We start from the raw sequence: 57,138 nt of genomic DNA, 5'->3' as shown, positions 1-57,138 counted from the left end.
AGTCCTCCAGTACCGTGACCTCCATCATCGTCGGCCTGGTGGCCGGTGGCCTGCCGGTGGGCATCGCCATTCCCATGGTGATGGGCGCCAACATCGGTACCACCATCACCAACACCATTGTCAGCCTGGGCCATGTGCGTCGGGGTGAGGAATTTCGCCGGGCGTTCTCCGCCGCCACCATTCACGACTTCTTCAATATACTGTGTGTGCTGATTTTCCTGCCCCTGGAAATTATGTTCGGCCTCCTGGAGCGACTGGGGGGGTGGGCGTCGTCCTATCTGGTGGGGGCGGAGTCCCTGTCCATGAAAGGGCTGAACTTCATCAAACCCATCGTCAAACCGCCGGTGGAATTCATCAAAACCGCCCTGGCGGGGTTACCGGTGGAGCTTTCCGGCGGCATTATGATTGCGTTGGGTGTGCTGGCCATCTTTGTGGTCATCACCTTTATCGGCAAGCTGCTGAAATCCATCATGGTGGGGCGCGCCAAGCAGATTCTGCATTCGGCGGTAGGGCACGGACCGTTGAGCGGCATTGCCTCGGGTACGGTGGTCACTGTACTGGTGCAGTCCAGCTCCACCACCACCAGCCTGGTGGTGCCCCTGGCCGGCAGTGGCGTGTTTTCGCTGCGGCAGGTGTACCCATTCACCCTGGGGGCCAATATCGGCACCTGCATTACCGCCCTGTTGGCGGCCACGGCCATTACCGGTCCCAACGCGGTGTTTGCCCTGCAAATTGCCCTGGTGCATCTGTTCTATAATGTGTTGGGTGTGGTGGTGATTTACAGCGTACCCTTTCTGCGGGAACTGCCCATCAAAGGCGCGGAGAAGTTGGCGGATGTGGCGGTGGGTAACAAGCTGGTGGCGCTGGCCTACATCGGAGGGATATTCTTCCTGGTGCCGTTTTTATTGATTGGCCTGAGCAATTGGATGTTGGGCTGATCCGCCTGTGGAGTCTTGATCATGAGTGCAAAACGTCGGGAGCTGGAACAGAAGATTGGCGAAATGGAAGCTGCCCTGGCTCAACTGAAGCAGCAGCTGAATCAGGCGGTGGCCGAGGAACAACACGAAAGTATCGATCACCTGGATGATCACCTGCAGGAAATGGATCACAAGTGGGAAAACATTCGCGATTTCTGGCCCATCGTGGTTCAGGAATTTCGCGATCGCTTCGGCAAAAAATAACCCTTTCACCACTCTTCTTTCACGTAATCCGGTACGGCTTTCAAGTACTGGCAAACCTTTTGCAATTCCCCTTGAGAGCACCGCCGGTGAATCCGACGGTGCTGACGGTCTTATTGACAGTTTTATTCCAGCGACGTGCATCAAGATCACAGCCCGATGGGCTGTATCTATCTGAATCTGAACGTCCTGCAATCACAGGGAGCGCCAGTATGATGATGTTATGGTTACTGATCGGGTATCGTGTGGGTTATGTCGGTTTTGCGACAATTGAGGAGGGCGTTCAGTCATGAGTCTGCGACATGTACACAATGGCGACGCGGTTTTCGCGGCCGTGCGCATCGTGAATGACGGTTCTGTACCGCATGCGGATGAGAACGAGATTTTTGCCGAAGTGGGCACCATGGGGATGTTGATCAACACCGGGCATTTGGAAGAGAACCCCAATGAGGAGCTGTTCCTGGTGAGCTTTCAACTGCCCAACGGCGAGCTGGGGCCACCGGTGACCTGCCTGGAGCATGAACTCAGCGCCACGCCCATTGTGCCCTACAGCCATCATGGGTAGAGCGGCTGGATGAGCCGGTCGCCGCTTCGCATCGTTCTGGATTACCACGACCGCACCAAGCATCGCCTGGACGGCTATGCCCAGGGGCCGGACACTCTGGACTGGGATGCGCAGCCGGACCCGTTCCGGCGCTATGACGAGGCCTCTCTCATCGATCTGCCCCTGTTGGCGGATCAGCAGACGCTGCCCTACCGTGCCCTGAGCGAGGCTGCGACCATCGCAGCGCACCCGTTGACTCTGCACAATGTGGCCGTTCTGCTGGAGACGTCGGTGGCGTTGTCGGCCTGGAAGCACTACGGCACGGCTCGCTGGTCGTTGCGGGTGAATCCGTCCAGTGGCAACCTGCATCCCACGGAAACCTATGTTGTGGCTGTGGGTGTGGAGGGTTTGCGGGACGGTGTTTATCATTATCGCGCGGATCTGCATGCCCTGGAGCAGCGTTGCCGGTTTGATGCCGGTAGCAATGCGGAGCCTGCTCTGCACATCGGATTCAGTTCTGTACACTGGCGTGAAGCCTGGAAATATGGTGAGCGGGCTTTCCGTTACTGCCAACACGACGTGGGGCATGCCATGGCGGCCATCAGCTATGGGGCCGCGGCGTTGGGTTGGAGCGTGGGCACCGAGCTGCACTGGGGTGACGCCGCATTGGCTACCCTGTTGGGATTGGATCGGGAGGCGGATTTCCAGCAGGTGGAACAGGAACATTCCGATGTGCTGCTGAGGGTACACACTGCTCAGACGTATTCAACACAACCGTCAGAGGCTCTCGAATTGTTGGCGTGGGCGCAAGGGGGGCACTGGCAGGGCAAGGCCAATCGGCTGGACCCCAAACCGCTTTATCATTGGCCGGTCATCGATGAGGTGGCGGCCGCCAGTGAGCGTCCAGTGCCGACCGATATGCAAACGGAAACGCAGATCCCGCCTGTCATGGTGGAGTCGGTCCCGATGCTGGCCTCCGCGTGCACCCGCAGCGCTGCCGAACTGTTGCGTCGACGCCGTTCTGCCCAGGCCTTCGATGGGACCACCTGGCTGCCGCTGGATGCGTTTCTGCGGATGCTGGATCAGCTGGTGGCACGGCCCCGTTTTGCCCCCTGGAATGCTTTGCCCTGGGCGCCGCGCCTGCATCTGGTGTTGTTCATTCATCGGGTGGAGGGGCTGGCGCCAGGGTTGTATGCGTTGCCCCGCAGTGAACACGGACTGGCCTTGATGCGAGATCAGATGCGTGCCGAGTTTCAGTGGCAAACGGTCAGCGCAGCACCGGACACGGTGCCCCTGTATCAACTCCTATTGGCCCGAGCGGAACGTACCATCGCCAGGCTCAGCTGCCAACAGGCCATCGCCGGCGACAGTTGCTTCAGTGTGGCCATGCTGGCGGAGTTCGAGCCGGTTCTTGCCGCTGGCCCCTGGCGTTATCGGGAGTTGTTCTGGGAAGCAGGCAGCCTCGGCCAGAGCCTGTATCTGGAAGCGGAAGCCGCTGGTGTACGTGGCACGGGCATCGGCTGCTATTTTGATGACCCCGTGCACGAGCTACTGGGCTTAACCGATCACACCCTGCAAAGTCTGTATCATTTCACCGTGGGGGGTCCGCTGGTGGACCATCGGATCACCACGCTGCCGCCGTACCCAGCCAAACTCCGCTGATCTTTTATTTTCCGCGAGCGGGTAAAAATACACAGAACGGAGCGGCAGCCTGTGGTGTTTTCATCTGCCGGGGTCCGCCTATAATGGGGCTCGCATTGTTCATCGCCGCCGGAGACCCTGTTATGCGTGTTCTGCCTGCCGTTCTGTCTGCTTTACTGCTGAGTTGTTATGCTTCCGTTAGCTTGGCGCTGGAGTTGCTCGATCCCATAATCGTTAAACCCATCTATCGTCTGGAACCGGTGTTTCCCACCGGCCGGGCCGGCTTTGCCATGGTCAACGTCGATGCCACCACCGGAGCGGAAACACTCCAGATGGCGAGGCTCACCAGCCTGTCGCCTCAGCGTGCAACCCTGGTGAACTCGGCCATGGCCACCTACGACGGTTACTCCGAAAGTATTGTTTCCCTGATACCCTCGCCGGACAATCGCCTGCTGGCGGTATACAGCTTTCAATTCAGTTCCACCTTCTTCGATCACAATGTGCGTTTGTATCGGATGTCCGATGGTGCTGCTATCAGTGGTGGATTTGTGAATGAGCATGCTTTCAGTGTCCTGGACAAGACGCAGTGGCCGTCGCAAATCATGGCCGATTGCATGGAGTTCGAGCGTGAATTCGGGGTGCCGGAAGAAACCCTGGCGGAAATGGATTACCAGCTGGATGTGGACAGCGCCGGTCACGGCTATACACCGGTGATCCGCTGGCATGACAACCGTACTCTCAGCATCACGGTGGAACCGGAGGTGAACGTGATGTACGGTGACAGTGGATTTCCGGTTTGCAATGGGGTGGAGGCGTTCACTCTGTACCTGGACGTGACGGCAACGACGGCGACGCGGGATCATTTTGGTGAACTGACGGCGGCAGCCTCCATTCCCTGGATTTATCGCCTGGAACCGGTGAGCGCCGCCGTTGCAGAAAATATCACCCTGGACGGTAGCGAAATCGACTTCGAATACCGATTGTATTGGAACGGCTATTTCTACAACCTGTATTTTCCCCGCAGTGCCAACCGGGTGAAAGGCAACATCCCCCGCCTGTATCGCCTGGTGACGAACTAAGGCCCTTTTCTACCCGCCCTTTACTGCCCGCCCTGCTAAGGCAGGGCTAACGCGATCATCTGATTCACTTGCGGATCGCCCAGGGTGAGGTAGCTGATGATGACGATCCACATCAGCACCGGTTTCAACAATGTGTGAGCCGGTTTGGTTCGCATGTCAGACTCCTGCATGTCAGACGCTTCTGGATCAGCGGTGCAAACCCTGTGCCCTTGTCCCTTGCTGTGTGTGCAGCGTTGGTAACGGCTTTGCTTTCAACATCTTAACCGCATCCGCGTGCACTGTGGCGCGGGTCCGGAGTCACCTCCCTGTATCGTATTTGTCGCAAACCCCACAGAAACTGAAGGGCCAGGCCCGCCAACGCCAGCCATTCTGTCGCAGACCCTGCAAAGCCCGGCGCATTGTCGTAATGTCGACACAGCCAAAGGCGGGCTAAGCCCTTAAAAATCAGCGTTTTATCATCTGGTATGGCGGTTGCAGCCAAGCTGTTTGCGGTTGCTGTTGTCAGCCATTACGAGAGGTCGCGTCATGAAAGCCAAGGATATTGCAGAACTGTTGGATGAGCCCGCTTGCGAGCACAACAAGAAGGAGAAATCCGGTTGTGCCAAACCCAAGCCCGGTTCCACCGCCGGGGGTTGTGCGTTCGATGGCGCCCAGATCGCGTTGCTGCCCATCGCCGACGTCGCGCACATTGTGCATGGCCCGATCGCCTGTGCCGGCAGTTCCTGGGATAACCGGGGAACCCGCTCCAGCGGACCGGATCTGTATCGTATCGGCATGACCACCGACCTCACTGAACAGGACGTGGTCATGGGGCGGGCAGAAAAGCGTTTGTTCCATTCCATCAAGCAAGCCATCGAAGATCATCAACCGCCGGCTGTGTTCGTCTACAACACCTGCGTGCCGGCGCTGATCGGCGATGACATCGATGCGGTGTGCAAGGCGGCGCAGGAAAAGTGGAACGTACCGGTGGTGCCCATCGACGCCGCCGGCTTCTATGGCACCAAAAATCTGGGCAACCGCATCGCCGGTGATGCCATGGTGCGCTATGTGATCGGCACCCGCGACAAAGATCCACTGCCGGAGGGAACAGAGCGCCCGGGCATCACGGTGCACGACATCAATCTGATCGGGGAGTACAACATTGCCGGGGAGTTCTGGCATGTGCTGCCCCTGTTTGACGAGCTCGGTATCCGGGTGTTGTGCACCTTGTCCGGCGATGCCCGCTTCCGCGAAGTGCAAACCATGCATCAGGCGGAAGTCAACATGATGGTGTGTTCCAAAGCCATGTTGAACGTGGCCCGCAAAATGGAAGAACGGTATCGGATTCCCTGGTTTGAAGGCAGTTTTTACGGCATCACCGATACCTCCCACGCGCTGCGGGAAGTGGCCCGCCTGATCGGCGACGCTGATCTTACCCGGCGCACCGAAGTCTTGATTGAGCGCGAAGAGAAACGGGTGCGGGCGGCATTGGAACCCTGGCGTGAACGACTCAATGGCAAGCGGGTGCTGCTGTACACCGGAGGCGTGAAATCCTGGTCGGTGATTTCGGCCCTGCAGGATCTGGGCATGAAAGTGGTGGCCACCGGAACCAAAAAATCCACTGAGGAAGACAAAGCCCGTATCCGTGAACTGATGGGCGACGACGTCAAAATGCTGGATGAAGGCAATCCCAAAGTGTTGTTGGACACCGTGGCGGAATACAAAGCCGATATCCTGATTGCCGGCGGCCGTAACATGTACACCGCGTTGAAAGCCAAGATTCCCTTCCTCGACATCAACCAGGAGCGGGAGTTCGGTTATGCCGGCTACCAGGGCATGCTGGAACTGGTGCGGCAATTGACCCTGACCCTGGAAAGCCCGGTGTGGGCGGCAGTACGCCGACCAGCACCCTGGGCCACCACGGCCGGTGAGTTATTGACGGTGAACGGATAACAGGAGCCCATCATGCCGGAAATCATCAAACGAAAAAAACCTTTGTCCGTCAGCCCGCTGAAAACCAGTCAGACCGTGGGCGGTGCCCTGGCGTTCCTGGGCATAGCGCGTTCCATGCCGCTAATGCATGGCTCCCAGGGCTGCACGGCCTTTGCCAAGGTTTTCTTTGTGCGCCATTTTCGCGAGCCGGTACCGTTGCAAACCACTGCCATGGATCAGGTGAGCTCGGTGATGGGCGCTGATGGCAATGTTACTGAAGCCCTGAAAACCATCTGCGAAAAAAGCAATCCGTCCATCATCGGTTTGGTCACCACCGGGTTGGCTGAAACCCAGGGTGCAGACATTAAACGGGGTGTCTGGGATTTTCGCCAGAAGTATCCGCAATACGAAAAAACCGCTGTGGTGGCGGTGAACACTCCGGATTTCTCCGGCAGCTTTGAAAGCGGGTTTGCCCTCGCGGTCAAAGGCATTATCGAAACACTGGTGCCCGACGACAAGTCCCGCAAAGGACTGCGTCAACGCCAGGTGAATGTACTGTGCGGGGCCAACCTCACGCCGGGGGATTTGGAGTTCGTGGCGGAAAGCATTGAAAGTTTTGGCTTGCGCCCGCTGCTGATTCCGGACCTGTCCGGTTCCCTGGATGGCCACTTGGATGACAGCCCGCACAATCCGCTCACCACCGGGGGCGTGTCGGTTGCCGACATCGCTACCGCCTGTGAAAGCATCGCCACGCTGGCGGTGGGTGAGAGCCTGTTCAGCTCGGCGGAACTGTTGCGCAAGAAATGCGATATCCCTGCCTTTCGTTTCGGCCACCTGATGGGATTGGATGAAGTGGATGATTGGTTCGCCACCCTGGCCAACCTGAGCAACAATCCGGTGCCGGAGCGTTGGCAACGACAACGCAAACAGTTGCAGGATGCCATGCTCGACACCCACTTCATGTTGGGCCATTCCCGCGTGGCCATTGCCGCCGACCCGGACATGTTGGCCGGCTATCATCGTTTGTTGAAAGGCATGGGGGCAGAGACGGTGGCCGCCGTGGTGCCGGCAAAAGGCGTGGCCATTAGTGATCTGGACATCGAACAGATTCATATCGGTGACCTGGAAGACCTGGAACAGGTTGCTGCGGAAAAGCAGGCGCAACTCTTGTTGGGCAACAGTCATGCGGTGGCCAGTGCACGCCGCCTGGGCATTCCAATGTTGCGGGTGGGTTTCCCTCAATACGATCTGGTGGGGGGATTCCAGCGCTGCTGGTTTGGCTATCGGGGTACGGCCCAGGCCTTGTTTGACCTGGCCAATCTGGTGATGGCCCACCACCAGGAAACGGCACCTTACTATTCCGTTTATGCCCAGAAACAGGATTCACCCCAGTACATTGAAAACCGGCAGCAGCAGTGGAGTCACTAGCATGGCGGGGCCGACACGGCAGTTAAGAGTGCTGGACGACAGTCAAAGTGCCACCCTGATGAAAGTGGCGTTTGCGTCGTCGGACCGCAAAGTCGTGGATCAGCATTTTGGTTCGGCCAGCTCCTTTGTTATTTACGGCGTGGATGTGGGGCAAGCCCAATTGTTGACGGTGAGTGAATTCGCAGAAATCTCACCGGAGGATACCGAAGACAAACTGGCGGGCAAGTTGGCACTGTTGCAGGGATGTATCGCGGTTTATTGCCGTGCCTGTGGTGCCTCTGCGGTACGGCAATTGCTGGAGCTGGGCGTGCAACCGGTCAAGGTCACCGAGGGCGCCCGCATTGAAGATCTGATCGAGAGTCTGCAGCAGGAGCTGAGAGAGGGGCCATCCAGTTGGTTGGCTAAAGCGATCCAGCGCGGTCGGGCCATGGCGGCGGACAAATTCGATGCCATGGATGCAGAGGGCTGGCTGGAATGAAAGCACTGTTGACACATTAATAACCTTGGCATTTGTAACCTGAGTAATAGAGAGGCATACCATGACTGACGCCGTTGTTGAAGAATCCAATCCACTCATGACCCACCCCTTTGTCAAGCAGGTGGTGACCCAGCTGCGGGCAATGGACAGCTACGGTACCTACGATACCTGGAGCGATGCCAAAGTGCTGGACCCCATGATCCTGACCAAAGAGCGACGCCGGGAAATTCCGGTCGTGGGCGATCCTGATGAGACCACCATCTCGCGCCTCAAAGCCTATTACAACGCCATTGCCTCCACCATTGAGCTGGAGTGTGGCCTGATGGCAGTGCCCATGGTGAATCTCACCCATGAAGGATTCGGCCGTGCCATCGTGGTGGTGGGCAAGTTGATTGTGGTGGATAAAACCCTGCGTGACGTGCACCGCTTTGGCTTTGATTCCCTGGACAAGCTGATTGCCGAAGTGGACAAGGTCACCAGCAAAGCCATTACCTTGGTCAATGAACACCGCGACGTGGCCAAGCTTTAACGGACCATTCAATGGGGGAGCAATCCAATGACGGATGATGAGTTGAAAAATCTGAAAAAAGAAGTGAGCAGTAAAAAGCGTATTGCTACGGACTGGGCTTCCAAAATCCACGATGTGGTGGAAGACAGCCTGTGGAGCGACTACCAGAATCTGCCGGAATTGGCCGCGCAGGCAGTAGCGGCCTGTGAAGATTGGGCCAGCGCCAAAGCCCGTTACGAAGCGGCGGAAAAAAGCTGAGCGCAGTGCCAGCGCCAACCTGCAGTGAGTCAACACCGGGGAGAGGGGTGTGGCGACGATCTGATAACGAGCGTCCTGTAGAGAGAACCTTAAGAGAGGTGTGTCATGACAGAAGGTGTAATAGTCGGCCGAACCCGCGGGGGTGAGGAATGGGTACCGGAATTCGTCACGGAGTTGAATGCATCCACCTGCATTGGGTGCGGGCGCTGCTATAAGGTCTGTCCCCGGGACGTATTTGAATTGGTGGAACGGGGAGAAGAAGTCGATGACGACGACGATTTCTATGATGACGACGACGAGATGATGGTCATGAGCATCAAGGACGCCATGGACTGCATCGGATGTAAGTCCTGTGCGGCCGTCTGCCCGAAGAACTGTCACACCCACGAAGCATTAGCGGGGTAACCACACATGCCACGTCCTGAGTATCATGTTTTCATTTGCGGTCAGCAGCGTCCAGCCGGTCATCCACGCAGCAGTTGTACTGAGAAAGGCGCCGACAAATTGATGCCGGCATTTTCCCAGGGGATTATTGCCCGCAATCTGTTCAACAAGGTGTCCCTGGTGCCCACAGCGTGCCTGGGCCCCTGCCAGGCCGGCGCCAACGTACTGGTGTTTCCGGGCGCCCACCTGTACATGAATGTGCAGCCAGAGGATGTGGATCAGATCATCGATCAACATCTGGTAGGGGGTGAAGTGGTAACGGAAAAGCTGGCCCCTGAGCAGGTGTGGGGTTAACCGCGATGAACACGACGGCCAGCCGGGAGCAGGCGGCGCTCGCCAGTCTGGAACAGATCCACGCCGCGTTGGTGGCGGAACTGGAGCGGGCCGGATTGGGTCACTTGCAGAATCGCATCCCGCCACAGCTGTCCAGTCATCAGATGCAAACCGATCCCTTTGACGGCAGTCAGTCCTTCGCCGGAGAGTGGCGCAATGCGGCCGGTACCAAACTGGGCAGTGTGTTGATACATCAGGGTGGCCAGGTGTTTGCGGAATTTGATGTGCTGGTACCGCATCCCACCGATGGACGCTGGTTTGTGGAAGGGGTGACCACCTGGGGTACCGCACAGCAGTTGAAATCCGAACTGAAACTGCTGCCAGCCCTGGGCGCCTGATGCCCGTGCACGCTGAGACCTTGTACGGGCTGATCATGGATCGGGCCCGGCGTCCCGCGCGGGTACAACAGCTGGCGTTGGGGTTGGCCTGGTCGTTGGCACGGGTGCAGGCCGAGGGCGCAGACCAAGCCGGCGTAGGCTTGTGTTTCAGCCCCACGCAGGCCCCACGTAATCTGCCCTGGTCCGGAAGCCTGGCGGGGCGCCCGGCGGATGAGTTGATTCCCTGGTTATGCAGTTGGAACAGCAGTGAGGCTGTGGTGGGGGCTACTGTAGTGAATGCGCTCATCAACCACACATCGCCGCTGCCGGCCCAAGCCCGATCCCTGGCGTTCGATCCGGCACCCCATCTTGCGGTTTTCGAGTATTTCAAGCCCCAGCTCAAGCAGGCCAAGGTGGCGGTGATTGGTCGTTACCCGGGCCTGGACCGTTTTCGTGAAGACTTTGACTTTACCTGCATTGAACGCCGGCCTGGGCCTGGTGACCTGCCGGATGCCGCCGCCAACTGGATACTGCCGCAGGCCGATTGGGTGTTCATTACCGCCAGCAGTATTGCCAACAAAACCCTGCCCCATTTACTCAGTCTTTGCCCGCAGGCCCAGGTGGTATTGATGGGGCCCAGTTTACCCTGGCTGCCTGAGTGGGCTGATTTCGGTGTGAACTACCTGGCCGGTGTGGCGGTAAACGACCCTGATCTGCTGCTGAAAGTCCTGCTGGAAGGGGGTGGCACCAACATCTTTGTCGAGTCGGTGAGCTACCGATTGTTGCCTCTCTGACAATTGTTAATCCGCCGGCAAGTACTGGCCTGTCGCGATTGCGACAAAGCCCGCTTCCCGTGGAGTTTGCGACAGGGCTTTAGAGCAGGAATAAAACCATAACCATAAGAAATCTATAACAAAACCCGGTTGGCAAATTCGCTGGCACATGGCTTGCAAAATCTCTCGGGAACCTAATGTATCGATTCCCAAACGCTTTAGCTACCGGAGAAACCACCATGATACACCTCACCGACAACGCCGTATCCGCTGTAAAACGTTTCATTGATTCTGCAGACAAACCCATTGCCGGCTTGCGAATTAAAGTGGAAGGCGGTGGTTGTTCCGGATTCCAGTACGGAATGCGACTGGAGGAAACCCCGGCGCAGGATGATGAGGTAGTGGAGTTCCCCGGTATCAAAGTTCTGGTGGACCCAAGCAGTGCGGCCATGCTGGTGGGTGTCACCGTGGATTTTCTGGACGGACTGGAAGGCAGCGGTTTCAAGTTTGAAAACCCCAATGCTGCTGGTAGCTGCGGTTGTGGCAAATCCTTCAGTTGTTAATGTCGATACCCGACCCCGACTAAACGAATCGCACCAGGAGAGCTGAGATCATGTGGGACTACTCAGAAAAAGTGAAAGAACATTTCTACAATCCGAAAAATGCCGGCGCCGTGGCGGACGCCAACGGAGTGGGCGACGTAGGTTCCATCAGCTGCGGTGACGCGCTGCGACTGACCCTGAAGGTGGACCCGGAAACCGAAATCATTCTGGATGCCGGCTTCCAGACCTTTGGATGCGGCTCGGCCATTGCCTCCTCGTCCGCCCTCACGGAAATGGTGAAAGGCAAAACTCTGGATGAAGCACTGTTGATTTCCAACCAGGATATTGCGGATTTTCTGGATGGCCTGCCGCCGGAGAAAATGCATTGCTCGGTCATGGGGCGGGAAGCGCTGCAGGCGGCCGTGGCCAACTATCGGGGTGAAGAGTGGAGCGACGACCACGAAGAAGGTGCGCTGGTGTGCAAATGCTTCGCCATCGATGAAGTCATGGTGCGTGATACCATCAAAGCCAACAACCTGAGCAGCGTGGAAGAGGTGACCAACTACACCAAAGCCGGTGGTGGTTGTTCCTCCTGTCACGAAGCCATTGAGAACCTGTTGACGGAAGAAATGGCAGCCCGGGGCGAAACCTTTGTGCCGGCGGCCTCCGGCAAGAAGAAGGCGAAGAAAGTCGAGAAGAAAAAGCCCGATCTGGTGGAAATCGAAGCACCGGTTGCCAAGCCTGCCGCAGCGAGCGCTGGCCTGACCCTGGTGCAGCGCATCCGCAAGATCGAAGACGTACTGGAAGCCATGCGCCCAGCACTGCGCGCCGATAACGGCGACGTGGAACTGGTGGATGTGGATGGTAAAACCGTCTACGTCAATCTGGTGGGTGCCTGCAGCGGCTGCCAGATGGCAGCCATGACCCTGGGCGGCATTCAGCAAAAACTGATTGAAGCCATGGGTGAGTTCATCAAGGTTATCCCCGCCAGCGAACGTCCCGCAGCCTGAGGAGTACAGCATCATGAGCGATATCTATCTGGACAACAATGCGACCACCAAAGTGGACCCGGCGATTGTCGAAGCCATGCTGCCGTTTTTCACTGAGCAGTTTGGAAATCCTTCCTCCCTGCACAGCTTCGGCAACAAAGTAGGGATGGCGTTGAAGAAAGCCCGCGGTCAGGTACAGAAAATTCTGGGCGCGGAGCACGATTCCGAAATCATCTTCACTTCCTGCGGCTCCGAGTCGGATTCCACTGCGATCCTCTCAGCCCTGAAAGCCAATCCGGAACGCAAAGAGATCATCACCACCGTGGTTGAGCACCCCGCGGTACTGAATTTGTGTGAGTATCTGGAAACCGAAGGCTACACCGTGCACAAATTGAAAGTGGACAGCAAAGGCCGTCTGGACCTGGATGAGTACGCCAAGCTGTTGAGCGACGACGTGGCGGTGGTCAGCGTGATGTGGGCCAACAATGAAACCGGCACGATTTTCCCAGTGGAAAAAATGGCAGAAATGGCGGATGAAGCGGGCGTTCTGTTTCACACCGATGCGGTGCAGGCCGTGGGAAAAATTCCCATGAACCTGCAGGACACAGCCATTCATATGTTGTCGCTCTCCGGCCACAAACTGCATGCACCGAAAGGGGTGGGTGTGTTGTACCTGAAGCGTGGCACCCGCTTCCGTCCGTTGTTGCGCGGTGGTCACCAGGAGCGGGGGCGCCGTGCCGGTACTGAAAACAGCGCCAGCATCATCGGCCTGGGGTTGGCCTGTGAACAGGCCATGGAACACATGGAATTCGAGAACGTGCAGGTGAAAGCCATGCGTGACCGCCTGCAGGAAGGCATTCTGGCTGCCGTGCCCAATGCGTTTCCCACCGGTGACGTGGACAACCGCCTGCCCAATACCCTGAACATCGCCTTTGAGTACATCGAAGGGGAGGCCATCCTGTTGCTGATGAACAAGATGGGCATCGCGGCCTCCAGTGGCTCGGCCTGCACCTCCGGTTCCCTGGAACCATCCCACGTGATGAAAGCCATGGGTATTCCCTACACGGCAGCCCACGGCACAGTGCGTTTCTCCCTGTCCCGTTACAACACCATGGAAGAAATTGAGCGGGTCATTGAAGCGGTGCCGCCCATTGTGGCCAAACTGCGTAAATTGTCTCCCTACTGGGGAGAAAACGGCCCGGTGGAAAATCCGGAACAGGCGTTTGCACCTGTCTATGCCTGACGCTCAATACAACAACGGTCATCTGAAAAGGTAGTGCTTATGAGCCAGCAGCAACCTCGGGTCGTGATCAACGATACCACCTTGCGGGATGGTGAGCAAAGTGCCGGAGTCGCCTTCACAGCGGAGGAGAAACTGGCCATCGCCCAGCAGTTAGCCAACATCGGTGTGGGTGAGTTGGAAATCGGAATACCCGCCATGGGAGCCGAGGAGCGCGAGGTAATGCAGGCGATTGCCGATCTCAGATTGCCCTCCAAGTTGATGGCCTGGTGCCGGATGTTTGAAGCAGATCTGCTGGCAGTGCAGGATGTGGGTGTGGATATTGTGGATTTATCCATACCGGTATCGGATCAGCAGATTCTGAACAAACTACGTCGGGACCGGGACTGGGTCATCACCCAAATACAGCGTATGGTTCGCGCCGCGCTGGACCTTGGGTTTGACGTCTGTGTCGGCTGCGAGGATGCGTCCCGCGCCGATATGGATTTCCTGCGGCGGGTGGCAGAAGTCGCCCAGCGTGCAGGGGCCCGACGCATCCGTTTTGCCGACACCGTGGGCATCATGGAGCCGTTTTCGGTGATGCAGAAAATGCAACAACTGCGCGCCGGCACCGATCTTGAAATCGAAATGCACGCCCATGACGATTATGGCCTGGCCACCGCCAACACCCTGGCGGCGGTGCTGGGTGGCGCCACCCATATCAACACCACAGTGAACGGTTTGGGGGAGCGGGCCGGCAATGCCGCCCTGGAAGAATGTGTGCTGGGCCTGAAGAACCTGCATGGCATCGATACCGGTGTGGACAGTTTGGGCGTGCCCGCGCTGTCGAGTCTGGTGGAGCAGGCCTCCGGTCGTTTGGTGGGTTGGCAGAAAAGTATTGTGGGGCAGGGTGTATTCACCCACGAAGCAGGCATCCACGTGGATGGCCTGATGAAGGATTCACGTAACTACCAGGGTCTCGATCCCAGTGAGTTGGGCCGTGAACACAGCATGGTGCTGGGTAAGCACTCCGGCAAACACATGCTGATCAAAGCCTATCAGGATCTGGGTGTGGAACTGGCGGACTGGCAGGTGCCCATCCTGCTGCAACAGGTTCGTCACGAGGTGACCCGCACTAAACGCAGCCCGCAGCCGAAAGACCTGCTGTTGCTGTATGTGGCCATCGTTAACAACGCAGCGCTGACCGGGGCACGCCAGCCGAATCAACGGGGAGCAGAGTCATGTCAAACCATGCCAGTCGTAGCCGCGGTCCAGTGATCGAGCGCGCGGCCCACAGCCGAAAGAGCTTGTATCAACAGCTGAAAGACGATATTGCCAGCGTCTTTCAGCGCGATCCGGCAGCGCGTACCGTGCTTGAAGTGCTTACGACCTATCCCGGCGTCCATGCAGTGATGCTGCATCGGATTGCCAGTCGGCTGTGGTTGAAAGGCTGGCGTTACCCGGCCCGGCTATTGTCCTTCATCGGCCGTTTTATCAGTAATGTGGATATTCACCCCGGTGCCAAAATCGGGGAGCGCTTCTTCATCGATCATGGTGCCGGTGTGGTGGTGGGCGAAACCGCCATCGTCGGCGACGACGTCACCCTCTATCACGGGGTGACCCTGGGGGGTACCAGCTGGAACAAAGGCAAGCGCCATCCCACCCTGGGTAATGGCGTCATGGTAGGTGCCGGTGCCAAGATCCTGGGCAATATCACCGTGGGGGACAACTGCCGCGTGGGCGCCAACTCGGTGGTGGTGGAAGATGTTCCCACCGGGTGCACGGTGGTGGGTATTCCCGGCAAGGTGGTGAAGTTGCGGGAGGTGGGAAAACTGAATCCCTACGGCATTGACCTGGACCACCATCTGATTCCAGACCCCGTTGGCAAAGCCATTGCATGTCTACTGGAACGGATTGATGCCCTGGAAGGGCAATTGAATACCGGACTGGCCGCCACCGGCTATGCAGCTTGTGATGTGGATAACCAAGTGTGCGAAAGCGATTACCCCGGTGGCAAAGTGGAACGCGCATTGAAGCGGGTGTAATCGGCAGCTTGATGTATCACCGGCTTAATGTATAAAAGGGAACGCCTCATGGATTTACAGGATTTTGAAGGGCAGAAACTCTATTTTGATGACGACATGCCCCAGGATGTTGCAGAGCTGATTCAATCTGCCTCGGAGCAATATTCCGATGGCGGTGCGGAGGAATGCCTGCTCAAGGCCTACGCCATCGCACCGCTCAACCTTTCTGTGTTGGTGGCACTGTACCGCTTTTATTACTACCAGCACCGCTATCAGGATGCGTTGAACGTGGCCTATGAAGCGATGGCCGCGGTGGCGGGCGAGATCAGTTTTCCTGAACACTGGCGGCAGCTGGAATTTGCGGATCTGGCCAATGGCGTTATGCAATCCTTCACCATTGTGCGTTTCTATCTGCTGGCGTTGAAAGGCGCCGGCTACCTGAATCTGCGCATGGGTAATATCCAGGAAGGGGTCGCCATGCTCAATAAAGTGATCGAACTGGATAACAACGACCGTCTGGGCGCCCGGGTATTGCTGCAGGCGATGGGTCCGGCGGTAGTGACCCGGGCCGGTTCCGCCAGTGAATAAACCAGTGTAAACGTAAGCCGCGCTCCCACTCAATCTCTGTGAGGTAAATGACATGAGTACTGAAACCAAATACCAAGAGGGTGAACTGGATGATCTGATGGAGGAACTGAGTTCCGCTGAGGATTTTTTGCTGTTCTTTGACATCCCTTTCGATGCCAGTGTGGTCCATGTCAATCGCCTCCATATCATGCAACGGTTCCATGATTACCTGAGCCAGAACCAGGCAATGGTGACCCAGTATGAAGGCAACGACGACGCCATGGCGGCCTTGTACAAAGCCCTGCTGACGCAGGCTTACCAGGATTTTGTGGAGTCGGATGCCCTCACTGAAAAAGTGTTCAAGGTATTTAAAATGCAAGGTCCGCAAACCACATTTGTGTCCGTGGACAGCCTGTTGAAATAATCCGGTTGTCCGTAATCAGTAGTCGAGGTGTTCCATGAAGCCTGCCTATGAATATGGTGAAGAAGTCCGTCTGACGCGCAACGTACGCAACGACGGCACCTATCCCGGTATGGAAGTGGGGGAATTGCTGATTCGGCGCGGTGCCATCGGTTGTGTCTATGATGTGGGTACCTATCTGCAGGATCAGTTGATCTATCGGGTGCACTTTCTGGACGAGGGCCGCACCGTCGGCTGTCGGGAAGAAGAGTTGATCTCGGCCACCGCAGAATGGATTCCCAATCGCTTTGAGTTTCGCGACAAGGTGATCACCAGGGTGACCCTGGCCAGTGGCGGGCAGGTGATTGCCACCAAGGGCACGGTGGGGGAAATCCAGAAGGTGGTGCGGGAGCCGGGCACCATGTATTACCTGGTGCGTTTTTCCGGCGACGATGAACTGTATGAGATTCCCGAGCAGGCCCTGGCCGGGGAACAGGATGAGCAGGACCATGGCCATGCAAGCTGAGATGGCACGCACCGACACCATCAACTACCGATTACTGCGCATTGCCAGTGAGCGCTTTGGTACCAATCCCGATGGTATGAGCCCTCAGCAGACCCGCGAAGCCACCGACATCGCCCGGCGCGAAATGTTCATGGAAGGGGCCATACTGCAGCAACCGGAAGCGCGCAAAGTGATGGTGCCCCAGGCGGAACTGGATTCAGCGGTGCAGATGATCCGCAAACGCTATGTATCGGATGAGGAGTTCGAAGACGCCCTGGCCGCCAATGGACTGGATGAACAGACCCTGCGTTTTGCCGTGGAACGGGAATTGCGTGTGGAGGCAGTGCTGAACTATATCAGCCGCACCGTGGACACGGTGGACGAAACCGAAGCCCGCTTGTTTTATTACCTGCACCCGGAGAAATTTGCCAAAGAGGAAACCCGGGTGGTGCGCCATATCCTTATCACCATCAACCAAGAATTTGCTGAGAACACCGAGGCCAACGCCCGCGCCCGTATTGAAACCATCCGCGGGCGCTTGAAAAAACACCCCCATCGTTTTGAGCAACAGGCGTTGCAGCATTCCGAATGCCCTTCCGCTCTGCAGGGTGGGCTGATCGGCGAGGTGAAGCAGGGCACGCTGTATCCCGAACTGGATGCCGTCCTGTTTCGCATGGACGCCGGTCAGTTGAGTGAGGTGATCCAGACCGATAACGGTTTTCACATCCTGCTGTGTGAAGCCATTAAACCCGCCAGCAAAGCGCCATTGTCGGACGTATTGCCTGCGTTACAGGAACAGCTGACGCAGCGGCAGCGAGTGCGCGAGCAGAAACGCTGGCTCAAGCAAGTGCTGAGCACCCCCGCAAACACCACGGCGGAATGACTCAGCCCGGAATTGGAGAAAGCAGTCATGGCAGAAAACGCACCTGTTGAATCGCTGGTACCCGCCTGTTCATTTTGCGGGGTGGAAAAAAGCGCGGAAGTGCCGCTCATTGCTGGCAACGATGGTCACATCTGCGAGCAATGCGTCAAACTGGCGTTTCAGGTGGTCAGCAGTTGGGGCCGCAAAGCGGTGGCGGTGGAGCCGGAGTTGAAGACCCCGGCCGCCATCAAGCATTTTCTGGACGAGTACATCATCGGCCAGGACGAAGCCAAGAAAACCCTGTCGGTGGCGGTTTACAATCACTATCTGCGTTTGATGAACCAGGGCGCTGCCGCCAGCATTTCCCAGCTGGACGCCGAACAGGTGGAGTTGGAAAAATCCAATGTTCTGATGGCCGGGCCGTCCGGGACCGGTAAAACCCTGCTGGTGAAAACCCTGGCCCGCATCATCGGCGTGCCTTTTGTGGTGGGGGATGCCACCTCCCTGACCCAGGCTGGTTATGTGGGGGATGATGTGGAAAGCCTGCTCAAACGCTTGCTGGAAGCAGCCCAGGGTGATGTGCAGCAGGCCCAGTGGGGCATCGTCTACATCGACGAAATTGACAAGCTCGCCAAGCGCGGTACCGGCGGGGGCGCGGTGCGGGATATTTCCGGTGAAGGTGTGCAGCAGGCGCTGTTGAAAATGGTGGAAGGCACCGAGGTGCACCTGCCCAAGTCCGGTCGCCGTGATGGCAGCAGTGAGGAAGTCATTCTCAACACCCAGAACATCCTGTTCATCGTTGGTGGTGCCTTCCCAGGGCTGACGGAAGTGATTGGCAAGCGGCTGCGACCACCGAACACCGGCATCGGTTTCAGCGCGCCCATCAAGCAGGACGACGAGTTGTCCAACGATGAGTTGCTGGCAGGCCTGCAACCGGATGACCTGCAACAGTTTGGCTTGATTCCGGAGTTCATCGGCCGCTTTCCCATCATCACCTTCCTGCATGAATTGGATGTGGCGAGTTTGAAGCGGATTTTACTGGAGCCCCGCAATGCACTCACCAAGCAATACCGGCAGTTGTTCCTGTTCCAGAATGTGGACCTGGAGTTCACCGAGTCGGCGTTGGATTACATCGCCGGTCAGGCGGTGAAACGGGGCACCGGTGCCCGCGGCTTGCGCGCCATGCTGGAATCTTTGCTGCGCACCACCATGTTCGACCTGCCATCCCGGCAGGGTCTGCAGAAATGCATCATCACCGTCGAGGGTGAAGGTGAACTGGAAGACCAGGAGCTGGTGGTGAAAGAAGTGATCGGTGATGTCAGTCTGAACCGTGATGCATCCAGTGACGCGCCTAAGGAAGCGGTGCCCGCGCTGTCGTAATCCTCAGTGCCGACCGCCGGTCTTAAACAGAACAAGATCACCTCGGAGCAAGATCACCACAAAAAAAGGAGCTGCCGGTCAGCTCCTTTTTTGTGGCATCCAGGCCAGCACTACAGCGGCAGATCGAATGCCGGCGCAATGATGCTGAGCCAGGCATCCAACCGCGCCTCTGTCTGTGCAGACTGGTTATCCAGATCCAGGGCCAGCCCCAGGAACTTGCCGTCCACCACGGCTTCAGAATGCTCGAACTCGTAGCCGTCGACGGGCCAGGCACCAACCACTTTGGCACCCCGCTCGGTGACAAAGTCATACAGCTCCTTGATGGCGTCCACAAATTCATCGGGGTAACCCACCTGGTCTCCCAGACCGTAGATGGCCACTGTCTTGCCAGTCATGTCGGCATCTTCCAACTTGGGCAGGAACTCTTCCCAGCTCTCCTCCTCACAATCGGAAGACAGTCCCGGCAGCTCACCCTCGCCCATGGTCGGGGAACCGATAATGAGAAAGTCATAACTCAGGAATTCTTCCGCTTCGACGCGATTCACATTGACGGGCTTTGCCATCACTTCGTCATCAAATTTCTTTTTGATCATCTTGGCAACCTTGCGGGATTTACCGGTGGTGGTGCCAAAAAAAAGTCCGACTCGGGCCATAATACGACTCCTATAACGTGCTTGAACTGGAAACGCCTGGCCTGTGCGGCCTTGCTTGGGCGCGATGCTGGGCGCAATGTTGGGAGTGCCCCCCTGATTCTTAAGTGCAGAGGATGTGCCAGCTGGCAGGGGGCGGCTTGTTATGCCTAGAGCTTTGATAATACGGCGCTTTTTTAGATTTTGTCAGAATCCGCCAGAAGCGCTTGTCGTTAATCCGACAACGCCGCAAATGCCCAATTCCGGGGATTGTGAGAAATGCGACAGGGGTGATGGCATTGTCGTTCTGGGGTGGGGCGCCAAGTGGGCGACCCTATGGCGCGCGTGTCGCAAACGGCACAATCGGGTTCAGGGCGCGGGCCAGAATCCCTCTGATCTGGTATCCTGCCGCTTTGATTCCACAAGCGGTTTTGCCACCGAATGAGTTCAGTTCAATCCAGTTCCGCCCAGCACATCTTGCAGCACGTGTTTGGCTACGACGCGTTTCGTGGCCAGCAGCAGGCCATCATCGACACCCTCATCGAGGGCGGCGATGCCATGGTCATCATGCCCACTGGGGGCGGCAAGTCCCTCTGCTACCAGATTCCGGCCCTGGCCCGGGAGGGTTGCGGGGTGGTGATTTCGCCCCTGATCGCCTTGATGCAGGATCAGGTGGACGCGTTGCGCGCCGCCGGGGTGAAAGCGGGCTTTCTGAATTCCTCCCTGGCGCCCCAGCAGGCTGCCGAGATCGAGCATCAATTGCTGAACGGTGAACTGGAGCTGCTGTACATTGCCCCGGAGCGGCTGATCCAGCCCCGTTGCCTGAATCTGCTGCAGCGGGCGCGCTTGTCCCTGTTTGCCATCGACGAAGCCCATTGTGTGTCCCAGTGGGGCCATGATTTCCGCGCCGACTACCTGCAATTGAGCCTGCTGCACCAACAGTTTCCCCAGGTGCCCAGAGTGGCGCTGACGGCCACTGCGGACGAGCGTACCCGCCAGGAAATCGCGCAACGGCTGGACCTGCAAGCGGCACAGCATTTCATCAGCGGCTTTGACCGGCCCAATATTCAGTACCGCATCCAGTTGAAGGACAAACCGCGGCAGCAACTGCTGCAGTTTCTGCGGGAGGAGCAGTCAGGCCATGCCGGGGTGGTGTACTGCCTGTCCCGCAATAAAGTGGAAAAGACCGCGCAATGGTTGTGTGATGAAGGCTTTAATGCGCTGCCCTATCACGCCGGGTTGCCGGCGGAGCTGCGTCAGCACAATCAGCAGCGTTTCCTGCGGGAGGATGGCATCATCATGGTGGCCACCATCGCCTTCGGCATGGGCATCGACAAACCGGACGTACGCTTTGTGGCGCACCTGGATCTGCCCAAGAGTGTGGAAGCCTATTATCAGGAAACCGGCCGTGCCGGTCGTGATGGGGAACCAGCCACCGCGCTGCTGCTGTATGGCCTGGAGGATGTGGTCAAACTGGGACAGATGGCCGCCACTTCAGAAGGCAGTGAGCAGTTCAAACGCCTGGAACGGCAGCGGCTGGATGCCATGCTGGGGCTGTGCGAAATCACCAGCTGCCGGCGCCAGACCCTGTTGCGCTACTTTGGTGAAACCCTGGATCAACCCTGCGGCAATTGTGATTGCTGCCTGCAGCCACCCATTACCTGGGACGGTTCCGAGGCGTCCCGCAAACTCTTGTCCTGTGTCTATCGCACCGGCCAGCGCTTCGGCGCCAACCATGTGATCGACGTGTTACGGGGCAGCACTAACGAGAAAGTGCAGCAGTTCCATCACGATCAACTGTCCACCTACGGCATTGGCCGCCATTTCAGTACCAATGAATGGCGGGCGGTGGTGCGCCAGCTGGTGGCCCGGGGTTACCTGCAGGTGGATGCGGATGCTTATGGGGCTCTCAAGCTCACCGAACGCTGCCGACCCCTGCTGCGCGGTGAGGAAAGCATTCAGTTACGCAAGGCGCCGGAAAAATCCGCCGGCCTGACCCAGCGCTCCCGTACGGTGGAAATCGACGAGCGGGATCTACCCCTGTGGAACGCCCTGCGGGCCTGCCGTAAAAAACTGGCGGAGGAGAATGGCGTGCCCCCCTACGTGGTGTTCCACGATGCCACTCTGCGGGAGATGGTGCAGCAGCGGCCCATGACCGAGCGCACCTTACTGAAACTGTCAGGCGTGGGGGACAGCAAACTGGAGCGTTTTGGCGCGGATTTCCTTGAGGTGATTCGCAATCACGAGTATCCCGCCCAGTAACCTGCCTGCCCGAAACCCAGTTGGACGTCGCGGTACGATCGTCCTATGCTTGTCAGTACTGGAATGTCCGCAGATGGATTTTGTATCGGGTCGTTATAACAATGATAAAGGGACCGCACCGCTTTTGTGCCGCCATCACACTGCTGCCTGTTCTCGCTGTGGCGGACAGTCCTCCGGATCTGTTCAGCTATTCGCTGGAACAACTCATGGAACTGGAAATCACCGATGTGGTGACGCACGTTGAGAAACGCGAGTCGCTCGCGCAAAAGGTGCCTTTCTCCCTTGCCGTGCTCGAACCCGTTAATTTGTATTCCCCGTTGCTCGACTCGTTGCAGATGGTGGATCAACGGGTGTCGGGGCTGGTCATTACTGAGTACAACAAGGTTACACCCCAACTCTACATCCGTGGCGTGGGCTCCAATGTCTCCGGTGCCGGCGACGATCCATCGGTCGCCTACCTGGTGGACGGGGTCAGCATCGCCCGCCCTGGATTGCAGAACCAGCAGCTGTTCGATGTACAGCAGATCGAAGTGATGAAGGGGCCGCAGGGCACCCTCTATGGCAAAGGCGTGATTGGTGGCGCCGTTAATGTGGTCTATCGCAAGCCCGAGCTGGCGGATTACAACAGCCTGAGCACGGCGGTGAATCAGCGGGGCTGGGCGCTGCAGAACATCAACAATCAACAGGTTGGCCACCACAGTGCCAACCGGTTCAGCCTGAGTTACCGGGAGCAGCAGGGTTACCTGGAGAATGTGGTGACCGGATCGGAACAGGGTGAATTCGAAGAGTTGATTGCACGGGAACAATGGCACTGGCAAGGCTCGGATCAGGCCCTGGGGCTACTGCTGGAATACAGTCGATACCGGGGGTTGGACCCGGCCCGCACGTACCAGGGGGAAACGCCTCTGCCCGCATTCGGTGGCAGCGCTCTGGTGCCCTATGCCAATAATGAGCGACGGGTGGCCATTGCCGGTGATGGCACGACGGAGCGGGACACCTACAGCCTGATGGTCACCTATCAGCTGGAACAGGATTACGGTACCTGGGAATCCCGCACCGCCTATGTCAGTGGTGATTACGAATTTCAGTTGCCGGTGCTGCCGATTTTGTTTCCCGAATCCACCAATGGCGCCCACGAGAAAAGCTGGCAGTTGAGTCAGGAACTGCGTTTGCAGCAGAGCTGGCAGGATTGGCAATGGCAGAGCGGTGTGTATCTGTCCCAAGAGCAAACCTCCCGTGATGAACTGGGGGATCTCACCGGGCTCATGCAATTATTGGGGGCCGGCGCCCTCCTCACCGACGAAACCCCCGGAACCACCCGCTATGATGCCGTTAGCGAGGTTTCCAACTGGGCTTTGTTCATCCAGTCGCGCTGGAACTTTGCGGTCGATTGGTCTCTGCACCTGGGGTTGCGGGGCGATTATGTGAAAAAGGACTTTGACCTGTCGGTGACCGGTGGTGATCCATTGGATGTGGGGCTCATCAACAGCGAGGACTTCGGGGTGGAAACCGGGGATCACTGGCGGGAGTTATCCTATGCCCTGTCCCTGGAGTATCAACTGAATCCGCAGGTGATGCTGTACGGGCGCCTGGCCACCGGATTCAAAAGTGGCAGCTTCAACATGCTGGCGATTTCCCCGGACTCGGCCCTGGCCAGCGCCGAACCGGAGACGGCACTGAACACCGAACTGGGCTGGAAAGGGTATTTCTTCGATCAGCGGTTGCAGGTCAACGGCGCCCTGTTCCAGCTCGACTACGATGAGCTGCAGGTCTACGCCGGTCTGGAATCCGGCGCCAATGCGCCACGGGCCCGCATCCAGGGGGCGGAACTGGATGTCCGGTTCAAACCCCTGCAGGGCCTGGAGCTGGCGGGCAACTATACCTACCTGGATTCTGAATACCTGCGCTTCTCCTCCCCCGGCAGTGGACAAACCCTCACCGGGAACCGGCTGCCCCGGGCACCCACCCATGAGCTGGCCCTGAGTCTGAATTACTCCTGGGAGGACACCGGGCAGAACCGGTATCGCCTGGAATGGCAGGGCAATTACACCGGGGCCTATTCCATCGTGCCCCAGGATGCTGACGGGGACAGCGTACCTTCCCGGCAGATCTCCAATCTGGCGCTGTACGCGCGGCCCCGTGGCAGTGCCGCCGTGCTGAGCCTGTGGGTGCGTAACCTGTTCGATGAGCAATACCCTTTACATGTCTTCGGGCAGGGTGTGTTTGGTTATACGGAGAATGGCTCCGCCTGGAACCTGGCAGAGCCCAGGACCCTGGGGATGGGGATGACTTGGACCTTTTGACGCATTGGATTTGCTGACCGCCTTCCTTTAAGCGACAATAGCGCCCCCTAAAATGGGTACCGTAAACTAAATTACTTAGGAGCATCCCCCAATGCCCACCCGCAGTGAACTCGCCAATGCCATTCGCGCACTCTCCATGGACGCCGTTCAGAAAGCCAATTCCGGACACCCAGGTGCCCCCATGGGCATGGCGGACATTGCCCAGGTACTGTGGGGCGACTATCTGAAGCATAATCCGGGCAACCCCAATTGGGTGGATCGTGACCGTTTTGTGCTCTCCAACGGCCACGGTTCCATGCTCATCTATTCCCTGTTGCACCTGACCGGCTATGACGTCTCCATCGACGACCTGAAAAACTTCCGCCAGTTGCACTCCAAAACCCCGGGCCACCCGGAATACGGTTATACCCCAGGGGTGGAAACCACCACCGGGCCCTTGGGGCAGGGCATTGCCAACGCCGTGGGTATGGCCATTGCCGAGAAGGTACTGGCGGCTCAGTTCAATCGTGGCCCCTATAATATTGTTGATCACAATACCTACGTATTCATGGGTGATGGCTGCATGATGGAAGGTATTTCCCACGAAGTTTGCTCCCTGGCCGGTACCCTGGGCCTGGGCAAGCTGGTGGTGTTCTACGATGACAACGGCATCTCCATCGACGGGGAAGTGGAAGGCTGGTTCACCGACGACACCCCAAAACGCTTTGAATCCTACGGCTGGCACGTGATTCCCAACGTCAACGGCCACAGTGCTGAAGAGCTGATCGCCGCAGTGGAAATGGCCAAGGCCAACCCCGACCGACCCACCCTGATTTGCTGCAAAACCGTCATCGGTTACGGCTCCCCCAACAAGCAGGGCAAGGAAGAATGCCATGGTGCCCCGCTGGGGGCGGACGAAATCGCCCTGACCCGGGCGCAGCTGGGCTGGAACCACGCTCCGTTCGAGGTGCCGGCCGAGATCTATGCCGGTTGGGATGCCAAGGAGAAGGGTGCCCGGGCCGAAGCCGACTGGCAGCGCCTGTTCGACAACTATCGCAACGAATACCCGGAGCTGGCAGCGGAATTCGATCGTCGGATGAAAGGCGAGCTGCCGGAAGACTGGGACGCCAAAGCCACCGATTACATCCAGCAGATCCAGAAAGCCGGTGAGAAAATTGCTACCCGTAAGGCATCCCAGCACTGCCTGAATGCGTTCGGTCACATGTTGCCGGAATTGCTGGGGGGCTCTGCCGACCTGGCGGGCTCCAACCTGACCCTGTTTAAAGACGCCAAAGGCGTCAGCGCGGAAGCCGCGGCTGGCAACTACCTCTACTGGGGTGTGCGCGAATTCGGGATGACGGCTGCCATTAACGGCATCGCCCTGCATGGTGGTTTCATCAGCTACGGCGCCACCTTCCTGATCTTCATGGAATACGCCCGCAACGCCATGCGCATGGCGGCCCTGATGAAGCAACAGAATATCCAGGTGTACACCCACGACTCCATCGGCCTGGGGGAAGACGGCCCCACTCACCAGCCGATCGAACAGCTCACCAACCTGCGCACCACGCCCAACATGTCGGTGTGGCGCCCCTGTGACGCGGCTGAATCCGCCGTGGCCTGGAAAGCCGCCATCGAGCGTCGTGACGGGCCGTCTGCCCTGATCTTCTCGCGCCAGAACCTGGCACCCATGGCGCGCAGCGACGAGCAGCTGAGCAATGTCGCCAAAGGGGGTTACGTGTTGAAAGCCGTGGCCAGTCCGGATGCCATCATCCTCGCCACCGGTTCCGAAGTGGAGCTGGCCATGCAGGCCGCAGAAGCCCTGGCTGCCAAAGGCAAGCAGGTGTCGGTGGTGTCCATGCCCAGCGTGGATGTGTTCCTCAAGCAGGATGCGGCTTACCGTGAATCCGTTTTGCCGGCCTCCGTCCGTGCCCGGGTGGCGGTGGAAGCGGGCATGAAAGATTACTGGTACAAGTTCGTGGGCCTGGATGGCGCCGTCGTCGGCATGGAAACCTTCGGCGAATCCGCCCCGGCCGGTGAGCTGTTCAAACAGTTTGGTTTCACCGTGGACAATGTGGTTGCCACCGTGGAATCCGTTATTCGCTGATATGCCGATCCGGGTCGCCATCAACGGCTACGGCCGTATTGGTCGCAACATGCTGCGGGCGTTGTATGAAAACCTGCAGCAGGGTTGCAACCGCCAGATCCAGTTGGTGGCAATCAACGACCTGGGGTCACCGGAGTCTTTGCTCCATCTGACCCGTTACGACACCACTCACGGCCGCTTTCACACGCCGGTCACTCTGGCGCAGGATACTGTGCTGCAGGTGAATGGGGATTCCATCCTGTTGTTGCAGGTGGCGGACCCAGCCCAGTGTCCCTGGGGGGAGCTGGCCATCGATGTGGTGTTGGAATGCACCGGCGAGTTTCGCGCCCGGGCAGACGCCAGCCGCCATCTGCAGGCCGGGGCCAAGCGGGTCATCATTGGCGCTGTAGCCTTCGATGAGGTGGACGCCACCATCGTCTATGGCATCAACCATGGGCAACTGCAGGCACAGCATCAGGTGATTTCCAGCGCCTCCTGCACCACCCATTGTATTGCGCCCCTGTTGCAGGTAATGGATGATCATTTCGGCGTCAAGCAGGCCTTTATGACCGAGATCCACTCTTACACCAGTGACCAGGTGTTGCTGGATCATGTGCACCGTGACCTGCGACGGGCCCGGGCTGGCGCGCAGAACCTGATTCCCACCACCAGCAGCAGTATCGGTGCCGTGCAAAAGGTGCTGCCGCAGCTGGAAGGCAAAATATCGGGTTACTCCATGCGAGTGCCCACGTTGAATGTGGCGGCCGTGGATTTAACCCTGATGTTGAATTCAGCCGTGAAAGAGGTAGACCAGATTCACCAGGCGATGGAGCAGGCCAGTCAGGGCCAGCTCAGCGGAATATTGGGGTATTGCCGCGAGCCTCTGGTGAGTGTGGATTTTTTGAATCGCACCGAATCCGCCATCTACGATGAAACCCAGACCATCGTCACCGACGGCATGATCAAAATCGTCGCCTGGTATGACAATGAAACGGGATATGCCCATCGTTTGCTGGATCTGGTGGAAATTCTGATTTAGTTGGTTTCAGAAAACAGTGGGGCAAGACCAAGAATGCGGAAATGGAATGTATTGCTGGTGGCCAGTCTGGGATTGTGCGCCTGCGGGGGCGGAAGCTCCGGTTCCGATGACCCTGGTGGGACCTACAGCTCGGGCCCGGATCTGGAAGGCACCTGGATGCGAACCCAAAGGGATTACTACACCGCAACCGGGGAAACCTACTCCATTCATCGGCAGACGGTGATCGTAACCGACGAAGGCAAGTATCTGGATTTCACAGATTGCCTGTCCGGTGATACGCTCATGGCCAATATCGATCACGATGTGGTTGAGTTCTATGCTGCCGGAGTATCCAGTTTACACATCATTGACGACACTACGCTGACGGTGAACCTCAGTCACGGCTCTACGCAAACCGAGTTGCTTTTCAACAAGGTCAGTGATGATGTGTCTGCCGTGTTGGCGGATGTGTCCGTTACCCTGCCGGTGGCGAACGCCGCTTGGGAACAGGTCTGTGTAGAGACCAACCTGAGCCAAACCGCGGATGACCAATTCCAGCTGCAAGCGATCAACACCCGCAACGACATTCGCCTGACCCTGAATGTTGTGTTCGATGGTGGTATCCGGGCCGCGGTGTACGATTTTCCGGTTGGAACCAATGATGCGGATGGGGTTGTGGACGCGCCGTCCCTGGAATCTGTCCTGATCAATCCTGCCGGCACCATTGAGGTATCCCAAGGCACTACCACCACCATGGCAGTGGATCTCGAATTTGAAGACAGTGTCACCCGTGCGCTGCAAATCCTGCGCGGAACCATCGCGCTCGACACCGACTGGCTTTCTTTTGATTAACCCAACGGAGAATACCGATGCCCGTAATTAAGATGACCGATCTGGACCTGGCAGGCAAACGCGTACTGATTCGCGCAGATTTGAACGTGCCCGTTAAGAATGGCGAAGTGACCAGCGACGTGCGCATCCGCGCCTCTCTGCCCTCCGTGGAGCTGGCATTGCAACAGGGGGCATCCGTCATTCTCATGTCGCACTTGGGGCGACCGGTGGAAGGTGGTTCTGCCGAGGAGAACGCTCCCTACACCATGGCACCGGTGGCCAAACGCTTATCCGAGCTGCTGGGTTTCGACGTGCCCGTGGCGGTGGACTGGCAGAAGGGCTTGAACGTGGCACCTGGCAAGCTGGTGTTGCTGGAAAACGTGCGCTTCAATCCGGGTGAAAAGAAAGATGGCGAAGACCTGGCCAAGGCCTATGCCGCCCTGTGTGACGTATTTGTGATGGACGCCTTTGGCACCGCGCATCGGGCACAGGCCTCCACCCACGGTGTGGGCAAGTTTGCGCCGGTGGCCTGCGCCGGCATCCTGCTGGCGGACGAACTGGATGCCCTGGAAAAGGCCCTGGCGGCACCCGCGCGCCCCATGCTGGCGATCGTGGCCGGCTCCAAGGTGTCCACCAAGCTGGATGTATTGAATGCCCTGTCGGAAAAGTGCGATCAGCTGATCGTGGGGGGCGGTATCGCCAACACCTTCCTGGCGGCAGCGGGTTACAACGTCGGTAAATCCCTCTGTGAACACGACCTGATTGACACCGCCAAGGCCATTGCCGCCAAGGTGGAAGTGCCCCTGCCCACTGATGTGGTGGTGGCGGAAGTCACTGGCCCCATTGAGGATTTCATGGATTTCGTGAGCAACGCCAAGGCGGTGGTGAAAGCGGTGGCGGAAGTGGGCGACAACGATATGATTCTGGATGTTGGCCCGGACACTGCAAAGCAATTTGCAGACATCATCCTGGCGGCCAAAACCGTTTTGTGGAACGGCCCGGTGGGCGTATTCGAGGTGGATCAGTTCGGCGCCGGCACCCAGGTTCTGGCCCAGGCCGTTGCCGACAGTGCCGCCTTCTCCATCGCCGGTGGGGGTGATACCCTGGCGGCAGTGGACAAATACGGTGTAGCCGATAAAGTATCCTATATCTCTACCGGTGGCGGCGCCTTCCTGGAATATGTGGAAGGAAAGGTCTTGCCGGCGGTGGCCATGCTGCATGAGCGTGGCCAGTAACGGAATTGGCACGACATTCATAGAGCGGAGCAGTGTCGGGTTGCAGGGCGTCAGCGGCCATGGACGGCCGCTGTCGAGCGCACAGGGATGTGCTGGCAGCGACCCTGCAACCCGGCACTGCTCCGCGACACACTGACAACGAAGATGCTTAACAGCACGTAAAAGCACAACACGACAAGTTTCCCGACATTCACGAACTAAAACGAGGCACTGGAACATGGCTCTCATCAGTATGCGACAACTGCTGGATCACGCCGCCGAATACGGTTACGGCGTGCCCGCATTCAACGTAAACAACCTGGAACAAATGCGCGCCATCATGGAAGCGGCGGATAAGACCGACAGCCCGGTGATCGTGCAGGCCTCGGCCGGCGCCCGCAAATACGCCGGTGCTCCTTTCCTGCGTCACCTGATTCTGGCGGCGGTGGAGGAGTTCCCCCATATCCCCGTGGTGATGCATCAGGATCACGGCACCAGCCCAGCCATCTGCCAGCGCTCCATCCAGCTGGGCTTCAGCTCGGTGATGATGGACGGCTCCCTGGGTGTGGATGGCAAAACCCCCACAGATTACGACTACAATGTCCACGTCACCAAAACCGTGGTGGACATGGCCCATGCCTGCGGTGTGTCCGTGGAAGGCGAGATCGGTTGCCTGGGCTCCCTGGAAACCGGCATGGCCGGTGAAGAAGACGGCGTGGGTGCCGAAGGCGTACTGGATCATTCCCAGTTGCTGACCGATCCGGAAGAAGCCGCCCAGTTTGTGAAGGATACCGGCGTGGACGCCCTGGCCATTGCCATTGGCACCTCCCATGGCGCCTACAAGTTCACCCGTCCGCCCACGGGCGACATCCTGGCCATCGGCCGCATCAAAGAGATTCACCAGCGCATTCCCAACACCCATCTGGTCATGCACGGATCGTCTTCCGTGCCCCAGGATTGGTTGGCGGTGATCAACGAATACGGTGGCGACATCGGTGAAACCTACGGTGTGCCAGTGGAAGAAATCGTCGAGGCCATCAAGTACGGCGTGCGCAAAGTGAACATCGACACGGATCTGCGGCTGGCGTCCACCGGTGCCATCCGTCGCTTTATGGCCAATAACCGGGCTGAGTTCGATCCCCGCAAATACCTGAAAGAAACCGTAACCGCCATGCGGGATATCTGCATTGACCGTTACGAAGCCTTTGGAACCGCCGGCAATGCCAGCAAAATCAACCCGGTTTCCCTGGAAGCCATGTTCCAGCGCTACGAAAAAGGCGAGTTGAACCAGGAAGTTAAATAAGTGCGGCAACCCCGGCAGCGCACCTGAGCGAAGCTGGCACGCAAAAACAGAGCACGTAAAAAAGGGAGCAGCACTGGCTCCCTTTTTTATTAAATTCTATAATGCCCAGAACCCACCACAGTCGCGCATGGAGTGCAGGTTGAAGTTCATCCCGGTCGAATTACGCCAGAAATTGCCGCCGTTTTCCCTGGAAAACCGACGCAGCCTTCCTGAGCCGATCCAGGCTTACCGGCGCTTCTATGGACTGGATTTCGAAAAACGCTTCAACGATCTCAAAGTCTATATGGGCAAAACCCGGGCCTCGGGTTTTGACATCGTGGTGCAGGCCTACGTGCCCCTTTCCCCCAAGGGCACCGTGTTTGTGGTGCACGGTTATTACGATCATGTGGGCATTTATAACCACCTGATCAAAGCGCTGATCCGCAATCGCTATGCGGTGATTGCCTTCGATTTGCCGGGCCATGGCCTGTCCTCCGGTTCCCGTGCGGCCATATCCTCGTTTCGCCAATATGGGCCGGTGTTAAAACAGGTGCTGAGCCTGGCAAAGGATTATGCGCCGCACCCCTGGCATGCGGTGGCGCAAAGTACCGGTGGTGCCGTGCTGTCTGAGTATCTGTTGCAGTTCGGTGGCCTGGAAGAACGTATCCCGTTCTCCGGTGTGGTGTTGTATGCGCCCCTGATACGCCCGGTGCACTGGTTCCTCAACAAGCGACTGCACTCTGTGGTGAGTCCGTTCCGGGACTTTGTGGCCCGCAAATTTTCCGACAACAGTAATGACCCGGAATTCGCTCGCTTCATCCGTGAGAAAGATCCACTGCAGCCGCGCTATTTGTCGGCCAAATGGGTGGGTGCACTCAAGCAGTGGATTCCCTACATCGAGCGTCATCCACCGGTGGAGTTTCCGCTGTTGATCATCCAGGGGAAAAGTGACCAGACCGTGGATTGGCAAGCCAACATCCCCCAGTTTCAGCGTGTATTCAATGGCACCGATGTGATCTATATGCCCAATGTGCGTCATCATGTGGTGAACGAGCTGGAGCTGTACCGCCGGGATGTCTTCGCCCGTACCCTCAAATACCTGGATACCTTTGCCGCCCAGGCTCAGCTGGCGATTAAATAAAGCCCTCTGGGTTCTTCCACTTTGTCGTTGTTGTCTTCCACCCGATAGGCCATGGCTCGGGGCTGCACCACGCTGCTGAAGGGGCTTTTCACCGCGTTTGCGCCCCGCTCCAGAATATGGGTGTAAATCTGTGTGGTCTTCAGATCCTTGTGCCCCAGTTGCTCTTGTACCGTGCGAATGTCGTAACCCCGTTCCAGCAGGTGTGTGGCAAAGGAATGACGCAGGGTGTGGCAGGTGGCGGGTTTGGCAATGTCGGCAGCCTGCACAGCCAGCTTGACCGCCCGCTGCAATAACTGTTCGCTGATGTGATGTCGGCGCCGAACCCCGGAGCGTGGGTCAATGGATTCCGCTGCCGCCGGGAACACGTATTGCCACATCCACTCCCGACAGGCGTTGGGGTATTTGCGTTCCAGGGCATAGGGCAGGTACACCTGGCCGCCACCGCGGTTCAGATCCTGCAGATGCTGGTTGCGCACATGGGCCAGGTGAATGCGCAGGTGGGGACGCAGTTGCTCATCCAGGGTGACCACCCGATCCTTGGCGCCTTTTCCGTCCCGGACCACGATGGCACAGCGGTTCAGATCGATGTCTTTCACCCGCAACCTGACGCATTCCATCAGGCGCAAGCCGGAGCCATACAGCAGTGCAGCCATGAGCCAGTCACGGCCCTGCAATTGGCAGAACAGGCGCTGTACTTCTTCCTGGGTGAGCACCACTGGCAGGCGTCGGTTTTGCTTGGCCCGGGTGAAATCAATGTCCTCCGGAAAAGGTTTGTGCAGGACGTGCTTGAACAGGAACAGAACCGCATTCAACGCCTGGTTCTGGGTGGAGGGGCTGACTTTTTCATTCACCGCCAAGTGGGACAGGAAGGCGTTCACGTGGCTGTCATTGAACTGCTCGGGATTGCGGGCGCCGTGAAAGAAGATAAAGCGGCGCACCCAATAGCAGTAGGCATCTTCGGTGCGAATACTGTAATGCCGCACGCGCACGGCGTCCCTGACCTGATCCAGAATCTTCATGGGGTTGCTTCCTGCAAACTGACCAAATATCTGTATATATTTACAGTGTTGCTGCGGCGAGTCAAGCGTTGGTCGCGGGGATTACATCACCTTCTGCTGCTTCGACAGATAATGTTTGAGCGAAGACGGCAGCATGGACATCACCTGGGTCAGGCCCTGGTTGACCCGGCCGGGCACGTGCACCGGCTTGCCCTCCATTACGGCATCAAACCCTTCCTGGGCCACTTCTTCCGCGGTCATCCACAGGAAGCGGGGCAGTTTGCTGACCTGGCCCCGGGTGCCCATGACGTCGTGAAATTCGCTGAAGGTGAAGCCGGGGCAGAGCGCGGTGCAATGTACGCCGTGGGGGTGCAGCTCCAGATCGATTGCCTGGCTGAAATCCACCACAAACGCCTTGGCCGCGCCGTACAGGTTGCCTTTCAATTGCGGCGACCAGGCCGCCACCGACGCCAGGTTGATGATGCGGCCGTAGCCCCGATCCTTCATGGCGGGGGCGAACAGGTGACAGAGCTGTACCACGCTCACGTTCAGTACCTGCAGAAAGTCCAGGTGGGCCTGCCAGGGGGCCTCCAGGAACTCGTTGTGCAGGGCGTAGCCGGCGTTGTTGACCAGAGCATCGACGCTGATCTGCTGCGCCTGGCACCAGTCAAAAATGCGTTGCGGTGCGGCGGGGTCTGCCAGGTTTTCAATCAGCACATACGCCATCTGGCCGTATTGCTTTTTGATGGCTGCCGCCACTTCGTTCAGCTTTGACTCCCGTCGGGCCACCAACACCACATCAAAGCCGTTGGCGGCGAACACATGGGCCAGGGCCTTGCCGATGCCGGCGGAGGCTCCGGTGATCAAAACGGTTTTGGGCAGTTCAGCTTCAGTGCTCATGGGGGCTCCTTGCGGGTCAACAGCGAAACGCCGACCACTATGCCATGAACTCATTGCACTTTAAACTCACGGCGCGCTTTGCAACCGATGAAATAGCCGATGCGGACACTAGGATCTTGCACTTAATCGCGTTAGCCTTAGTGCCCATCAGAGTGATTTTCAAACACTAACCAGAGGCTGCACTATGGCGTATGACAACCAGAACATTTTTGCCAAAATTCTGCGTGGGGAGCTGCCCTGCATCAAGGTCTATGAAGACGAACTGACCCTGGCGTTCATGGACATCATGCCCCAGGCGGATGGTCACACCCTGGTGATTCCCAAGGTGGCGGCGGAAACCCTGTTCGAATTACCGGCTACCCACTATGAAGCCTGCTTTGCTACCCTGCAGAAAGTGGGGAATGCCCTGAAAAAGGCGTTTTCCACGGAAGGCATCATGATGTTCCAGCTCAGCGGTGCCGATGCTGGCCAGACCGTTCCCCACCTGCATTTCCATTTGGTGCCCACGTCTATTCATACCCTGCGTACCCGCAAGCACGCGGCGGAAATGGCCGATCAGGCGGTGTTGCAAGGCTTTGCCGAGCGCATCATTGCGGCCCTGGACTAACCGGCCAGCAATTCCTGTTGCCGGAACTGGGTGGGGGAGCACCCGGTCCAGCGCTTGAAGGCGCGGGTGAAATTGGCCTGCTCCGAAAAGCCCAGCAGGTAGGCTATCTCGCTGATGGACAGATTCTCGTCGCGGATGTACTGGTCGGCGAGTTTCTGGCGGGCGGTTTGTAACAAACCCTGAAAATTAATCCCTTCCTCCAGCAGGCGCCGTTGCAGAGTGCGGGAGCTGAGCCCCAACTGCGATGCAATGTCCGCCTCTTTCACGTTGCCAGAGGGTAGTTGGTCCAGAATCGCCAGCTGCACTTTGGTGGACAGATTGTCCGGTTGCAGATCCGCCATGTGCTTGAGAATAATCTGTTCATGGGCCTGGGTCAGCTCGTCGTTGCCGCTGGGCAAGGTGCGCTCGATGTCCTGACGATCAAACACCATCTCCAGATAATCCTGATCATAGCGTATGGGGCAGCGGGCAAACTGCTCCAACAGAATCGCTCCCCCGTTGGGGGGATGGCCGCAGGTGATTTCGACGGGGCTGAAATCCTCCCCCAGCAACTGGCGACACATTTTCAGCAGTGCGACCACCCCGGCATCGGCAGAGGGGTCAGAGCGTGGGAACTGCTGCTCCGGCAGCTGCGCCGGGTCACGACGGATGCGGAACCGGTAACGGATCTGCTCGGACGTCAGGCTGTAGAGCAAACCGTCATTCAGAAAGGCCCCATAGCGGGACATGCGATGCAGGGCTTCGCCCAGGGAGTTGCTGGCCAGCCAGGCAAAGCCCAGGGCGTGGAACGTCGTGGCGTTCCAGCGCTGCCCGGTGGCAACACCAAACCCGTCGTCACCACTGGCTTCCTGCGCCAGTCGCCACAGCTCAATCATGTTCGCCACGGGAAAACGGGCAACAGCGTTGCCCAGCTTGGCGGGATTCAAACCAGCCTGGCGAAAGATGGCATTGGCATCCAGTTGGCGGGCGTTCAATTCTTCCCATACCAGACGGGCCCAGGAACTGAGAGTTGAGGCTGGCACCGTGCGTAACTCCTTGAGTTTTCTGCCTGTGGCGTGTGAACAGGCCTTAGGATAAACGGTTGGCGGCAAATGACAAATGGTTTACCTGAGGTTGGCGGGGAGGGACCAGTGGCCGGGGGCATGTTTTCGTAATCTGAACTCAGTGAAACACAACGAGGAACTGGTTATGAAAACTTCAACGCGAACCCCCTTTTATCAGCATACCCTGTCCGGTCCTGTGCATTTTGTGGGACGCGGTCTGCATAACGGCAAGCCTGTGAGCATGACGCTGCTGCCGGCAGAGACCGACACCGGTTATGTGTTTGAACGCCTGGATGCCGACCCCGGACAGCAGGTAATCGCGGCCCGCTGGCACGCGGTGACCGATACCCGGCTCAGCACCACCGTGACCAACGGTTTTGGCGTGTCGGTGAGCACCATTGAGCACCTGATGGCCGCCTTGAGCGCCTGTGGGGTGGATAACTGCCGGATACTGTTGGACGGCCCTGAAGTGCCCATCATGGATGGCAGTGCCCAGGGATTCATGACGCGCATCCAGGCTGAGGGCCTGTTGGTGCAGAAACGGGAGCGTCGGGCGCTGGTGGTCACCAACCCGGTTTGGGTGCAGGAACGTAATCGCTACGCCGGTTTCCTGCCCTGCCCACGCCCCTGGTTCGATGTGACCATTGAGTTTGAATCCAAGGCCATCGGCAAACAGAACTACTCCATGCCCCTCACGGAGGAAATGTTTGACACCAACATCGCAGCCGCCCGCACCTTCGGCTTCGAAGACCAGTTGGCCACCTTGCAGGTGTTGGGTCTGGCGCAGGGTGGATCGTTGCGCAATGCCATCCTGGTGGACGGCGATCGGGTGGTGAACGAAGAAGGTCTGCGCTTTGAGGATGAGTTTGTGCGCCACAAGCTGCTGGATGCTGTGGGCGATTTGTCCCTGGCGGGCGTGCCCATCTACGGACGCTTTGTCGGGCACTGCAGCGGTCACCATTTGAATAATCGACTGCTGCGCAGCCTGATGCATAACGCCGGTTACTGGAGATTGACCACCGTACGGGAAGCCACCGAACAGTGGGGCTGCATGATTGACGACACCACCTACGAGGAGATGTTGGAATCGCTTTAGAATCCTTGTGATTCGGCCGGGCGCTTTGCGCCCGGTTTTTTATTTTGGATGGTCCTGCCCAGGCTAGTGTCAGCCGATCCCGGTAATCTCATAATGGGCTGCTTTGCCGCCGATATTCACGGTCACCTCATCCCCGATGTGGGATTTCAGCAGCGCTTTTCCCAACGGCGCAGAGGGGGTAATCACCACCACTTCGTGGCCAAGTAATCGAACTTTCACGCCCCCGGCAGCGGGCCCCAGAAAAAAAATCTGCTGCCGCCGCTGGTCATCCATCACTTGCACCCATGCCCCGATGCTGATCGCATCCTGCTCACCAAAATCTTTCGGCGTCAGCGCCCTGAACTCGGTCAGGTCGGCATTGCATTGCGCCAGACGACGGGCTTGCCCCTGGGTTAAGTAAGAGGCCTCCAGACCCAGGGTATCGTATTTGTTTTCGGCAATGTTTTCTTCGTGGGTGGCGGTTTCATAGGCGCGATCCACGGCGGCCTGGGCGTTGTCCACCAGCCCTTGCAGGGCGCTCAGAATCACCCCGTGGAGTGCGCGTTTATCAAAGATATTTGGCATAGATTGGCGACTGAAGTGGTGTTATCGAACGTAGCCGATGATAGCAATAAAATGAGCACTGGAACCCACCAACACAAAAAAATGCCAGATGCCGTGAGCGTGGGTGAGCCGGTTCATTTTGTCGAGCACATAAAACACAATGCCGGCGGTGTAGGCGATGCCACCACTCAATAGCCAGAAGAATCCGTCCTTTGGGAGCGCTGCCTTCAGGTTAGCCATGTCCAGGGAGCAGGCCCAGCCCATGGCCAGGTAAATCACCATCTGCCCCACTTTGACCGCTTTGCCTTTCAGCAGCACTTCGGTGAGGATGCCCACCACCGCCAGCGCCCATACCAGCGCCAGAATCCACAGGCCATTACCGGCCCGCGTACTGACCAGCATAAACGGCGTGTAGGAACCGGCAATCAACAGATAGATGGACACGTGATCCAGCACTTTGAAAATGCGCTTCAGGTGCGGCGGGTGAAAACTGTGATAGAGGGTGGACATGGTGTAGAGCAACACCATGCTGACGCCGAACACCGTAAAGCCGGTGATCAGCCAGGGGTCACCGCTCTGGATGCTGACGGTGAGCAGGGCGCCCAGGGCCACCAGGGCCAGACTTGCCCCCACCAGATGACTGATGCTGTTGAGTCGTTCACCGTAGTACATGTGAGTATCCTGAATAAAAACGCCATCTTACGCGGATACACCCATACAACCAAGCGCAGGGGACTGTGCCTGGTTGTATCAAGGAGGAAGTAAAAGGGGTTGAGGCAGAGGTTGAGGAGGGGTAACCGATCAAGCGGATCAGGCGTGAATCACCTGATCCGGGGCCGGGGTCGCGGCGCGGTGTTGGATCCGGTTCCACACTTTTTCGTGGAAGTAGTACGCAACCGTGTTGCACATGGGTTCAACCAATGCCAGGGCGCCGCCCACGACGATGTCTCCGGTCATAACGTAGCCCACGGTGAAGGCCACACCCATGTGAATCACTGCGAAACTGATAGTCTTGGTCATGGTGCACCTCCTGAGGTGATAGTGAGTGAGTATCAAGTTCGTGGAGGTAATAATTGCAAATGATTCTCATTAAGTGAAATGAATCATTTTAACGATTTTGATAGATTAAGGCTATCGCCCGTTGGTAGGTCAGGGCAGCGGATCCTGGTCGCCTTCCCCGCTGCGGCCAGGTGCCATCTCCAGGGGGCATACCGGGGTGATGTCGTCAAAGGTCTTCAGGTAATGCTTCTGTACCCGCTTCATGTCCACCATGGAGAGGCCGTTGGAAAAGCCGAACCACACGTAAAGCCCGTTTAAGTCCCGGAACATCTCCGGCATATAACGGGGCGGTTCCACGATGCCCTCCAGATAGGCCTCATACAGCACCGGTATGTCTTCCAGGGTGATTTTACCCACGAACAGCATGGGAATCAGTTCCGGCAGGCCGGCGCCAATGGCGCTGCGGATGAAATTCACGTTCTCCACAAAGCCTTTCACATAAGATAAATCCTTGGTGAACACCGAGCGGCCTTTTACCATGCCACCGCGGAACACCCGTTGGGTGGTGGTGTAGGCGTCGGCGTCCGGCAGGCCGCGATCCCGCAGGTGATGGAAGGTTTCCACAAAATCCGCCCCCTGTTCCGCCACGTGAATGGCGCTGACCCGGTCGCTGACCCGGCGGGCGCGAAACGGAAAGCTGCTGAAGGTGAGGGTTTCCATGAGCAGGGCCAACCCTTCCTGAATGGCGGCGATGCGGGGGGAGCCCACGCTCAGCCAACTGGCGTAGGGCTGGCGACGTCCGTTGAGGGTGGTGCCCACATGCACCCAGCCTTCGTGTACCTCCAGCACCCGCAGATCCCGCTCGGAAAAGTGGGAACGGGAATTCATCTTGATGCTGTCACCGCCGGCGGCGGCGTCGGAAACGATACCGTCGGACAGGATCACCTTCAGCTCGCCCTGGGTGAAGTAGCGGTTAAGGCGCTTTTGCAGAATCTCCACTGCCGCCGTGGCGTCGTATTGCTTGGGTTGGGCAAAGGCGATGTGCTGGGCCGCCGGTTGTGAAAAGATGGCGCAGAGCTGTTCCCCCACTTCCAGCAGGGAGCGCTTGTCGCCGAACAGGTGATCCTGGGCGGAACCGTACAGCTCGGTGCTGAAGCGGCCAAAGTCTTTTTTGCCCCGGGCCTTCAACAGCTCAATCACTTTGATGTACTGTTCAGTGGTGGTGGTGAGCAGCTTGCCCAACGGGTCCTGCTTGCCCAGCTTGCGTTTGATCTGCTTTTTCAGGGCGCGGAATTCTTCCTGCTTGTCATCGGGATTGAAATTCAACGCCAGGGTCTGGTAATAGGCCGCGTCGGCATTCGGTAACCAACGCATGCCAGAATCAAAGAATTGCTGTCGCCACTGGTTGGGCCACTTGATGCTGTCCAGGATGCGAATGGGCGCCTGCACGGCAATCAATTGATCGGACAGGGTCTTCAGGTTGTCGAGGTAAATCTGGCGCTGGCTCATGATATCCACATTGGGTACTGATAGGCCTGAATGTAGGACCACGGCCAGCGTCTGGCAATGATTATTTACGTAACGAATTGTTGGAGTGGTTGTTTGGGAGTCGTTGTGCAGCACGAGCGTGAAGGGGTGAGCCTGAAACAGGCATTCGGCTATTGGTTGAAGCTGGGATTCATCAGTTTTGGTGGGCCCGCCGGACAGATCAGCATGATGCATCAGGAGCTGGTGGACAAGCGGCGCTGGATTTCGGAACAGCGTTTTCTGCATGCCCTGAACTATTGCATGGTGCTGCCCGGGCCGGAAGCCCAGCAGCTGGCCACCTACATCGGCTGGCTGCTGCACGGCGTTAAAGGCGGCATCATGGCCGGTGCGCTGTTTGTGCTGCCGTCGTTGTTGTTGCTGATGTTGCTGAGTTGGATCTATCTGGCGTTCGGCGATCTGCCCCTGGTGGCGGGGATTCTCTATGGCATCAAACCGGCGGTGACCGCCATCGTCCTGCTGGCGGCCTGGCGCATTGGTTCGCGGGCGCTGAAACATTGGTATTTGTGGGGTATTGCCGGGCTCTCGTTTCTCGCCATGGCGGTGTTTCAGGTCCCGTTCCCGGCCATTTTGCTGGGGGCGGCTCTGCTGGGGTGGATGGGTATGCGCTGGCTGCCCCATATTTTTCAGGCAGCTGTGGCCCATGGCCCCCGGAAAAGCAACGGCGTGGTGGATGCCCTCATTGGTGACCACTCCCCCGTGCCCGAGCATGCCCGCTTCTCTCGCCAGCGCCTGGTGATGACGGTACTGGTTGGATTGGGGTTGTGGTGGCTGGTGATGGGGCTGTTGTGGGCCACCGTTGGCCCCGCCCACGATCTCAGCCTGATGGGCTGGTTCTTTACCAAGGCGGCCCTGCTCACCTTTGGTGGCGCCTATGCAGTGCTGCCCTATGTGGTGCAGGGTGGGGTGGAGCATTACGGTTGGCTGTCGGCCACCCAGATGATGGACGGGCTGGCCCTGGGGGAAACCACACCGGGGCCGTTGATCATGGTGGTGGCCTTCGTCGGGTTTGTGGGGGGCTGGACCAAAGCCGTGCTGGGGCCGGACGCCCTGGTGCTGGGTGGCGCGCTGGCCGCCTGTGTGGTGACCTTCTTTACCTTCCTGCCCTCGTTCCTGTTCATCCTGCTGGGCGGTCCGCTGGTGGAAGCCAGTCGTAACCAGTTGAAGCTGACGGCCCCCCTGACCGGGATCACCGCAGCCGTGGTGGGGGTGATCCTCAACCTGGCCCTGTTCTTTGGCGAGCATGTGCTGTTCCCGGATGGGTGGGGTAATGGGGCCTTATATGGTCTGGATGTGCCGTCCCTGGGCTGGGGAATCGTGTGTGTGGCCCTGCTGTATTCGTTGCAGTGGAGCATCCTGCGGGTCATTGGCCTGAGCGCCGCCGCGGGTTTTGTGTATACCTTTCTGTGGGGGTTATAGCTGGCATTTGCTGACAACGGTCAACGGATTTGAGCAACTTGGTCATGGCGGGGTGACTGTTTGGTCACGTATCATCGGACGGTTTGGGATACGTGCTAACGCGAGGGAGGGGCTGACATGACCACCGCGAATTCCGTGGCTCTGCAGAAGCCATTAGAAGAACAAGAATCAGAACAAGTGCTTAGGGAAAAAGCCGCGCTGGCGGAATTGCGTCGCAAACCGCTCCTGGCCTGGCCCACCTTCGGTCTGCTGATCATCACCCAGATCATGATCGTGGCGGTGTGGATGGCCTGCCTGAATGGGCACTTATCCCTGTGGGCCGGTTGCCTCATCAACATCATCGCCTATTACGTGCAGTTCACCCCCGCCCACGATGCGTCTCACAATGCGGTGTCGCGTATTCCCTGGGTGAATAAATGGGTGTTCTTCCAGATGATGCAGACCTACCTGCCCGGCAACAGCGGCAAGATGTTGATGGTCATGCACATGCAGCATCACCGCTTTGCCAACGAAGAGCTGGACCCGGATCACGGCGTGGCCTGCTCCTTCAAAAACGCCGCGTTCCTGTGGTTCTTCTGGGATTTCCGCTATCTGTTTTTCTATTTCAAACACAAAGAATATTATCCGGACCTCAACATCAACCGGATCTTTTTCGAGATGGCCATGGGCTATGCCATCATCGGCACCGTCGCCTGGTTCTTTCCCCTGGAAACCCTGATCCTCTGGTTTATTCCGTCCCGGGGTATGGTGTGGCTGGTGTGCTTTGTGTTCATGTACCTGCCCCATGTGCCCCACGTCTATACCCATCGCGAAAACCCCTATCAGGCCACACTGATGCGGGAAGGATGGGACCGGGTGATGAGTGTATTAATGATGTATCAGAACTATCATCTGGCCCATCATCTGTATCCCACCATTCCATTCTATCGCTACAAAAAAGCCTGGGATGCCCGCAAGGATTTTCATGAGGCGCACAATCCCGCCAAGGTGAAACCGTTGGCGTTGTATCCGTATAATCTGGACCTGCCGAAAGGGTAGGGGGGGACTCACTCCACCAACCGCTCCATATTCTTCTCAATCAATACCCAGTCGCCCGGGGTGCACGTTGCGCACACGGTCTCCGAAGTTAATTCCAGATAGGATGCTTCATCACCATCAAGGGCCAGGTTCATCCAGTTGAGGGCGATATCGGCCACTTCTTCCAGAATGGCAACGGTGGTGGACACGGTAACATGGCCGCCGCTGACGCGCTGTACCAGCATGGCCGAAGCGTCGGCCGGCAGGGCATCAAAATCCGAGCGGGCCGGTCCGCCGGCGATGTCGGTGGGGCCGCCGGTGACGTAACCGACGGGCACGTCAATGGCCTGCATGATGGATTCACTGGTGGAGCCGATGGCACTGGAGCCGGACAGCACGAACACGGCCGCCACCCGTGCGTCCACCGCCGCCAGGCCCAGCGCGGTGACGCCGCCGCAGGAGTTGCCGGCGGCCACGACTCGGTGGGCGTCTATCATGTCTGCGTATGGGGACTGGGTCAGCGCCCAGTCAATGAGTGCGCCGTGGTCCTGTACGTTGCTGGTGCCCAGCGCGCCGCGGCCGGGTTCTTCTGCCATGGCCAGCACCACATAGCCTTGCGCGGCCCAGCGTTTGAACAGGGGTTGCCAGGTGAAGTTGCTGCGCAGGCAGCCCCCGTTGGCCCAGACAATCACCGGCAGCAGCTGGCCGGATTCGTTCACTACCGCCGTCAGGTCCAGAGGGCGAAAAACATCAAACCAGGGTTCAGCGTTGGGGTTTTCCTCAACGATGGCATAGCCGTCGCCGCTGTATGGGTATTCGCAACCGTTGAGCCACAGTACCGCCAACAAAGTCGCGGCCAGACGTAAACAACGCATGTTCTTCTCCTTGTGCTCAGCCGAACTGAGCGCGGTGTTTATTCGGGAATGGTCTTTGACATCGTGCGCGATGCCTGGCGAATTTTCTCGGCGTCGGCCGGTCGCAGAAAACCCTGTTCCAGTGAGCGCACAATGGATTGTTCCACCTGTTGCAGGTAGTCGTCCCGGGATGCATACATCTCGGCCAGACGTTCCGGGCTGAATTTTTCCATGGAGCCGAAGATCATGCACATGGTGGAGCCGCTGCCGATGCCACCGAACCGGGCCAGGGGAGCATCCACGTACGGTGAGCGAATGCCCCCCAGGGTGTTGCCAAATTCGTCGGTCACGTATTGCGGTGGGCTGCCTGCGACGGCCAGACGATCCGCGATGGTGGGCGCAATGCCGCTGCGCAGCCAGGTGTCCAGGGCATGGAATGCGGCGTTAACGGTAAAGTGATGAATCGGATTGCCGTTGACCGGGGCATCGCAGGGTGCAATCAGGGGGATGGCGTAGGAAACCGACACCAGTTGCGCGTAGTAGGAGGAGACGCCTCGATCGAACAAGCCAAGGGTGTTATAGGTGTCCGCGTGGGCGGTGCCCGCCACTTCCCACAGGCGGAAGAATTCGGTGTCGTCCTGACGGTTTTCATAGGCATTGCCGGGCAGGAAAGTCTCCACAAATTGATCGGTCTCGGTCTGCAGTAGCATGACCGGTTTGTACAGGTCTTCGCGAATCTTCACGATGGCTGGGGGTTGGGCTTCCGGCAGGGGGCTTTCGGAAATCGGTGCACTGGAACCGAAGCGGCTGTGCACGAAGAAGCCGTCGAACACGCCCTCTGCTTTACCGAATAGATTGATGTAGGTAATCATCCGCGCGGCGGACTGGGATTCACCGGCGCCAATCATGCGTTGCACCTGCAGGCCCTGCAGGTAATCCACGGCTCCAGATGCGCGAATTTTTTCGGCGATCTGGTGAAACATGCTGTAGGAGAAGCTGTCCCCCGGGTGCACCAGTTTGTCGTAGCGAGCCGGGTTCAAGGCCTTCAGGGAGGCGTTGAAGTTCACCAGGCTGATGTCGCCCACATTGTCGATGCCCTTGCGCTGGGCGCTGACCCCCACCCAGGCGTACCCCTCCCGGATAAACTCCGTGTGGGCGGCGCTCCATTCGGCCGGTGCGTCGGTATTGCCGGACACGTTGTTCCACTCCACCACCACGGTACCATTGAAATCCTCGGCCTTGATGGGGCGTTTCACCACGATGCGGGTAAGATAGTCGGCCTGTTCATGCTGCACCGCTTGCCATTGGCCGTCGCTGCTGATTTCCCCCACCGGCAGGTAACTGTGGGCGGTCCCTTCAATGAAGAATTCCTTGCTCTGATAACCCAGCGGGCGCAGGTCGAACAGGGTGCCGAACAGTACGGTGGTGTGCTCCGCCACTTTGCCGCAGCCGGCAATGGATAGCATCAGGGTGAATAGTATCAGGGTTTTTTGCAGGGTCCGGTTGGGGGTGGCGTCAGTGGCGTGCGCCTTGATGGAATTCTTCACAGAACGTCTCTCTTGTTGAATTGTTTTTTCTTTTTAGAGTACACAGGGGAAGGCAGAGCGCCAACGGCGAAGGCTTTCGAATATCGGAGATTGAGTGATGAGTTTCGGAGTTGGTTTTGAGGAGGGGCAGGTTAGGGTTTCTTCCTTAATGCATTGGGCGATTGCCCGGTTGCGGCACGAAAGGCGGAGGAAAAACTGTTATAGGAGCGGAAACCCAACCGGAAGGCGATTTCCTTTAGCGGCAGGTCGGTGTCCAGCAAATAGGTTTTGGCCCTGGCCACCTGAAAGGCCTTGATGTACTGGGCCACAGTGCATTTCTTTTCTTCGCGGAAGAGCTTCAGAAAGTGGCGCTCACTGAATCCACACGCCTTGGCCATATCGGCTACGCTGGGCAATTTGCCGTGGGTGCTGTTAAGGTACTCCTCGATGATGGCGAGGTGTTTGGGGGTCAGCTTGCCCCGTACGTCCGCAACCGGCTGAGTTGAATTCAGCCAGTGTGCGCATTCCACCAACATGGTTTTGCCGCAGGCATCCACCACCGCGTCGCTCATGGTTCCCGGATGCATCGCCTCCTTCATCAGGCGGAACAGCAGTGAGGTGATCAGGGAATTCTGCACGCAAAGCGCACGTGTTAACTGATCGCTGGTGAGTTCGCCCAGTGTGCCAAACAGGGTTTCCGCGTACGCCGTATCAAACGATACCATGATTGAACGAAACGAGCCCGCGCTGCCGTGGCCGGTGATTTTCCTGCCGGGCACCAGGAACAGTGTGTTGCCGATGGCCGCGGCGGTATCCTGTTCCTCTTCATAGCCGTATTGCACCGAAAACAAGGGTGAGGCAGACACCATCATGGAAAAGGCGGGCCTATCCGGAACCAGGGATATGGAGGTAGGCTCGTTCCAGCACATTTCAGTGACGGCGACACAGGTTGTCGTCGTTTCCAAAAGAATCAGCGGCTCACGCAATTGTTCCAGCAATAAGGCGTCCGTATTCTGATCGGGGTTGTCGATGTAGATGCGCGACTCAAAATCCTGGGATGAATCGTGCCATTGCACCGAAAAGTCAGGATGCTGTTTTGATTGGTTGTTCATTATGTTGATTTGTTGTGAGTGACGTTTAATTCAATCCGGATTGATACAGCAGTATATACCATTGCCGGGCAGATGAACGGGCAGATGAACGAATAGGAAGGTGCTGGCTTTCACGGTAGCGAAACATGAGCGTCTAAATAAATTTACATAATAAAAATAGGAAGTGAACGGGCGGTCACGTAGTATGGCAGCGGTCATTTTGACTTTGCACGCAGGAGGATGCTCACCCGTACAGCATATAAACGGATTTATATCGACTACACACTAATAAACATAAAAGGATTTATGTATGCCTTACTCCTTATCGCACAACGATACGGCCAGTGACCGTTTGTTGCGTCAACAAGAAATCAGCCAGTCGAAAACCACCTATCGCTACAGCCAGGCAGAGGCTGACGGCAGTCACATCCGTGCGCCACACAGTCTGCCAGATGCAGAATCCTTCGGGAATATGGTGGATACCAGCACCGGCTCTGCGATCGAGTACCAGCCCCAATTGAACAGTGCAGTGGGCAAAATGGCCGCCAACGTGCTATTTCATTCATTCTTTCTGACCCGTAACTACGCCAAGGTGCGCCATGATACCTTGGGGGACCTGTTGGCATTGGAAGACCAGTTGGCGGATGATCCCACTCTGGACAACATCAGTGCCTATTACGATGGTCTGGCGTCGGTGGTGACGTCGGCGGGCACCAGCAATGACACCAAGGAATACCTGGATCTTTATCAGAACTGGTCCCAGGCCGGCGTGCGGGGTAAAGGGTCGGAGCTGTACAGTGATACGGTGTTTGCCAACCAGGCGGTGGCGGGGCCGTGCCCCACGGTGATTCGTAAGGTGACCATCCCCATGCTGGACGCCTATCGGTCCAATGGCCTGCCGATTACTGATGACATCTTTCTGGCGGCCTCGCCCTTCACTCAGAACGGCGACACCAACCTGGAAACCATGGCGGCAGAAGACCGTCTGTACGTGCAGGATTTTTCCATGTTGTCGTCCCTGTCCAGCGGACACACGGGTGCGGGGTCGGATGAAAAGCGCTTTGTGTTTTCACCCATCGCCTTGTATGCCGTCACCGCCGACAGCAACCCGCGCTTGCTGCCCATTGCCATTCAGATGCGGCAGAATGATCGTAATCCGGATCACTGGGACCCCATCTTTGTGCCGCACATGCCCAATGCCATGGTGTATGGCGGCAACGTGAATACCTCCGATTGGAGCTGGATGGTGGCGAAAACCTGCGTCAGTTGCTCCTCGCAGATTTATCACGAGTACTTTGAGCATCTGGGGCGTGCGCATTTCCTGGTGGAATCCGCCTCCATGACCACCAATCGTTGTTTCTCCAGCAGGCATCCGGTGTACGCCATTCTCAAGCCGCATCTTGAAGGCACGCTGGCCATCAACGACTTTGGCCGCGACACCCTGGTGAATAACGGCGGCACGGTGGATCGCTATATGTCCTGCCGGATTGAGGATTTCCGTCAGTCCGCTGCCAAAGCCATCTATCAGACGGATTTGCTGGCACTGATTCCCCCGGTGGATCTGGCCAATCGCGCGGTGGATGCACTGCCCTACTATCCCTATCGCGATGATGCCGTACCGCTGTGGAACGCGATTCACAGTTATGTGGGGAATTTTCTGAGCGTGTTTTACCCCACGGCCGCGGATTTGCAGAGTGACCTGGACCGCGCCAATGGCGGTGAGCTGGGTGACTGGTGGTACGAGCTGACCACGGATCTGGATCTGGGTAGCTCCGTGGGCGTGTTGAAGGGTTTGAACCTGGGTTCACTGCAGACCTTTGATGACCTGGTGACGGTGGTGGCGTTCATCATTTATACCTCGTCGGTACACCATGCGGCGGTGAATTATCCCCAGGGGGATTACTACTCCAACGCATCGTTGTGCCCGGCCACGGTGTCACGGCCCACACCCATCCCCGGTGAGACCAACAAGGCCTATTACATGGAGTTTCTGCCGCCGGAGGCCCAGGCCACGTTCCAGATGAACCAGATGATGATCCTGGCGTCGTTCCAGTTCACCCGTTTGGGCCGGTTCGAAGCGGATGCCTTTTCTGATGCGCGGGTGGATTCCGCAATAGCGCAATTCCAAAGTGATCTGGCGGCCATCGGCACCCAGATTGAAAACCGTAATGCCGCGTTGCCCGCGGGGCTGCGATACCACTATCTGCACCCCAACAACATCCCGCAGAGCACCAATATCTGAGCATCCACTTCTCATCAAGAGGCAACATTATGTCGATTAACAGACGATTATTTTTGAAAAGCAGCTGCGGTGCCGTGGTCGCAGTGGTGGCTTCCCAATCCCTGTTCAGCCAACTGTTTTCTGAAACGGACTCGCTGGTGTCGTTGGTTCGGGATACGGTACGCAAGCGCTTTCCCAGGGAAACTCTCAATGAAGAGGGTGTGCAACAGTTTGCTGAGCTGATGGCCCGCCGTGGCTTTTCCCGCGCCGGCACCTCGGGCACGGCCTTGGCGGACATTATGGATGACGGCGTACCCACGGTGAGTTTTGATCGCTATGTGGTGCGGGAGTTTTTGTTGAACACCAATTACCTGGAGCAGCGGGCGCAGGCCGGTGGTGTATTGCAAGTGATTCCTTTCCGAGCCGCCGCGATGGCGTGATACCAACCTGTGGGCACCCGGGATTATTCATCGGGTGCCCACTCAACTCTTCGCGGATTCAATCAGAATGCGAGCAGGCGCGCAAATATCGTGCTATTCGGTTCATTCAGTTGGTTTTTTTGTTGTAGACTGACTGCATCAAAAAAACCATAACTTGCAAGCACGGTGAGGCTGCTCGATGAGAAAATTATGCGCGTTGTTTATGTTGGTCATCCTGGTGGGCTGTAATGAGCCCAAGATCCAGGAATATGAATTGGATATGTTGATATCGGCCATGCGATCGGCGGTTGAGGAGAAAGATGCAACCTTGCTGCGTGCGCAGTTCACCGACGACGCGGTCATTGAAATTGCGTTCCCTGCCCAGCTGGGTGGCAACAAGCGCTATAGCCTGGATGGATACATAAAAGATGTGGCGGCCGGCTGGCGCATGGGCATCGATCAAACCTATCGGGTGGAAGATCTGCAGATGCAGATCGCCGACGATGGACAAACGGCCGTGATCACCGACGTGGTGTATGAGGATGCGATCCACAAAGGCCAGGTGGTGATGTCCAGCAAGTCGGCGGAACGGATTGAAGTGAAGCGGGTGGACAAGGCGCTTAAAATCACCAAGATTTTCGGCGACGTGGAACTGCTCTAGCTTTCTGCCACCAGTGCAACAGCCCGGCCATGAACAGCACGCCGGGCAGCAGGCCGCCGATCAACCACAGGACACGCCCGACCAGGCCCAGGGCATCGGCGTTGTGCAACGGAAAGGCCCAGGTGAGCAGAGTGTTGCCAAGCGGCAGATTGCCGGCATCCCAGGTGCCCAGGACCTGAGCGTCGTAAGGGTTTACCCACACCACGCTCGCGCCATGGTTGCTCCAGCTTTCACTTGGTAAATTGAATCGTACCTGTAGCGGGTTGGTGGAATGTCGCGGCAGAAAAACCCGCTTCAGGGTGCCGTTGGGATAGGTCGACTGTGCGGCTTCCACCAGGCGGTCCAGGGGCAGGTGCTGGCCTTGTGAGTGTACGCTGAAGCTCGGTTTGGATACTACCGGTGTCACTGAGTTGATGGCGGCCTGCAGCGGTGAGTAGAACACCAGTGTGATCCCGGTCAGGGCGCTCACCAGCAGCAGGGGCACGCTGATGACACCAATCACTTGATGCAGCTCCCGCAGGAAACGGATGGTGGGGCGACGCCGGATGCGCAGCCCGTTACGAATCGTGGTGCGCCGTGGCCACCACAGGTACAAGCCACTCACCAGAAAAAACAACAGCACAATGCCGAGACAACCCACCAGGGTTTTGCCCGTGTTGCCGGCCAGCAATGTGTAGTGCAGGCGGTATAGCCAGCTCATGGGGTACTGGCCCCATTCCCGTTGGGTGAGCACACGGCCGGTAGCCGGGTCGACACTGACTTCCAACACACAATCCCGAGGGGGGTGGCAGTCGAAACGCACCGTATGCGGTGAGCCCGGCTGGCGCGCCAGGTCGATGCGGGTGGCCCGGGTGTCGGTGGGGGCAGCCTGCACGGCTTGATCGAGTACCTGATGCAGTGTCGCCCCGGAATGATGTGAAAGTGAACGCAGCTCGGGTGTGAGCCGCTCATCCAGAGCGTGATCAAACACCAGCAGGCTGCCGCTCAATCCGATCAGGGTGAGCAAGGCCCCCAGCAGTAGCCCGCTGTATTTATGTAGGGTGCGCAGCATTAGCCGCGCACTTTGGTGTGTTGGACTTCGGTGTGTTGGCACGTTGTTTCAGTGGATCAGTTGAAGTCTTTACTCCAGCCCAGTGTAATGGCGCGGCCGCGACCGGCAAAGTAGGTGGAGTCGTTGACGTAGGTGAGGGTTTGCGAATAGTAAGTGATGTACTCTTCGTTTAACAGGTTTTCCACGCCGACGGTCAGGTTACCCAACTGGTCATGGCGGTAGGAGACGATCAAATCCACCAGATCATAACCGTCGAAGTTGTGTTCCGGTAAGCCGCCGTCGAATTTTCGATTCAGCAGTTTGGAATACTGGATACGGGCAAACAGCGAATCGGTCAGCGGCTTTTCAGCAAACAGATTCACCCGGTTCGGGCCGATGTTGCGTCCATCCAGGTCTTTATCCAGCGATCCATCCTGATCACTGTCGTAGCGGCCTTCAAGCTTGCTGTACGCAATACCGGTCACCAGGTCAGATTCGAAGTAGTAGTTCGCGGCCAGTTCAAAGCCTTCGATTTCGGTTTTCTGCCGGGTGATCTCACCAATGCCGTTCACCACCAGAATGCGGGAACCAAAATCCGAATCCGACCAGAAATAACTGGCGGCCAGATCGAAGTTGCCGTGCCGCAGATTGAAGCCGATTTCCGTGTTGTCGGCGATCACCGGTTGCAGGTCCACCAGGTCATCCACCGATTGGCCAGGGGTGTTGACGCCGCGCAGGATGAGGCCGGCATCAGGCATATCAAAACCTTCTGAATAGGAGGCGAACACGCTGAGTCCTGGCTGCACTTCAAATACGGCACCCAGGTTCGTCAGCCAGTCGTCAAAGGTGGGCTTGCCTCCTTGCACAAAGGTGTTCCCGGCACTGGCAACGGTAGTGAAATCAGGCACATCCAGTTCCACGTTCTCGTAGCGGCCGCCGGCGGAAAGACGCAAACGATCGTCCATCAGTCGTTGCTCAACCTGCACGAAGGGGGCCCAGCCCTTGAAAATCATGTCGGGTACCCAGATGCGCCCGGTTTGCGCCAGCTCCTGATAGGTTTTGTCGCGCAGATAATCCAGGCCGGTGGCCACCTGGAATCCCTGCCAGAAGGTATTGTCCCGCACGTAGGTGAGTTTGGCGCCGTACTTTTCGGAACTCAGGGCCGATTGGTCATACAGGGTTCCATCAGGGGCGATGGATGGGTCCTGGAACGTGGCAAAGGTGCCGCCGCCGTAGAGAGCGTAAAAATCGTAGTAGAACGTCTGCAGGGTGAGTTTGCCTGCCCCCAGATCGTCGTGGGTGTAGGTTAGGGAGAGGTTCTTGGCCTCGTTGTAGGGGGCCTCACCTTCACCCGGGCCCTCGGCGGACGTGGCGGGAACACCGGCAGCCACATCACCGGGTACCACATGGTAGTCCCCGTCACCGTCCATATCGAAATAGTTAGCCATGATCTCCAGGCGCTGATGTTCGTCCAGGTCCAGGCCGCCTTTGGCAAACAGGTTCCAGGCGTGGCTGTCCATGATGTCCCCCTGGATCGGGTCCACCGCAATGGCTTCACCATTGCCGTCGTAGTACAGATCCTCCACTTGGTAGGACGCGCCAAAGACAAAATCCGTTTGCTGGAATTTCTTGCCGGTCAATGCGCTGGCTTTGTAGTGGGTGCCGTCGCTTTCGAAGTTGTCTGTGGTCAGTTCCAGGTTCACCCGGTTCAACCAATCCCCCGATTGCGGCGCGTCCACGGTAACGTAGTTGATGACGCCACCGGTGGCGCCCACCCCTTGGATCGCATTGGCACCATAGATGACTTCCACCCGCTCAATGAACGCGGGATCGATGGTGAAGGCGCTGCGCTGGCCGTTGCGCAGGGGGGTGGATTGGGAGATGCCGTCCAGCATGTAGAGCGGGGTACGACCCCGTAAGGTCACACCGTTGCTGCTCATCTTCTGATGGGGCGGGGTCAGGCTGGGCACCAGAAAGCTCAGGCTGTCCAACAGGCTGGTGCTGACCGCCAGTTGCTGATCCAGTTGCTCTTTATCGATGACCTTCACCGTATTCGGGATCGCGGTAATGGGCTTTTCAGTGCGGTCCGCGGTCACGGTCACCGGCTGTAAGGAGGTGGTGTCTGAAGCTCGCAGGTCGGCTGCGACCGTGCACAGCACAACGGAAGGCAGGATCTGGTGAAGTTTTGGCATGATGTCTGGTGGTCCCCGGGTTTGGCAATGCAGAACAGAAATGATTCAAAAAGAGGCACACCATACCGATAATGATATTCAAATGCAAATAGGAATAAGTGCTATTTGCGGAGCGTACGAACCGGCTTTTGCATTTTGGCTGTTGCGGCTGATGCTGGGTCGCTCAGCTTTGTGTGCTGGCTGTCTATTTTGTGGATCTTCCCTGCTGCGGAAGTGGGTTCGGCGTTGTCCAAACCTTGATGTTGAGTCTTGAATGTTTCATGAAAACGGGAGCTTTTTATGTCTATAAAACACGCATTGCCAGGGTTGGCGTTATTGGCCTCTGCCTGCACAGTCACCCCGATCAAAACCGTGGAGCCGGTGGCATCCACCGGGATCTGGAAAAACGGGGTCATGTTCGTTGAATCCCGGCAACCGGATTCCGTGGTGTTGGTGGGCTATTCCCAATACAGCAAAGACGGCTACGCCTTCGAGGCCGTGATCACCAACAATGGCCCGCAACCGGTGCTGTTTGAACCCGCCAATATTCAATGCCGGCAATTCAGCGACACCGATGAAATGGTACGGGAAGAGCGGGCTCTGGACCCGGAACTCAAGATCGCCCAACTGACCCGTGATCTGCAAAGTGAGGAAGAAGAGCCACTGGGCTTTGCCTTGCTCAATCTGGCGGATTCTACGGTGGATCTGTTTGATGGCCCGGACACGCCGGAACAGGCGCAGGCCAGACTGGAAGAGGAACAGTTTGAGGCAGAGCAGGAGGCCCGCATTGCCAGGCTTAAGGCCGAGCAAGAGAAATACAGGAAAGAGCTGCTGCGTAAGCATCAACTGGAACCGGGTGAAGTGATCGTGGGAAAACTGGTGTGCCCCGGCTTGAGCGCCAAAGCCAGCAAGCTTCAGTTGCAGATCCCGGTGGGGGATAGCCGCCATGAAATCGATTGGCGTACCGCGGTGAAAAGTTCATAGGTGCGAGAGGCCCGCTGTTCGCGGGCCTTTTTATGATCGTTTATTACAGAGTGCGGCACGTCATGGCTCTACCCTAACCACTCCCCCTGCTGTTGCTCAAACGGCACAAATTCCAACCCCGGATAATCTGCAGCCTGGTGGCTCAGGTAATTGGTGTTGAGAATAAATTCCCGCATGATGTAGCGTTCAAAGCTGATGGTGGGTTCGTTGGTGTCAAAAATTTCCTGCAGGGAAAAGCTGGACGTACCGGTGCGAATCACATCCTTGTGTACGATCATATTGGCAAACTGCTGCAGTGCGTTGCCGCTGAAATCAAACGCTGGAAAACGTTTGCGGATGGTGTTCATCACCAGCGTGGTGCTGGAGCCCGGGTTGTCGAAAAAGTGGGAAAAAACCAGGGGTGACGCGGCTATGGCAACCACGGCGCCACAACTGCTCTGCAGAAAAAAACGTCGGTTCACTGACATGGTGGCCTCCTAAATTCTCAAGCCTAGATATTGGTGCTTTGCGGAACCAGGTCCGGGTGCAGGTAATGGTACTGCTGATCCGGGGGCAGATGACCATTGCGTTCTTCGATGCTAATCCGGATTGCTTCCAGTGCCTGCTGAAAATGCTGGATGGCCGGTTGCACGCGGGGATCGTCGAAGGCGTCGTCTGCGAAGCGGCCCAGCTTGGTGAAGTGAATGGAGGCCAGCACCATCATCACATTCATCTGCATCATGGCCTGGTGTTTGGGCGGCAAAAACTCCATGAAGTAACCTTTATTGGTGTTGCCGGGTACCGGTGTGGGCCGTGATACGGTGGCGGGGCAGATGGTGGCGTTGGAGTAATAATGCCCCTGAGGAAAATTCACTGCAGCGTGATGAACGGAGGCGCTGTAAATGATGTAGGCAATGATATTGGTCAGGTCATCCAGGCTGTTCAGTGTGCCGAAATTCAGGCCTTTGATGCTGCCGGGGCTGGTGCCGATATCCAGGTCACCGGTGAGTTCGCGCCACCATTCCCCCAGCTCGCCACCGTTGTCCGTGTCCAGATCCTGGATCAGGTCGGCGTCGGATGCATAGAACACAGACAAGTACTCTTGCACGTATTGGTGGATGGCATCCCAATACAACACCACGTCATCACGATACGGATAATAGGGCAGGTCGGCCACATCGCGGTTGGCCAGATCCACTCGAGGCATGCGCGACAGCAAATCCGTTTCATAAATGGATTTGGCGGCGGCCTGCCGGAAGGCTTCAATATCGCTGGACATGTACTGATCCAGGTTGCCCAGATTGATCACCAGTACCTGACGGGCAAAATTATTAATGGCCAGGGTGCCCAGCAAATGGGGCGCCAGCAGAGCGTGCACCGGATGCTGTTGGGGCAGGCAGCGCTGGGTGACCATGCTGACGGTTTCCATCAGGTAGTGGGCCAGCCCCAGGTGCTCAAAATGTTCATGGTAAATCTGGCTGGAACAGCCGACAGCGGCTTTCGCCACTTCCCAGCTCCAGTCGGCACTGGATTCGTCTGCACCCGGCGCCATGGCGTTGGGCATGTGGGGTACAAAAATCGGGTCCCAGTGCTCGGGGTTGCGATCGTTCTGCCGCATCTGGATGGCAATGGGCAGCAGGCGCGGGTTGTCATCGGCGGTGACCGCATACAGGCTGATGGGGGCAAACACAAAACGCTTCTCGAAGGAAAACGCGCCGGGGTTGGCACCGGGAATGTGGGCGATCATGGAGAAGTCCTGCACATACAGGCGGTGCTCCAGGGCCATGGTGTCCAGGCTGGTATCGCCCATGAGGGTGAAGGGGGAGTTATCCAGAAAGATGTCATCGGTGACCGGAAAGCCGTGGTTGCGATATTCGTTCAGCAGGTTCAGGTCCACCCGTTTGATGACGTTGGGGCAGGGGCCGGCCACCGCCTGCCGGGCAAAAAATGCGTCGCTGAACAATTCATCGCCCTGGCCCCGTACGTCCTGGTTGGACCAGTTCTGATACAGGTCCAGGTATTCGCTAATCTCGCGGGTGGCGCCGGACTCGGATACCACGGAACTCAGCTGTGCGTAGTATGCGCTGATGTTTTCCATGGTGGGGTCGTCCGCCAGCTGGTCCTCCAATGCCCAGAGATCCCCCAGGGTATCCCGACGTACCTTGGCCACACGGGTTAACAGAAACGAATTGTAGAAGATGTTGGCCGCGAGCTTGGCAACCCGGTTGAGCAGTTTGGGTTGGTACTGGCTGGGCGGGGTCAGGGACCTGTCTTCGATTCGGGAAAAGGCTTCACCGAGGGGAAGTGCGCGGGGCGCCCGGATGTGCTGGGTTTCTCCGATGCGGGTGTGGTATTGGTAAATCTGTTTGGATTCGGTTAATTGTGCCTGACGATCGGCGCGCTCCAGGGCGGATGCCTGGTGGGGTAACGAATAGGGCATCATTCAACTCCATGACTGCATGAATGTACAAAATCCATATCGGTTGCAGAGCCATGGTAGTAACGGAGTGACTAAGGGGTCAATGGCAAAAAGGTTTCAGTGAAGGGTCTTCGCGATCAAGAAAGGCCACTTTGCCCGGGTTGGGTCAAAGTGGCCTTGGGGTGTAGCAGCGCTATTCAGCCCGTTGAAGCTTAATACAGCACGCGGCAGCGTATGGTGCCTTCCACTTCTTTCAGTTTCTCCAGTGCCAGTTCGCTATGGGCTTTGTCGATATCTATTACCACGTAGCCGATCTTGTTGTTGGTTTGCAGATACTGGCCGCAGATGTTGATGTTGTTGTCGGAGAACAGGCGGTTGATGTTGGACAACACACCGGGCACGTTGTGGTGAATGTGCAGAATGCGGTGCACGTTATCGTGAATCGGCAGCGCCACTTCGGGGAAGTTTACCGCCGAAATGGTGGAGCCGTTGTCGCTGTACTTGATGAACTTTTCCGATACTTCGCCACCGATGTTCACCTGCGCTTCCAGGGTGCTGCCGCCGATGTGCGGGGTCAGGATGACGTTGTCGAATTCGCGCAGGGGTGACACAAATTCTTCATCGTTGCCGCGGGGTTCCACCGGGAACACGTCGATGGCGGCGCCCAGGATTTTTTTGTCACGCAGGGTTTGTGCCAGGGCATCAATGTCCACGACGGTGCCGCGGGAGGCATTGATCAGGATGCTGGTGGGCTTCATTTTGGCCAGTTGGTCTTTGCCGAACATGTATTTGGTGGCGGCGGTTTCCGGCACGTGCAGGCTGACGATGTCCGCCTGTTCCAGCAGTTCGTCCATGGTGTTTACCTGGGATGCGTTGCCCAGGGGCAGCTTGGTGACCACGTCGTAGAATTTCACTTTCATGCCCAGGTTTTCCGCGATGACGCTCAGCTGGGAGCCGATGTTGCCGTAACCGATGATGCCCAGGGTCTTGCCGCGGATTTCAAAGCTATTGGTGGCGGTCTTCTGCCAGCCGCCCCGGTGGCACACGGCGTTCTTTTCCGGAATGCCGCGCAGCAGCAGGATGGCTTCCGCCAGCACCAGTTCGGCCACCGAGCGGGTGTTGGAGAAGGGCGCGTTGAACACCGGAATACCGCGGGCCAGGGCGGCACTCAGATCCACCTGGTTGGTGCCGATGCAGAAGCAGCCCACCGCAATCAGCTTTTGCGCCGCTTCGAAGATCTCTTCGGTGAGCTGGGTGCGGGAACGGATGCCGACAAAGTGAGCGTCAGCAATCTTCTCTTTCAGCTGGTCTTCCGGCAGGGAGGTTTTCAGGTATTCGATGTTGCTGTACCCGGCCCGCTCGAAGTTCTCAACGGCTGATTGGTGGACGCCTTCCAACAACAGAATGCGGATTTTGCTTTTATCCAGAGAAGTCGTGCTCATGCTGTTTACTCGTATCAAATGGGGGTAGCTTTGAGGGCGGCTATGGTAT

At 57.7% G+C, this 57,138-nt stretch carries 55 protein-coding genes and 1 pseudogene (1 of these 56 only partly in view); 40 read left to right on the top strand and 16 right to left on the bottom strand.

What is annotated here, in order from left to right:
- The 24 genes from D9N14_RS00280 to clpX form a co-directional block, all read left to right on the top strand.
- On the top strand, positions 1-938 hold the 3' portion of the coding sequence (locus D9N14_RS00280) for a Na/Pi symporter (RefSeq protein WP_290575589.1). The gene continues 253 nt to the left of window position 1, outside the view; the window shows 938 of its 1,191 coding nt (coding positions 254-1,191); the start codon falls outside the window, past its left edge; the stop codon is at positions 936-938.
- A gap of 21 nt (positions 939-959) precedes the next feature.
- Positions 960-1,181: a hypothetical protein gene (locus D9N14_RS00275; RefSeq protein ID WP_290575587.1), complete on the top strand. Its 222-nt coding sequence runs from the start codon at positions 960-962 to the stop codon at positions 1,179-1,181.
- Positions 1,182-1,467: 286 nt separating this feature from the next.
- Positions 1,468-1,743, top strand: a complete 276-nt coding sequence (locus tag D9N14_RS00270; RefSeq protein ID WP_290575585.1) for a nitrogen fixation protein NifZ — start codon at positions 1,468-1,470, stop codon at positions 1,741-1,743.
- A 9-nt stretch (positions 1,744-1,752) separates the two neighbouring features.
- Positions 1,753-3,384: a SagB/ThcOx family dehydrogenase gene (locus D9N14_RS00265; protein ID WP_290575583.1), complete on the top strand. Its 1,632-nt coding sequence runs from the start codon at positions 1,753-1,755 to the stop codon at positions 3,382-3,384.
- A gap of 122 nt (positions 3,385-3,506) precedes the next feature.
- Entirely contained in the window at positions 3,507-4,442 is a 936-nt protein-coding gene (locus D9N14_RS00260; protein ID WP_290575581.1) for a hypothetical protein, read from the top strand.
- 525 nt (positions 4,443-4,967) lie between these two features.
- Positions 4,968-6,374, top strand: a complete 1,407-nt coding sequence (nifE, locus tag D9N14_RS00255; RefSeq protein WP_290575579.1) for a nitrogenase iron-molybdenum cofactor biosynthesis protein NifE — start codon at positions 4,968-4,970, stop codon at positions 6,372-6,374.
- Between the two features lie 12 nt (positions 6,375-6,386).
- Positions 6,387-7,781, top strand: a complete 1,395-nt coding sequence (nifN, locus tag D9N14_RS00250; RefSeq protein WP_290575577.1) for a nitrogenase iron-molybdenum cofactor biosynthesis protein NifN — start codon at positions 6,387-6,389, stop codon at positions 7,779-7,781.
- Position 7,782: 1 nt separating this feature from the next.
- Positions 7,783-8,259, top strand: a complete 477-nt coding sequence (locus D9N14_RS00245; protein WP_290575575.1) for a NifB/NifX family molybdenum-iron cluster-binding protein — start codon at positions 7,783-7,785, stop codon at positions 8,257-8,259.
- Positions 8,260-8,320: 61 nt separating this feature from the next.
- A complete protein-coding gene (locus D9N14_RS00240; RefSeq protein WP_290575573.1) occupies positions 8,321-8,788 on the top strand; it encodes a NifX-associated nitrogen fixation protein in 468 nt (155 codons plus the stop codon).
- Positions 8,789-8,815: 27 nt separating this feature from the next.
- A complete protein-coding gene (locus tag D9N14_RS00235; protein WP_290575568.1) occupies positions 8,816-9,025 on the top strand; it encodes a CCE_0567 family metalloprotein in 210 nt (69 codons plus the stop codon).
- Between the two features lie 105 nt (positions 9,026-9,130).
- Positions 9,131-9,430, top strand: coding sequence for a ferredoxin III, nif-specific (gene fdxB / locus D9N14_RS00230; protein WP_290575566.1), 300 nt, complete (start codon positions 9,131-9,133; stop codon positions 9,428-9,430).
- A 6-nt stretch (positions 9,431-9,436) separates the two neighbouring features.
- A complete protein-coding gene (locus D9N14_RS00225; RefSeq protein ID WP_290575564.1) occupies positions 9,437-9,763 on the top strand; it encodes a (2Fe-2S) ferredoxin domain-containing protein in 327 nt (108 codons plus the stop codon).
- 5 nt (positions 9,764-9,768) lie between these two features.
- Complete coding sequence (locus D9N14_RS00220) at positions 9,769-10,140, top strand: hypothetical protein (RefSeq protein ID WP_290575562.1); 372 nt, start codon at positions 9,769-9,771, stop codon at positions 10,138-10,140.
- Entirely contained in the window at positions 10,140-10,913 is a 774-nt protein-coding gene (locus D9N14_RS00215; RefSeq protein ID WP_290575560.1) for a DUF364 domain-containing protein, read from the top strand. Before D9N14_RS00220 ends, D9N14_RS00215 begins: the two co-directional genes overlap by 1 nt.
- A 218-nt stretch (positions 10,914-11,131) precedes the next feature.
- The gene (locus D9N14_RS00210) at positions 11,132-11,455 is read left to right on the top strand and encodes a HesB/IscA family protein (protein ID WP_290575558.1); all 324 of its coding nucleotides are present in this window, start codon (positions 11,132-11,134) and stop codon (positions 11,453-11,455) included.
- 50 nt (positions 11,456-11,505) lie between these two features.
- Positions 11,506-12,444, top strand: coding sequence for a Fe-S cluster assembly protein NifU (nifU, locus tag D9N14_RS00205; RefSeq protein WP_290575556.1), 939 nt, complete (start codon positions 11,506-11,508; stop codon positions 12,442-12,444).
- A 13-nt stretch (positions 12,445-12,457) separates the two neighbouring features.
- Positions 12,458-13,666, top strand: a complete 1,209-nt coding sequence (gene nifS, locus D9N14_RS00200; protein ID WP_290575554.1) for a cysteine desulfurase NifS — start codon at positions 12,458-12,460, stop codon at positions 13,664-13,666.
- 39 nt (positions 13,667-13,705) lie between these two features.
- Positions 13,706-14,920: a homocitrate synthase gene (gene nifV, locus D9N14_RS00195; protein WP_290575552.1), complete on the top strand. Its 1,215-nt coding sequence runs from the start codon at positions 13,706-13,708 to the stop codon at positions 14,918-14,920.
- 29 nt (positions 14,921-14,949) lie between these two features.
- Positions 14,950-15,687, top strand: a complete 738-nt coding sequence (gene cysE / locus D9N14_RS00190) for a serine O-acetyltransferase (protein WP_290575665.1) — start codon at positions 14,950-14,952, stop codon at positions 15,685-15,687.
- A 48-nt stretch (positions 15,688-15,735) separates the two neighbouring features.
- Positions 15,736-16,254, top strand: a complete 519-nt coding sequence (locus D9N14_RS00185; RefSeq protein WP_290575550.1) for a hypothetical protein — start codon at positions 15,736-15,738, stop codon at positions 16,252-16,254.
- A 52-nt stretch (positions 16,255-16,306) separates the two neighbouring features.
- Positions 16,307-16,657, top strand: a complete 351-nt coding sequence (gene nifW / locus D9N14_RS00180; RefSeq protein ID WP_290575548.1) for a nitrogenase-stabilizing/protective protein NifW — start codon at positions 16,307-16,309, stop codon at positions 16,655-16,657.
- Between the two features lie 34 nt (positions 16,658-16,691).
- A complete protein-coding gene (locus D9N14_RS00175) occupies positions 16,692-17,159 on the top strand; it encodes a nitrogen fixation protein NifZ (protein ID WP_290575546.1) in 468 nt (155 codons plus the stop codon).
- The gene (gene nifM, locus D9N14_RS00170) at positions 17,143-18,021 is read left to right on the top strand and encodes a nitrogen fixation protein NifM (RefSeq protein WP_290575544.1); all 879 of its coding nucleotides are present in this window, start codon (positions 17,143-17,145) and stop codon (positions 18,019-18,021) included. The genes D9N14_RS00175 and nifM overlap by 17 nt, the downstream gene beginning before the upstream one ends.
- Positions 18,022-18,048: 27 nt before the next feature.
- Positions 18,049-19,380, top strand: a complete 1,332-nt coding sequence (clpX, locus tag D9N14_RS00165) for an ATP-dependent Clp protease ATP-binding subunit ClpX (RefSeq protein WP_290575542.1) — start codon at positions 18,049-18,051, stop codon at positions 19,378-19,380.
- Positions 19,381-19,490: 110 nt separating this feature from the next.
- On the opposite strand, the gene D9N14_RS00160 is transcribed toward clpX, so the two are convergent.
- Complete coding sequence (locus D9N14_RS00160) at positions 19,491-20,033, bottom strand: flavodoxin (RefSeq protein ID WP_290575540.1); 543 nt, start codon at positions 20,031-20,033, stop codon at positions 19,491-19,493.
- A 417-nt stretch (positions 20,034-20,450) separates the two neighbouring features.
- Between D9N14_RS00160 and recQ the strand changes: the two genes are divergently transcribed.
- The 8 genes from recQ (at position 20,451) to D9N14_RS00120 (ending at position 32,125) form a co-directional block, all read left to right on the top strand.
- A complete protein-coding gene (gene recQ, locus D9N14_RS00155; RefSeq protein ID WP_290575538.1) occupies positions 20,451-22,271 on the top strand; it encodes a DNA helicase RecQ in 1,821 nt (606 codons plus the stop codon).
- Positions 22,272-22,372: 101 nt separating this feature from the next.
- The gene (locus D9N14_RS00150) at positions 22,373-24,574 is read left to right on the top strand and encodes a TonB-dependent receptor (protein ID WP_290575536.1); all 2,202 of its coding nucleotides are present in this window, start codon (positions 22,373-22,375) and stop codon (positions 24,572-24,574) included.
- A gap of 91 nt (positions 24,575-24,665) precedes the next feature.
- Positions 24,666-26,660, top strand: coding sequence for a transketolase (gene tkt, locus D9N14_RS00145; protein ID WP_290575534.1), 1,995 nt, complete (start codon positions 24,666-24,668; stop codon positions 26,658-26,660).
- Positions 26,626-27,678: a type I glyceraldehyde-3-phosphate dehydrogenase gene (gene gap, locus D9N14_RS00140; protein ID WP_290575532.1), complete on the top strand. Its 1,053-nt coding sequence runs from the start codon at positions 26,626-26,628 to the stop codon at positions 27,676-27,678. The genes tkt and gap overlap by 35 nt, the downstream gene beginning before the upstream one ends.
- A 33-nt stretch (positions 27,679-27,711) precedes the next feature.
- On the top strand, positions 27,712-28,509 hold the full coding sequence (locus tag D9N14_RS00135; RefSeq protein ID WP_290575530.1) for a hypothetical protein: 798 nt from the start codon (positions 27,712-27,714) through the stop codon (positions 28,507-28,509).
- Between the two features lie 17 nt (positions 28,510-28,526).
- Positions 28,527-29,723, top strand: a complete 1,197-nt coding sequence (locus D9N14_RS00130; protein ID WP_290575528.1) for a phosphoglycerate kinase — start codon at positions 28,527-28,529, stop codon at positions 29,721-29,723.
- A 217-nt stretch (positions 29,724-29,940) separates the two neighbouring features.
- Positions 29,941-31,005: a class II fructose-bisphosphate aldolase gene (gene fba / locus D9N14_RS00125; protein ID WP_290575526.1), complete on the top strand. Its 1,065-nt coding sequence runs from the start codon at positions 29,941-29,943 to the stop codon at positions 31,003-31,005.
- A gap of 139 nt (positions 31,006-31,144) precedes the next feature.
- A complete protein-coding gene (locus tag D9N14_RS00120; RefSeq protein WP_290575524.1) occupies positions 31,145-32,125 on the top strand; it encodes an alpha/beta hydrolase in 981 nt (326 codons plus the stop codon).
- Between the two features lie 68 nt (positions 32,126-32,193).
- On the opposite strand, the pseudogene D9N14_RS00115 reads toward D9N14_RS00120, so the two are convergent.
- Positions 32,194-33,144, bottom strand: a pseudogene (locus D9N14_RS00115) (integron integrase); the annotation flags it as partial.
- An 81-nt stretch (positions 33,145-33,225) separates the two neighbouring features.
- Positions 33,226-34,023: an SDR family NAD(P)-dependent oxidoreductase gene (locus D9N14_RS00110; RefSeq protein ID WP_290575522.1), complete on the bottom strand. Its 798-nt coding sequence runs from the start codon at positions 34,021-34,023 to the stop codon at positions 33,226-33,228.
- 184 nt (positions 34,024-34,207) lie between these two features.
- Between D9N14_RS00110 and D9N14_RS00105 the strand changes: the two genes are divergently transcribed.
- Complete coding sequence (locus D9N14_RS00105) at positions 34,208-34,630, top strand: HIT family protein (RefSeq protein ID WP_290575520.1); 423 nt, start codon at positions 34,208-34,210, stop codon at positions 34,628-34,630.
- Here D9N14_RS00105 and D9N14_RS00100 read toward each other — a convergent pair.
- A complete protein-coding gene (locus tag D9N14_RS00100) occupies positions 34,627-35,652 on the bottom strand; it encodes an AraC family transcriptional regulator (RefSeq protein WP_290575518.1) in 1,026 nt (341 codons plus the stop codon). The two genes, D9N14_RS00105 and D9N14_RS00100, sit on opposite strands and share 4 nt — an antisense overlap.
- Positions 35,653-35,818: 166 nt before the next feature.
- Between D9N14_RS00100 and lpxC the strand changes: the two genes are divergently transcribed.
- Positions 35,819-36,769, top strand: coding sequence for a UDP-3-O-acyl-N-acetylglucosamine deacetylase (gene lpxC / locus D9N14_RS00095; RefSeq protein ID WP_290575517.1), 951 nt, complete (start codon positions 35,819-35,821; stop codon positions 36,767-36,769).
- A gap of 69 nt (positions 36,770-36,838) precedes the next feature.
- On the opposite strand, the gene D9N14_RS00090 is transcribed toward lpxC, so the two are convergent.
- The 4 genes from D9N14_RS00090 to D9N14_RS00075 form a co-directional block, all read right to left on the bottom strand.
- Positions 36,839-37,333, bottom strand: coding sequence for a GreA/GreB family elongation factor (locus tag D9N14_RS00090; RefSeq protein ID WP_290575516.1), 495 nt, complete (start codon positions 37,331-37,333; stop codon positions 36,839-36,841).
- A gap of 21 nt (positions 37,334-37,354) precedes the next feature.
- Positions 37,355-37,984 (bottom strand): PAQR family membrane homeostasis protein TrhA, encoded by a 630-nt coding sequence (trhA, locus tag D9N14_RS00085; protein ID WP_290575514.1) that lies wholly within the window; start codon positions 37,982-37,984, stop codon positions 37,355-37,357.
- Between the two features lie 138 nt (positions 37,985-38,122).
- On the bottom strand, positions 38,123-38,332 hold the full coding sequence (locus D9N14_RS00080) for a DUF2061 domain-containing protein (protein WP_290575512.1): 210 nt from the start codon (positions 38,330-38,332) through the stop codon (positions 38,123-38,125).
- A 129-nt stretch (positions 38,333-38,461) separates the two neighbouring features.
- Positions 38,462-39,820, bottom strand: a complete 1,359-nt coding sequence (locus D9N14_RS00075; RefSeq protein ID WP_290575510.1) for a flavohemoglobin expression-modulating QEGLA motif protein — start codon at positions 39,818-39,820, stop codon at positions 38,462-38,464.
- 105 nt (positions 39,821-39,925) lie between these two features.
- On the opposite strand from D9N14_RS00075, the gene chrA reads away from it, so the two are divergent.
- Positions 39,926-41,275 carry a chromate efflux transporter gene (gene chrA / locus D9N14_RS00070; RefSeq protein WP_290575508.1) on the top strand — a complete coding sequence of 450 codons (1,350 nt, stop codon included), beginning with the start codon at positions 39,926-39,928 and terminating at the stop codon, positions 41,273-41,275.
- 117 nt (positions 41,276-41,392) lie between these two features.
- On the top strand, positions 41,393-42,313 hold the full coding sequence (locus D9N14_RS00065) for a fatty acid desaturase (RefSeq protein WP_290575506.1): 921 nt from the start codon (positions 41,393-41,395) through the stop codon (positions 42,311-42,313).
- Between the two features lie 8 nt (positions 42,314-42,321).
- Here D9N14_RS00065 and D9N14_RS00060 read toward each other — a convergent pair whose 3' ends face one another.
- The 3 genes from D9N14_RS00060 to D9N14_RS00050 form a co-directional block, all read right to left on the bottom strand.
- Positions 42,322-43,167, bottom strand: coding sequence for a hypothetical protein (locus D9N14_RS00060; protein WP_290575504.1), 846 nt, complete (start codon positions 43,165-43,167; stop codon positions 42,322-42,324).
- 38 nt (positions 43,168-43,205) lie between these two features.
- The gene (locus D9N14_RS00055) at positions 43,206-44,693 is read right to left on the bottom strand and encodes an alpha/beta hydrolase domain-containing protein (protein WP_290575502.1); all 1,488 of its coding nucleotides are present in this window, start codon (positions 44,691-44,693) and stop codon (positions 43,206-43,208) included.
- Positions 44,694-44,824: 131 nt separating this feature from the next.
- The gene (locus tag D9N14_RS00050; protein WP_290575500.1) at positions 44,825-45,784 is read right to left on the bottom strand and encodes a helix-turn-helix domain-containing protein; all 960 of its coding nucleotides are present in this window, start codon (positions 45,782-45,784) and stop codon (positions 44,825-44,827) included.
- A 289-nt stretch (positions 45,785-46,073) separates the two neighbouring features.
- Here D9N14_RS00050 and D9N14_RS00045 point away from each other — a divergent pair, with 289 nt between their 5' ends.
- The 3 genes from D9N14_RS00045 to D9N14_RS00035 all read left to right on the top strand — a co-directional run bounded on the left by D9N14_RS00045 (position 46,074) and on the right by D9N14_RS00035 (position 49,064).
- The gene (locus tag D9N14_RS00045; protein WP_290575498.1) at positions 46,074-48,005 is read left to right on the top strand and encodes a lipoxygenase family protein; all 1,932 of its coding nucleotides are present in this window, start codon (positions 46,074-46,076) and stop codon (positions 48,003-48,005) included.
- A gap of 29 nt (positions 48,006-48,034) precedes the next feature.
- Entirely contained in the window at positions 48,035-48,424 is a 390-nt protein-coding gene (locus tag D9N14_RS00040) for a hypothetical protein (protein ID WP_290575496.1), read from the top strand.
- 178 nt (positions 48,425-48,602) lie between these two features.
- Entirely contained in the window at positions 48,603-49,064 is a 462-nt protein-coding gene (locus D9N14_RS00035) for a hypothetical protein (protein ID WP_290575494.1), read from the top strand.
- On the opposite strand, the gene D9N14_RS00030 is transcribed toward D9N14_RS00035, so the two are convergent.
- Both D9N14_RS00030 and D9N14_RS00025 read right to left on the bottom strand, forming a co-directional pair.
- Positions 49,030-50,115: a PepSY-associated TM helix domain-containing protein gene (locus D9N14_RS00030; RefSeq protein WP_290575492.1), complete on the bottom strand. Its 1,086-nt coding sequence runs from the start codon at positions 50,113-50,115 to the stop codon at positions 49,030-49,032. The genes D9N14_RS00035 and D9N14_RS00030 overlap by 35 nt on opposite strands.
- 56 nt (positions 50,116-50,171) lie before the next feature.
- A complete protein-coding gene (locus tag D9N14_RS00025; protein WP_290575490.1) occupies positions 50,172-52,286 on the bottom strand; it encodes a TonB-dependent receptor in 2,115 nt (704 codons plus the stop codon).
- A 279-nt stretch (positions 52,287-52,565) separates the two neighbouring features.
- Between D9N14_RS00025 and D9N14_RS00020 the strand changes: the two genes are divergently transcribed.
- Complete coding sequence (locus D9N14_RS00020) at positions 52,566-53,249, top strand: hypothetical protein (protein ID WP_290575488.1); 684 nt, start codon at positions 52,566-52,568, stop codon at positions 53,247-53,249.
- Between the two features lie 68 nt (positions 53,250-53,317).
- On the opposite strand, the gene D9N14_RS00015 is transcribed toward D9N14_RS00020, so the two are convergent.
- The 3 genes from D9N14_RS00015 to serA form a co-directional block, all read right to left on the bottom strand.
- Complete coding sequence (locus D9N14_RS00015) at positions 53,318-53,716, bottom strand: hypothetical protein (protein WP_290575486.1); 399 nt, start codon at positions 53,714-53,716, stop codon at positions 53,318-53,320.
- Positions 53,717-53,739: 23 nt separating this feature from the next.
- Entirely contained in the window at positions 53,740-55,668 is a 1,929-nt protein-coding gene (locus D9N14_RS00010; protein WP_290575484.1) for a lipoxygenase family protein, read from the bottom strand.
- Positions 55,669-55,859: 191 nt separating this feature from the next.
- The gene (gene serA, locus D9N14_RS00005; RefSeq protein ID WP_290575482.1) at positions 55,860-57,089 is read right to left on the bottom strand and encodes a phosphoglycerate dehydrogenase; all 1,230 of its coding nucleotides are present in this window, start codon (positions 57,087-57,089) and stop codon (positions 55,860-55,862) included.
- Between the last annotated feature and the right edge of the window lie 49 nt (positions 57,090-57,138).

The sequence above is a fragment of the Ketobacter sp. genome, from assembly GCF_003671495.1.
Lineage (GTDB): Bacteria > Pseudomonadota > Gammaproteobacteria > Pseudomonadales > Ketobacteraceae > Ketobacter.
Note: the sequence above shows the minus strand (reverse complement) of the source record. Positions and strands in the feature narration are given on the sequence as shown.

Excerpts from the sequence above, each read along its gene's own strand:
- D9N14_RS00275 (WP_290575587.1), top strand. The coding sequence starts at position 960 with ATGAGTGCAAAACGTCGGGAGCTGGAACAGAAGATTGGCGAAATGGAA.
- D9N14_RS00270 (WP_290575585.1), top strand. The coding sequence starts at position 1,468 with ATGAGTCTGCGACATGTACACAATGGCGACGCGGTTTTCGCGGCCGTG.
- D9N14_RS00265 (WP_290575583.1), top strand. The coding sequence starts at position 1,753 with ATGAGCCGGTCGCCGCTTCGCATCGTTCTGGATTACCACGACCGCACC.
- D9N14_RS00260 (WP_290575581.1), top strand. The coding sequence starts at position 3,507 with ATGCGTGTTCTGCCTGCCGTTCTGTCTGCTTTACTGCTGAGTTGTTAT.
- nifE (WP_290575579.1), top strand. The coding sequence starts at position 4,968 with ATGAAAGCCAAGGATATTGCAGAACTGTTGGATGAGCCCGCTTGCGAG.
- nifN (WP_290575577.1), top strand. The coding sequence starts at position 6,387 with ATGCCGGAAATCATCAAACGAAAAAAACCTTTGTCCGTCAGCCCGCTG.
- D9N14_RS00245 (WP_290575575.1), top strand. The coding sequence starts at position 7,783 with ATGGCGGGGCCGACACGGCAGTTAAGAGTGCTGGACGACAGTCAAAGT.
- D9N14_RS00240 (WP_290575573.1), top strand. The coding sequence starts at position 8,321 with ATGACTGACGCCGTTGTTGAAGAATCCAATCCACTCATGACCCACCCC.
- D9N14_RS00235 (WP_290575568.1), top strand. The coding sequence starts at position 8,816 with ATGACGGATGATGAGTTGAAAAATCTGAAAAAAGAAGTGAGCAGTAAA.
- fdxB (WP_290575566.1), top strand. The coding sequence starts at position 9,131 with ATGACAGAAGGTGTAATAGTCGGCCGAACCCGCGGGGGTGAGGAATGG.
- D9N14_RS00225 (WP_290575564.1), top strand. The coding sequence starts at position 9,437 with ATGCCACGTCCTGAGTATCATGTTTTCATTTGCGGTCAGCAGCGTCCA.
- D9N14_RS00220 (WP_290575562.1), top strand. The coding sequence starts at position 9,769 with ATGAACACGACGGCCAGCCGGGAGCAGGCGGCGCTCGCCAGTCTGGAA.
- D9N14_RS00215 (WP_290575560.1), top strand. The coding sequence starts at position 10,140 with ATGCCCGTGCACGCTGAGACCTTGTACGGGCTGATCATGGATCGGGCC.
- D9N14_RS00210 (WP_290575558.1), top strand. The coding sequence starts at position 11,132 with ATGATACACCTCACCGACAACGCCGTATCCGCTGTAAAACGTTTCATT.
- nifU (WP_290575556.1), top strand. The coding sequence starts at position 11,506 with ATGTGGGACTACTCAGAAAAAGTGAAAGAACATTTCTACAATCCGAAA.
- nifS (WP_290575554.1), top strand. The coding sequence starts at position 12,458 with ATGAGCGATATCTATCTGGACAACAATGCGACCACCAAAGTGGACCCG.
- nifV (WP_290575552.1), top strand. The coding sequence starts at position 13,706 with ATGAGCCAGCAGCAACCTCGGGTCGTGATCAACGATACCACCTTGCGG.
- D9N14_RS00185 (WP_290575550.1), top strand. The coding sequence starts at position 15,736 with ATGGATTTACAGGATTTTGAAGGGCAGAAACTCTATTTTGATGACGAC.
- nifW (WP_290575548.1), top strand. The coding sequence starts at position 16,307 with ATGAGTACTGAAACCAAATACCAAGAGGGTGAACTGGATGATCTGATG.
- D9N14_RS00175 (WP_290575546.1), top strand. The coding sequence starts at position 16,692 with ATGAAGCCTGCCTATGAATATGGTGAAGAAGTCCGTCTGACGCGCAAC.
- nifM (WP_290575544.1), top strand. The coding sequence starts at position 17,143 with ATGGCCATGCAAGCTGAGATGGCACGCACCGACACCATCAACTACCGA.
- clpX (WP_290575542.1), top strand. The coding sequence starts at position 18,049 with ATGGCAGAAAACGCACCTGTTGAATCGCTGGTACCCGCCTGTTCATTT.
- D9N14_RS00160 (WP_290575540.1), bottom strand. The coding sequence starts at position 20,033 with ATGGCCCGAGTCGGACTTTTTTTTGGCACCACCACCGGTAAATCCCGC.
- recQ (WP_290575538.1), top strand. The coding sequence starts at position 20,451 with ATGAGTTCAGTTCAATCCAGTTCCGCCCAGCACATCTTGCAGCACGTG.
- D9N14_RS00150 (WP_290575536.1), top strand. The coding sequence starts at position 22,373 with ATGATAAAGGGACCGCACCGCTTTTGTGCCGCCATCACACTGCTGCCT.
- tkt (WP_290575534.1), top strand. The coding sequence starts at position 24,666 with ATGCCCACCCGCAGTGAACTCGCCAATGCCATTCGCGCACTCTCCATG.
- gap (WP_290575532.1), top strand. The coding sequence starts at position 26,626 with ATGTGGTTGCCACCGTGGAATCCGTTATTCGCTGATATGCCGATCCGG.
- D9N14_RS00135 (WP_290575530.1), top strand. The coding sequence starts at position 27,712 with ATGCGGAAATGGAATGTATTGCTGGTGGCCAGTCTGGGATTGTGCGCC.
- D9N14_RS00130 (WP_290575528.1), top strand. The coding sequence starts at position 28,527 with ATGCCCGTAATTAAGATGACCGATCTGGACCTGGCAGGCAAACGCGTA.
- fba (WP_290575526.1), top strand. The coding sequence starts at position 29,941 with ATGGCTCTCATCAGTATGCGACAACTGCTGGATCACGCCGCCGAATAC.
- D9N14_RS00110 (WP_290575522.1), bottom strand. The coding sequence starts at position 34,023 with ATGAGCACTGAAGCTGAACTGCCCAAAACCGTTTTGATCACCGGAGCC.
- D9N14_RS00105 (WP_290575520.1), top strand. The coding sequence starts at position 34,208 with ATGGCGTATGACAACCAGAACATTTTTGCCAAAATTCTGCGTGGGGAG.
- lpxC (WP_290575517.1), top strand. The coding sequence starts at position 35,819 with ATGAAAACTTCAACGCGAACCCCCTTTTATCAGCATACCCTGTCCGGT.
- D9N14_RS00090 (WP_290575516.1), bottom strand. The coding sequence starts at position 37,333 with ATGCCAAATATCTTTGATAAACGCGCACTCCACGGGGTGATTCTGAGC.
- trhA (WP_290575514.1), bottom strand. The coding sequence starts at position 37,984 with ATGTACTACGGTGAACGACTCAACAGCATCAGTCATCTGGTGGGGGCA.
- D9N14_RS00080 (WP_290575512.1), bottom strand. The coding sequence starts at position 38,332 with ATGACCAAGACTATCAGTTTCGCAGTGATTCACATGGGTGTGGCCTTC.
- D9N14_RS00075 (WP_290575510.1), bottom strand. The coding sequence starts at position 39,820 with ATGAGCCAGCGCCAGATTTACCTCGACAACCTGAAGACCCTGTCCGAT.
- D9N14_RS00065 (WP_290575506.1), top strand. The coding sequence starts at position 41,393 with ATGACCACCGCGAATTCCGTGGCTCTGCAGAAGCCATTAGAAGAACAA.
- D9N14_RS00060 (WP_290575504.1), bottom strand. The coding sequence starts at position 43,167 with ATGCGTTGTTTACGTCTGGCCGCGACTTTGTTGGCGGTACTGTGGCTC.
- D9N14_RS00050 (WP_290575500.1), bottom strand. The coding sequence starts at position 45,784 with ATGAACAACCAATCAAAACAGCATCCTGACTTTTCGGTGCAATGGCAC.
- D9N14_RS00045 (WP_290575498.1), top strand. The coding sequence starts at position 46,074 with ATGCCTTACTCCTTATCGCACAACGATACGGCCAGTGACCGTTTGTTG.
- D9N14_RS00040 (WP_290575496.1), top strand. The coding sequence starts at position 48,035 with ATGTCGATTAACAGACGATTATTTTTGAAAAGCAGCTGCGGTGCCGTG.
- D9N14_RS00035 (WP_290575494.1), top strand. The coding sequence starts at position 48,603 with ATGAGAAAATTATGCGCGTTGTTTATGTTGGTCATCCTGGTGGGCTGT.
- D9N14_RS00030 (WP_290575492.1), bottom strand. The coding sequence starts at position 50,115 with ATGCTGCGCACCCTACATAAATACAGCGGGCTACTGCTGGGGGCCTTG.
- D9N14_RS00025 (WP_290575490.1), bottom strand. The coding sequence starts at position 52,286 with ATGCCAAAACTTCACCAGATCCTGCCTTCCGTTGTGCTGTGCACGGTC.
- D9N14_RS00020 (WP_290575488.1), top strand. The coding sequence starts at position 52,566 with ATGTCTATAAAACACGCATTGCCAGGGTTGGCGTTATTGGCCTCTGCC.
- D9N14_RS00015 (WP_290575486.1), bottom strand. The coding sequence starts at position 53,716 with ATGTCAGTGAACCGACGTTTTTTTCTGCAGAGCAGTTGTGGCGCCGTG.
- D9N14_RS00010 (WP_290575484.1), bottom strand. The coding sequence starts at position 55,668 with ATGCCCTATTCGTTACCCCACCAGGCATCCGCCCTGGAGCGCGCCGAT.
- serA (WP_290575482.1), bottom strand. The coding sequence starts at position 57,089 with ATGAGCACGACTTCTCTGGATAAAAGCAAAATCCGCATTCTGTTGTTG.